Raw genomic sequence first — 56,039 nt, forward strand, 5'->3', positions numbered from 1 at the left:
CATGTTTTCGGGGTGTTGTCCCCCCGCGGGGGGGGCGGCCCGGCCCCCCCCCCCCCCCCCCCCGCCCCCCCCCCCCCCCCGGTGGGCGCCGGTGCGCCTGTCGGGGATGCCAGTCCAGTAAGATTTCCAACATCCATCAGTAGAGACTCTCGGCGTCGCTGCGGTTAGCATGTGCTAGTCGAATCACGACGAAGAGAACTACCCGAGTCCCAGGAGGGCACCAGTGGCCAAGGCCAAGTTCGAGCGGACCAAGCCGCACGTCAACATCGGAACGATCGGTCACGTCGACCACGGCAAGACGACGCTGACCGCCGCCATCTCCAAGGTTCTGCACGACGAGTACCCCGAGCTGAACCCGTTCACCCCCTTCGACGAGATCGACAAGGCTCCTGAGGAGCGCCAGCGCGGTATCACCATCAACATCGCGCACGTCGAGTACCAGACCGACAAGCGCCACTACGCGCACGTCGACGCCCCTGGTCACGCCGACTACATCAAGAACATGATCACCGGTGCCGCCCAGATGGACGGCGCCATCCTGGTGGTCGCCGCCACCGACGGCCCCATGGCCCAGACCCGTGAGCACGTGCTCCTGGCCCGCCAGGTGGGCGTCCCCGCCCTGCTCGTGGCCCTCAACAAGTCCGACATGGTGGACGACGAGGAGCTGCTCGACCTGGTGGAGATGGAGGTGCGCGAGCTGCTGTCCTCCCAGGACTACGACGGCGACGAGGCTCCGGTCATCCGCGTCTCCGCCCTCAAGGCCCTGGAGGGCGACGCCGAGTGGGCCGGCAAGATCAAGGAGCTCATGGACGCGGTCGACGAGTTCATCCCGACTCCCGAGCGCGACATGGACAAGCCCTTCCTCATGCCCATCGAGGACGTCTTCACCATCACCGGCCGCGGCACCGTGGTGACCGGCCGCGTGGAGCGCGGCAAGCTGCCGATCAACTCCGAGGTCGAGATCCTGGGCATCCGCGAGGCCCAGAAGACCACCGTCACCGGCATCGAGATGTTCCACAAGCAGATGGACGAGGCCTGGGCCGGCGAGAACTGCGGTCTGCTCCTGCGCGGCACCCGCCGTGAGGACGTCGAGCGCGGCCAGGTCGTGTGCAAGCCCGGCTCCATCACCCCGCACACCGAGTTCGAGGGCCACGTCTACATCCTGACCAAGGACGAGGGCGGCCGTCACAACCCCTTCTACTCGAACTACCGTCCGCAGTTCTACTTCCGGACCACCGACGTCACCGGCGTCATCACCCTGCCGGAGGGCACCGAGATGGTCATGCCCGGTGACACCACCGAGATGTCCGTCCAGCTCATCCAGCCCATCGCCATGGAGGAGGGCCTCGGCTTCGCCATCCGCGAGGGTGGCCGCACCGTCGGCTCCGGCCGCGTCACCAAGGTCATCAAGTGATGATCTGATCCGGTCGATACGACCACTGCCGGCCACTGAGACCGGCTCATGACAGTCCCCCGGGCCCATGAGGGCCCGGGGGACTGCCGTCTGCGCAGGACAGGGTGCCGCGTGCCGCACCCCGGTGGCGGTACCGGCCTTGCGAGGGCGCGCGCCGGGTGAGCCGTGATCCTCGCGAGATGCGGGCACGGATGCCGAGATGGCCGTGTGATACTCACGGTCGCGAATGCATATCTTTGATTGCAGAGGCATAATTATCGGTCTTCCACTCCTTCGGGTGCACTAGATTGCGGTACAGACCAAAGAGCGGGCAGGCGTCAACGACTGAGGCAGCCGCTCACCGCACCTCTTCTTATTCACCGTCGGAGCAGAATTCATGACCGGGCGATTGAGTCACCGCTCATTCCTCAAGGGCCTGACAGGCCTGCTGGCGGCATGCCTCGTCCTCCTCCTGGCGGCCCAGGGCCCCAGCCGCGTGGAGGCGGCTCCGGCCGGCGTTCCCGCCGGCGCTCTGCCCGCCGTCTTCGCCACCGGTGGTGAGGGCCGCTTCAAGGACAGCATCCAATGGCTCCAGTGGGCCGACTACTCCCAGTTCGCGGGCAGGGCCAAGCCCAATGTGCCGGTGCTCGACTACGGCCAGACCCGCAGCTTCACCAACTACCGCGACATGGGCGAGGCCGGCAGCCTCGTCACCACCTGCACCCTGTCGGACCTGACCTTCCACGGCCATGATGGCTCGGTCATCCCGCATTGGCTGGCCAAGGGCCCGCTGGTGGCCACGATCCCCGGCACCTGGGCCGGAGATGTCCTGGACAATCTCTACAACGTGGGCGGCCCGGCCACCTGGCGCAATGGCAGCGCCACATGGAGCCCGGGCCTGACCTACCCCCAGGACTACACCAACCACAACCAGATGGTGGTCGGCCTGGCCAACGGGTACGCCTACAACGGGAACAAGACCTGGAACGGCAAGCACCACTGGGAGGACGGCATCGATAGGACGCCCACGGGCGGCTACTCCGATGTGAGCGTCTCCGTCAGCTGCTCGGCCGAGCTGCGCGGTGCCGATGGGAGCAGCCGGAGCGTGCCCCTCAACGGCCTGGTCTTCGCCGATGCCGAGGCCTCCTCGGCCCAGTCCACCGGGCCCCAGGCCCACCAGGCCGAGTGGGTGCAGGCGGCTGTCGCGCCGGGAACGCCGGTGAGTTGGAGGCTGCTGGATCGGATGCGCTCCCAGGGCTGCCCCACGACCTCGCGCGCCAACTTCTGGGAGAACAGGCTCATCCGCCTCAACCCCAGTGGGGATGAGTGCGTCTACCAGAACGGTGGGGACTACCTCTACCCCAACGGTGTGGGAGGACCAGCGGCGGTGGTCTTCATGGAGGGCGCCACCGAGGCGGAGCTGCGGATGCAGGGGGGCGGCTACTCCGCCGTCGCCCTGGGCCTGGTCATCGCCACGGACTTCGGGGACGCTCCCGCCTCCTACGGCACGGCCTCCTCCCTGTTCCAGCCCACCTGGAACGGGGGAGAGCTCACCCGCGAGGGCATGGACCTGTTCACCGAGGTCGAGCCAGCCACCATGACGGGAAGCGGCACCATGCTCGGCCAGCATATCGACTCCGAGCGCGGCTCCCAGTTCAGTGACGGGGCCGATGCCGACGATGCGGCGCTGTCCCCGGACGATGAGGACGGCGTGGCCCTGCCCGACGGGGGCATCCAGACCGCCCCCGGTCAGCGCTTCACCCAGGAGGTCAGCTGCACCGGCCCGGGCCGGGCCGCCGGGTGGATCGACTGGAACCACAACGGCGTCTTCGACGCCGCGGAGAAGAGCGATGAGGTCCACTGCCCCGAGACGACCCAGCAGGTGCCGCTGACCTGGACGGTCCCCCGGGATGTGCTGCGCTCGGTGGATGGAGAGAACGGCAGCCAGTCCGAGACCTACATGCGCGTGCGGGTCACCGCGGACACCGGCGCCCTCCAGCCCACGGGCACCACGGCCTCCGGTGAGGTGGAGGACTACCGCGTCGCGGTGCGGGTGCCCACCATCGAGCTCGTCAAGGAGGTCAGCGGCGCCTACGCCGGAGACCTCCCCCTGCTCCCGGCCAAGGCCTGGACGCTGACCGCCCAGGGCGGGCGCGGCACCGCCGCCCCCAACCGGGTCCAGGGGGAGGGGCGCAGCGGGATCACCGTGGTGGGCCGGGGCACCTACACCCTGTCCGAGAGCGCGGAGGGGGCGGCGGCCAGCGGCTATGAGGCCGAGGAGTGGGCCTGCCTGGAGACGGAGGGGACGGTGCGGCCGCCGGGCTCCTCCGCCCCGGCGCCCGCACTGGGTGACAGCCTGCGGATCACCGGCACCGAGCGCATGACCTGCACCATCATCAACCGGGCCAAGCCGGCCACCCTGACCTGGCAGAAGGTCGATGAGGATGGCGCCACTCCCCTGGGCGGCAGCCGGTGGCTGCTCAGCGGCCCGGGGCTGCCCGCCCCGGTGGAGATCGAGGACTGCCAGGAGGCCGGGAAGTGCCTCTCCGGCGAGCTCGACACTCCCGTGGATGTGGATCCCGCGCCGGGGGGCTTCAGGGTCGAGCGCCGGGTGTGGGGCGTCTACACCATGACCGAGTCCCAGGCGCCCCAGGGCTATGTGCCCTTCGAGGGGACGGTGTGCTTCAACCCCGCCGCGCCCTCCCTGGAGGGCCTGGACGCCAGGACCCTGCCCGATGCCTGCACCCCCTGGCCGGAGAGCTACCAGCCCAGCCTGACCGCCACCGTTCAGGACGGGGAGGCCATCCAGGAGGGCCGGATCACCAACCGCCGCGACTCGGGGTCGGTGACCTGGAGGAAGGCCGATGAGGGCGGCGCCGCCCTGGGGGGCTCCTTCTGGACCCTCACCGGTCCTCCGGGAACCGGCATCAGCGTGGAGATCGCCGACTGCGTGGCCGATGCCGGCGCGTCCTGCCCCTTCCCCGAGGGAGCCTCCCATTACGACTCCGACCCCGCTCAGGGAGCCTTCCGGGTGACGGGGCTGCCCCTCAACGACCAGTCCTACCGCCTGGTGGAGTCCGAGGCGCCGGCGGGCTACCGCCTGGACCCCGGCTCCCACACCTTCACCATCACCGCTGCGGCCAGGGACCACGCCTTCACCGACCCCTTCGTCAACCACAAGACCTCTGTCCCCTCCATCCCGCTGACCGGTGGGCGCGGAGCGCACGTCTTCCTCATCGCGGGGGCCGTCCTCGGCGGCCTGGCCCTCGCCGCCGCAACTGTGAGGAGGATCCGCAGCCGCACAGCACAGCACTGACCCCCTGCCACCGGCGCCCCCCGGCGCCGCGCACAGGACCCGGCCCCGCCTCGCGGGGGACGGTCGTGGCACACGTATATCGATCCCTCATCCCACTCCTCGATGCGCGCCCTCCCCGGCGACGCATGACGAAAGGAATCCCAAGACATGACAACCTCCGTCTCCACCCTGGGGCGCCGGGCTGTTGCCGCAGCCGGGATCGCCGCCGTGGGCCTGCTCGGACTCAGCCCCGTGGCTGCGGCCGAAGACGCCAACTACGGCAATATCAAGGAGAATGCGACCGGCTCCCTGACCATCCACAAGCACATCCAGAACGATGGCACCCAAGGAACCGTTGACGGCCAGGGAGCCGTCGAGGGCGGCCAGCCGGTGGCTGGTGTCCAGTTCACCGCCTACCCGATCACCGACATCGACCTCACGACCGCTGACGGATGGAACAAGGTGACCGAGCTGGCCAGGGACGGCGCGATATCGGATTCCGCGTGTACCGCGCCTGGCGGGCCAGCACTGGCAAACCGCAATGTCGACAACGCCAATGGCATCACCTCGGGTGACACCAATGGTCAGGGCATCGCCACCATCGGCAACCTGGCGGTTAAGGCCTACCTCGTCTGCGAGACCAAGGTTCCCAGTGACATTGTGCAGAAGGCCAAGCCCTTCGTCGTCACCATCCCCTACGCGAACACCGCTCCGGGCCAGGAGGGCAACTGGCTCTACGATGTCCATGCCTACCCCAAGAACGAGCGCATCGCGGTCAGCAAGACCATTGAGGACCAGCGCAGGAACGGCTACGCCGTCGGCTCCTTGGTCAAGTTCCCGGTGACCTCCACCCTGCCCACCCTGGACGAGAAGGCCCACTACAAGTACTTCCAGTTCAAGGACGTCATGGACAGTCGGCTCACTGATCTGAGTGTGCCCGAGGTGACGCTCAATGGGGCAACTCTGACCGATACTTCGGACTACAACGTGTCGGTCACCGGGCAGACCGTGACAGTCACCTTCACTGCCGCGGGCCTGGCCAAGCTCAAGGCCGCTGCCGGCCAGGAGGTCAAGGCCACCTTCCAGGGCAAGGTCACCAGCGTCGGCAATGGTACTATCCCCAACACCGCTCAACTCATCAGTGACACCGTCTACGCCGATCAGCCTCCGACTCCCGAGAACCCGCCGCAGAACCCGGATACTCCTCCCACAACCCCGGAGGTCAACACCAAGTGGGGAGATCTGACGATCAAGAAGGTTGATGGTCAGGACACCGCCAGCAAGACTGGCCTCAAGGGTGCGGAGTTCCAGATCTACAACGCCGCTGCGCCGTACGCGGGTACCTGCGATGGGGCCGCTAAGGCCGGAAATCCCTTGAGTGTTAATGGGCAGACCACCCTGACCACGAATGACCAGGGAATTATCAATGTTGATGCCCTGTTCGTCTCGGACTCGGTGGTTGATGGTGCTCGTGACAACCAGCCTGGAGCCACCCAGCGCTGCTACGTGCTCGTGGAGACCAAGGCCCCTACCGGATATGTTCTGCCGAACCAGGTTGAGACCCCGGTGACCATCAAGGTCGGCCAGGTCACTGACGACAACATCACCATCGAGAACACCAAGCACGCCGTGCCCAACCTGCCCCTCACCGGTGCTGCGGGCAAGGTCCTGCTCACCGTGGCGGGTGCGGCACTGCTCATGGTCGCCATCGGCTCGGTCCTGGTCTCCCGCTACCGGGAGCGCAAGCGGGCCTCGCTGTGAGCCCTGAGGGATCCTGAGCCCAGGCCCCCGGCGGGTGCGCTCGGCGGTCGGATGATGAGTCCGGCCGCCGAGCGCGCCCGCCGGGCCCACCACCGGGGTGGCGGGTCCGGCACCCCGGCCGCATCGATCCCGTAACAAATCGCCGGCGGGGCCCTCGGCGGCCGCCCCGGGCACATCGGCCCGGGTAGCGTCCTGATCGTCCACTGCCCCGCCGGCGGGCGACCCCGCCGGTGGCCCTGACCTGCCGCGTGGCCTTCCGCCCGCACGCCCCGGGCGGGGCGCCGCAGGCCCGGGCCGCGCCGGGACGCGGCCCCGCCATGACCCGCCGGGGCCCGCGCCCATCCGTCCCATCCCATCGTCCTGGAGGAAACCGACCGTGTCCGCCCATCGGTGGCAGCGCCCCCGCGTGCTGCGGGCCCCCATGCCCCTGGAGGCGGGCGAGCCCCGCCCTCGGCCGGGCCGGGTGCTGACCGCGCTCATCCTGGTGCTCCTGGTGCTGGGCGCGCTGCCCGCCATCCTCCAGCCACTCCCGGCCCAGGCCGTCCAGGGCAACCCCGCCGGCGGCCTGGGGCGCTACCCCCAGGTCATCGACTGGGTCGACTGGACCGATGGCGGACCCGTCGTCCTGGGGGCCGGCGGCAGCTACACGCGCTGGTCGACGCCGACCAGGGCCTCCGAGAGCCCCGTTACCTGGCGCTCCTCCCAGTGCACCCTGTCCGAGGCCAGCGCAGACCTGTCCGTGGGCTATGACCCGGGCACCTGGCGCGGTGACGGGCTGGCGCGCCTGTACAACAACGGCGCTAACTACAGCAACGGCCAGAGCGGGCGCAGCACCAGGAGCGGGCTGCCCATCGGCATCGCCACCAATGGCCGCTCCTCACCCGCCAACCCCCAGACGCTCACCTTCACCGTCTCCTGCCGCACCTATCTCGTCTTCTCCGAGGCCCAGCCGGATCAGGCCACGATCGAGGCCCTGCCCAAGCGGGAGATCCCCATGGCCGGCATGGTGGTGGCCGACGCGGAGTCCTCCAACTGGGATGCGCGCCGGGGCGCGGGGGAGTCGATCACCGCCCAATCCGACGTCGGGCGCTACCGGCTGCTGGAGTCCCATCGCGACGAGCAGTGCACGACCAACTCCCGGGGCGCGTGGAACACCTTCACGGACGCGACGGGAACCAGCCGCACCGGCCTGCGCCTGCATTCCGAGAACGCCCAGTGCGGTGCACGCCGAGGGGGGTGGGGGCCGGTCTCCGTGCTGTTCGTCGACGGCGCCTCCACCGTCAGGGCTCAGATGGTCGCCCAGGGGAAGTCTGCCATGGCCTTCGGTGTGGTGGGCTACATGGACTTCGGCGATGCCCCCGAGTCCTACGGGGTGGCGGGCTCGGTCTTCCAACCGACATGGACCGGCGGCCTGGTGGGCACCGATATCCGCTCCGACGCCTGGTTCTCCACCACCTTCAACCTCACCGCGGACGCGACGGCCGGCAACGTGGCCGTCGCGGGCCCCCCGGCCACGAGGCTGGGCGCCCTGACGGATGCCGAGGCGACCGCGCGCTCCTCGGCCGATGCGGCGGGGGACGACCAGGACACCGGTGCGGTGGGCACTCCTGGGGCCAGCGACGAGGACGCCCTGGGGGCCAATGTCCAGCTCAGCGCCAGCCAGGGGCAGTCCTTCCGCCAGGAGGTGGCCTGCACCGGGCCGGGCCAGGTGCGCGGCTGGGTCGACTGGAACCGCGACGGCGCCTTCGACCCCTCCGCAGAGGCCAGCACCCAGGTCGACTGCCAGGGATCCTCGGCGACCATCGAGTGGGTGGTCCCCGCCGACGCCCTGCGCTCGGTCCTGGGGGAGGAGGGCAGCGCCTCGACCTACATGCGCCTGCGCATCTCCGACGACAAGGGGGAGGATGGCGCGCCGGCGGCACTGGAGCCCACAGGCATCACCGGCTCGGGCGAGGTGGAGGACTACACGGTCTCCGTCTTCGCCCCCGTGCTGACCCTGATCAAGAAGGTCGATGGCACCGCCGCCGGGGCCGGAGCCCTGGAGGCCTCCCAGTGGGAGCTGAGCGCCACGCCGCAGGGCGCCGATGCCCCCGTGCTGTCCGGGGCCGGTGCTGTGCCGCAATCGCCCATCGCACCGGGGTCCTACACCCTCGCGGAGATCTCCAACCACCCCATGGCCGCGGGCTACCAGCCCCAGGGCTGGACCTGCTACCAGACCCCGGGCACGATCACCCCCGAGGGCTACACCTACACCTCCTCCGACGGCGCGGTCTCCGCCCCCGGCCAGGCCACGGCCGACATCGTCATCAACAACCAGGACCGGGTCACCTGCGAGGTGGTCAACACCGCCGTGCCGGCCAATCTCACCTGGACCAAGACCGACGAGGGGGGAGAGCCCCTGGGCGGCTCGCAGTGGGATCTCACACCGGTCGACCCCCAGGGCCAGGCGCTCCAGGTGACCGACTGCGTGGGGAGCTGCGAGGCCGGCTCGCAGGACACCGACCCCGCCGAGGGCGGCTTCCGGGTCACCGGCCTGCCCTGGGGCACCTACTCCCTGACCGAGACCGCCGCCCCGACGGGCTACCAGGCGAGTGATGAGGCCAAGCGGGCCGTGGTCGACGGGCGCACCCCGGGGCTGACCGCGGACCTGGGGCGGATCATCAACGAGCGGATCACGGGCAGCGTCTCCTGGACCAAGACCAATGACACCGGCACCCCGCTGGGCGGCTCGCAGTGGACCCTGACGCCGACCGACCCCGGGGGCGCGGAGCTGACGATCACCGACTGCGTGACCGCCTGCGCCGAGAACTCCCTGGACACCAACCCCGAGGAGGGGGCCTTCACCCTGGGGAGCCTGCCCTACGGCACCTACTCCCTGGTGGAGGCCGTGGCGCCCACCGGCTACCGGCTCGACACTACCCCCAGGGCAGTGACGGTGACCACCCAGGGCCAGAGCATCGAGCTCGGCGACATCGTCAACAGGCGGATCATCGGGACCCTGACCTGGCGCAAGACCGATGAGGGGGGCGCGCTCCTGGGCGGCTCGGAGTGGCTGCTGATCATCGACGACGCCGAGCGGCGCTCGGCCAGGATCACCGACTGCGTGGGCGTGTGCGCCGGGGGCTCCCTGGACACCAACCCCGAGGCGGGCGTCCTCACCGTCGGCGGCATCCCCCACGGGGAGTACCTCCTGGTGGAGGCCGTGGCGCCCACCGGCTACCGGCTCGACACCACCTCCAGGCCGGTGTCCGTGACCACCCACGACCAGGTGGTCGATCTCGGCGACATCGTCAACAGCAAGTCGATCGTCCCCAGCATCCCGCTGACCGGCGGGCGCGGAGCCCACCTCTTCCTCATCGCCGGCGCGGGGGTCTCGTCCCTGGCGGCCCTGGCCGCCCTGGTCAGGAGGCGCCGCCACCGCCGGGAGCGGGACTGAGCCGGACCGCACCCTCCACCCCGCCGACGCGGGCCGTCCCCACTGGCCACCACCGCTCCGCCCCCAGCCCCGCACGACAGGAACGACGCATGCCGATGCGCCACCGCAACCCCCCGACCGGACGGGCCCCCGGCCGCCGGCGCCGCTGGCGCCTGTCGGCCTTCTCCCTCATCGTGTGCCTGATGGCCGAGGCCGGGATGCTGCTCCTGGCCTACCCGACTGTGGCCGCGTGGTTCTCCCAGTACAACCAGTCCCAGGTCACCGGCAACTACGAGGCCCAGGTCGCCGACGCCTTCCCCGACGCCGCCACCCAGCTGGCCCAGGCCCGTGCCTACAACGACGCCCTGTCCGTGGGCGCCGTCCTGGAGGCGGGCACCAACGTGCCCACGGGGGAGGGTGCCTCCCAGGACGAGTCCCTGGACTACAGCACGATCCTGTCGGCCAGCCCCGAGGGGCTCATGGCCCGCCTGCGGATCCCCGTCATCGACCTGGACCTGCCCGTCTACCACGGCACCTCCGATGAGACCCTGCTCAAGGGCCTGGGCCACCTGGAGGGCACCTCCCTGCCCGTGGGCGGCCCCGGCACCCGCTCGGTGGTCACCGGTCACCGCGGGCTGGCCGACGCCACGATGTTCACCCACCTGAACCGCGTGGGGGAGGGGGACACCTTCTCCATGGAGGTCTTCGGGGAGGTCCTGGTCTACCGCGTCATCGAGACCCGCGTGGTCAACCCCGATGAGACCGAGGCCCTGCGCGCCCAGGAGGGCAGGGACCTCATGACCCTGGTGACCTGCACGCCCCTGGGCATCAACACCCACCGCATCCTGGTCACCGGCGAGCGCGTCTTCCCCACGCCCCAGGAGGCGATCGACGCCGCCGGGGCCGAGCCCGACGTGCCCCACTTCCCCTGGTGGGCGGTGGCCCTGGCCGCCGGCCAGATCGTGCTGGGGCTCTACCTGTGGCGCACGGGCCGCGGCGCCGCCAGCCGCGGCCCTGGCAGTCGCGCCCCCCGTCCGGACCAGGCGGGGGCCGCCGGCGCCCGCCGCTCCGCCACCGGCGCAGCGGCTCCCATCGGCCGGGGCCGACGGGAGCCGCATGAGCGCGACACGCCCGAGCGCGGGGACCGGGTGGGCGGTCTCACAGGACTGGACCCCTCCTCCGGGTTCCAGTCCGGGGCCGGGCGCTGATAGCGTTGTTCGGCCGGTGAGGGGCTCCCCTCCTCACGGCCGCATCCCGGGCCCCGCCCGGGAGTCCAGTCTGACGGGCCGGTCCTCCGATCGGGTTCCCGTGTGTCCAGACCGGTCCGCATCCTGGAGAGCCCTCCAGGGGCACGTGCGCGTCGCAGAGCGACACGCCCGAGCGCGTGGACCGGCAGAAGCAAGTACAAGAGAGGTTAGGCGCCATGGCGGGACAGAAGATCCGCATCCGGCTCAAGTCCTACGACCACGAGGTCATCGACTCCTCGGCGCGCAAGATCGTCGACGTCGTGACCCGCGCAGGCGCGACGGTCGTGGGCCCGGTGCCGCTGCCGACCGAGAAGAACGTGTTCTGCGTCATCCGGTCGCCGCACAAGTACAAGGACAGCCGCGAGCACTTCGAGATGCGCACGCACAAGCGGCTGATCGACATCGTCGACCCGACGCCCAAGGCCGTCGACTCGCTCATGCGACTCGACCTGCCCGCCGACGTCAACATCGAGATCAAGCTCTGAGGATCGCCATGACAACGCTTCACACGCCGGCTGCCGCCGCGCCTGCCAAGGCGCTGCTCGGCATCAAGCTCGGCATGACCCAGATCTGGGATGAGGACGGGGTCCTGCGCCCCGTCACCGTCGTGCGGGTCGACACCAACGTCGTCACCCAAATCCGCACCATCGAGACCGATGGCTACGAGGCCGTCCAGCTCGCCTTCGGCGAGATCGACGAGCGCAAGGTCACCAAGCCCCTGGCCGGCCACTTCGCCAAGGCCGGGGTCGCCCCCCGCCGCCACGTCGCCGAGGTGCGCACCTCCCTGGCCGGCGAGTTCACCCCCGGCCAGGAGCTGGGCGCCGACACCTTCGAGGTCGGCCAGCTGGTCGACGTCACCGGCACCTCCAAGGGCAAGGGCTTCGCCGGCGTCATGAAGCGCCACGGCTTCGCCGGCGTGGGCGCCTCCCACGGCGCCCACCGCAACCACCGCAAGCCCGGCTCCATCGGTGCCTGCGCCACCCCCGGCCGCATCTTCAAGGGCCTGCGCATGGCCGGCCGCATGGGCCACGCCAAGCGCACCGTGCAGAACCTGAGGATCCGCGGCGTGGACGTCGACAAGGGCGTCCTGCTCGTCAACGGCGCCATCCCCGGCCCCAAGGGGTCGGTCGTCGTCGTCCGTACCGCCGTGAAGGGAGCCTGAGACCATGACTGAGGCACTCACCGTCGACATCGTCGACTCCAAGGGCGTGAAGACCGGCTCCGTCGACCTCCCCGCGGAGATCTTCGACACCGAGCTCAACATCCCGCTCATGCACCAGGTCGTCGTGGCCCAGCTCGCCGCGGCCCGCCAGGGCACGCACGCCACCAAGACCCGTGGCGCGGTGCGCGGCGGCGGGCGCAAGCCCTACCGCCAGAAGGGCACCGGCCGCGCCCGCCAGGGCTCGACCCGCGCCCCCCAGTTCGTCGGCGGAGGCACCGTCCACGGCCCCCAGCCGCGCGACTACAGCCAGCGCACCCCCAAGAAGATGAAGGCCGCCGCCCTGCGCTCGGCCCTGTCGGACCGCGCCCGCAACGGCCGCATCCACGTCATCACCGAGTTCGTCACCACTGAGGCGCCCTCCACCAAGGCCGCCCTGGCGGCCCTGCGCAACCTCACCGAGCGCAAGGCGCTGGTCGTCGTCTCCCGCGAGGACGACCTCAGCCGCCTGAGCCTGCGCAACGCCCCCGAGGCGCACGTGCTGTGGGCGGACCAGCTCAACACCTACGACGTCCTCAACTCCGACGACGTCGTCTTCACAGCCGACGCCCTGGACGGCTTCCTGGGCAAGGGCGAGGAGGAGTCCAAGTGAGCCTCGAGAAGTCCAAGAACCCCCGCGACGTCATCATCGCGCCGGTCGTCTCCGAGAAGTCCTACACCTGCATGGACCGCGGCCAGTACACGTTCATCGTGGCGCCGAGCGCCAACAAGACCGAGATCAAGCAGGCCGTCGAGGCGATCTTCTCGGTCAAGGTCGACTCGGTCAACACGATCAACCGCAAGGGCAAGCGGCGCCGCACACGCACCGGCATGGGCAAGTCGAAGGACACCAAGCGCGCGATCGTCACGCTGCGCGAGGGCACCATCGACATCTTCGGCGACGTCTCCGAGTGACCCGGAAGGTAGAGGATCGATATGGGAATCCGTAAGTACAAGCCCACGACCCCGGGTCGTCGCGGCTCCTCCGTGGCTGACTTCGTGGAGATCACCCGCAGCACGCCCGAGAAGTCACTCGTGCGCCCCCTGCACAAGACCGGTGGTCGCAACTCCAGTGGCCGCATCACCACCCGTCACAAGGGCGGCGGCCACAAGCGCGCCTACCGCGTCATCGACTTCCGCCGCCACGACAAGGATGGCGTGCCCGCCAAGGTCGCGCACATCGAGTACGACCCCAACCGCACCGCGCGCATCGCCCTGCTGCACTACGCCGATGGCGAGAAGCGCTACATCATCGCCCCCAACAAGCTGCGCCAGGGCGACGTCGTCGAGTCCGGCCCCACCGCGGACATCAAGCCCGGCAACAGCCTCCAGCTGCGCCACATCCCCACCGGCACCGTGGTCCACGCCGTGGAGCTGCGCCCCGGGGGAGGGGCCAAGATCGCCCGCAGCGCCGGGACCTCGGTCCAGCTGGTGGCCAAGGAGGGCAAGTACGCGCAGCTGCGCATGCCCTCCGGCGAGATCCGCAATGTCGAGGCCGCCTGCCGCGCGACCATCGGCGAGGTCGGCAACGCCGAGCAGTCCAACATCAACTGGGGCAAGGCCGGCCGCATGCGCTGGAAGGGCGTGCGCCCGACCGTGCGCGGTGTGGTGATGAACCCCGTCGACCACCCGCACGGCGGTGGTGAGGGCAAGACCTCCGGAGGTCGTCACCCCGTCTCCCCATGGGGCAAGCCCGAGGGCCGTACCCGTCGTCCGAACAAGTCCAGCGACCGCCTCATCGTGCGTCGTCGTCGGACCGGCAAGAAGCGCTGATAGGAGCCCGATATGCCGCGTAGCCTGAAGAAGGGTCCCTTCGTCGACGACCACCTCCAGAAGAAGGTGGACGCCCAGAACGAGAAGGGCACCAAGAATGTCATCAAGACCTGGTCCCGCCGTTCGGTGATCACGCCGGACTTCCTCGGACACACCTTCGCCGTCCACGACGGCCGCAAGCACGTCCCGGTCTTCGTCACCGAGTCCATGGTGGGCCACAAGCTCGGCGAGTTCGCTCCGACCCGCACCTTCCGCGGGCACGTCAAGGACGATCGCAAGTCGCGTCGCTGACGCCGTCGGAAGCTAAGAGAGGCAGAGAACTATGGAAGCCAAGGCGCAGGCCAAGTACGTGCGCTGCACGCCCATGAAGGCTCGCCGCGTCGTGGACGTCGTCCGCGGCCAGCGCGCCGTCGAGGCCGTCAACGTGCTGCGATTCGCACCGCAGGCCGCTGCGGTGCCAGTGCGCAAGGTCGTCGAGTCCGCCATCGCCAACGCTCGCTTCAAGGCCGAGCGCGACGGCGAGCGCTTCGACGAGAACGACCTGTTCATCATCGAGGCATTCGCTGACGAGGGCCCCACCCTCAAGCGGTTCCGCCCGCGCGCCCAGGGGCGCGCCAGCCGGATCCTCAAGCGGACCAGCCACATCACCATTATCGTCGGCGAGAAGGCCGACTCCGCACGCAAGGAAGGAGCCCGGTAATGGGGCAGAAGGTCAACCCGACCGGGTTCCGCCTGGGCATCACCACGGACCACCGCTCGCGCTGGTTCGCCGACTCCACCAAGCCCGGTCAGCGCTACCGCGACTTCGTGGAGGAGGATGTCAAGATCCGCCGCCTCATGGAGGACGGCATGGAGCGCGCGGGCATCTCCAAGGTCGACATCGAGCGCACTCGCGACCGCGTGCGCGTCGACCTGCACACCGCCCGCCCGGGCATCGTCATCGGCCGCCGCGGCGCCGAGGCCGAGCGCCTGCGCGGACAGCTGGAGAAGCTGACCGGCAAGCAGGTCCAGCTCAACATCCTGGAGGTCAAGAGCCCCGACTTGGACGCCCAGCTCGTGGCCCAGGGGATCGCCGAGCAGCTGGCCTCCCGCGTCTCCTTCCGCCGCGCCATGCGCAAGGGCATGCAGTCCGCCATGCGTGCCGGCGCCAAGGGCATCCGGGTCCAGTGCTCGGGCCGCCTGGGCGGTGCCGAGATGAGCCGCAGCGAGTTCTACCGCGAGGGCCGCGTGCCGCTGCACACCCTGCGGGCCAACATCGACTACGGCTTCTACGAGGCCAAGACCACCTTCGGCCGTCTCGGCGTCAAGGTGTGGATCTACAAGGGCGACCTCACCGAGCGCGAGTTCGCCCGCCAGCAGGCCGAGTCCGGCTCCCGCGGGCGCGGCGGCCGTGGCGAGCGCCGCGGCGGGCGCCGTGGCGATCGCGGAGCGCGTCAGAACAGCGAGCAGCAGGCCGAGCAGGCGCCGGCCGCCGAGAACGCTGCCGCCGAGCAGGGAACGGAGGCCTGAGCCGTGCTCATCCCCCGTCGGACCAAGTTCCGCAAGCAGCACCGCCCGCACCGTACGGGCCTGTCCAAGGGCGGCAACCAGATCGCCTTCGGCGACTTCGGCATCCAGGCTCTGGAGCCCGCCTACATCACCAACCGCCAGATCGAGGCGGCCCGTATCGCCATGACCCGCCACATCAAGCGTGGCGGCAAGGTGTGGATCAACATCTTCCCGGACCGCCCGCTGACCAAGAAGCCCGCCGAGACCCGCATGGGCTCCGGTAAGGGCGCCCCCGAGTGGTGGATCGCCAACGTCAAGCCCGGACGCATCCTGTTCGAGCTCGGCGGCGTTCCCGAGGAGCTCGCCCGCGAGGCCATGCGCCGCGCACAGCACAAGCTGCCGATGAAGACCCGTTTCGTGACTCGTGAGGGTGGTGACGTCTGATGGCTATCGGTTCCAAGGGACTGACCCCGTCCGACCTCGATGGCATGGACAATGAGCGCCTCGCCGAGGAGCTGTCCAAGGCCAAGGCCGAGCTGTTCAACCTGCGCTTCGCCTCGGCGACCGGCCAGCTCGAGGACCACGGCCGCCTCAAGGCCGTGCGCCGCGACATCGCCCGCATCTACACCATCGTGCGCGAGCGGGAGCTCGGCATCCGTACCGCTCCGAGCAGCCAGGAGTCCAAGTGAGCGAGCAGAACAGCACTGAGACCGTGGAGACCGCCCAGGCCCCCGAGCGCAACCAGCGCAAGGTCCGCCGCGGCTATGTCGTCTCCGACAAGATGGACAAGACCGTCGTCGTCCTCGTCGAGGAGCGCTACAAGCACTCCCTGTATGGCAAGGTCCTTCGCCGCTCCAAGAAGGTGAAGGTGCACGACGAGCGCAACGAGGCCGGTGTGGGCGATCTCGTCTCCATCATGGAGACCCGCCCGCTGAGCGCCACCAAGCACTTCCGCCTCCTGGAGATCCTCGAGAAGGCCAAGTGACCGCTGGCCGATGACCTCGGTCGGACGACGCCGCAGCCCCGACCCGGGTGCTGCGGCGTCGTTGTCATCACGCCATCCCGCGTGATCCCATCGGGTGGGAAGTGTTTGACAAATGATATGCAGCAGGGTATTGGAAATCACCGGGCGTCCGTAGACTCGTGTCAATACCCTCTGTCTCATGCAAGGACACCTCATGCCCCATATGCGCCTGACCGCTGCCGCGCTGGCAGCCCTCATCCTGTTGCCCTCGGGCCCGGCCCCGGAGGCCCTGGCGAGCCCGGCCGGGCTGGATCCCTCCACCTCCTACTGCACGCGCCGTGAGGACGGCTCCTGCTACTTCCCGGGCTTCAGGGTCTCCGAGGTCCCCGAGCTCCTCGCGGGGCGGACCGTCACCATCACAGGTGCCGGGGCCACCACGGGAGCGGCCACTGCCCCGAAGGTCCGCGGGGGCCTGGCCAGGATCGACGCCGCCGAGCATGAGGACCCCCTGGTCAGCGTCGAGGGGAGCGTGGAGGCGGACGGGACGTGGTCGGTCACCATGACGCTGCCCGACCAGGGCACCGTGGATCGCGCCGGACCCCTGAGGATCTGGTTCCAGGCCGACGGTCCCGACGAGGCGGGCGTCTACGTCCTCCACGAGATCTCCGCACCAGTCGCCCTGCCCCGCACCCCCGACCCCCAGCCCTCAGTGCCGGCGCCACAGGCCGCGGGATGGCATCGGGCCGGTGACACCTGGTTCTGGGCTGATGAGCGGGGCGTGCGGGCCAAGGGCTGGAAGCGCGTCGGCGCCAGCTGGTACTTCTTCGACACCGCCACCGCCGCGATGAGGACCGGCTGGGTCAGGGACGGCGGCTCCTGGTACTACCTGACTGGTTCGGGTGCCATGGCGACCGGCTGGGTCAAGGATGGTGGGTCGTGGTACTACCTGACTGGTTCGGGTGCCATGGCGACCGGCTGGGTCAAGGTTGGCGGGTCGTGGTACTACCTGACTGGTTCGGGTGCCATGGCCACGGGCTGGGTCAAGGTTGGCGGGTCGTGGTACTACCTGACTGGTTCGGGTGCCATGGCCACGGGCTGGGTCAGGGACGGCGGCTCCTGGTACTACCTGACCGGTTCGGGTGCCATGGCCACCGGGTGGCTGGTGGTCGATGGGCGCTGGTCCCTGTTCGCCCCCAACGGCGCCTGGCAGCACTACGGCTGAGGCTGCCGGGCGATCTGCTGGGTCACACGCATCCCGCCCGCTGACATGGCGCCATCTGGCCCAGCAGAACACGGGTCGCCCAGCGGGATGCGATCGACCCCGCGAGTCGGCCCGGCGTGCGGATCGGGGGCATCCGGTGCGCCCGGTGAGCAAAGGCACAGGTCTTCGGCGGACTCCCAGGTGTTGTGGGACGAGGCCCTTGGACTAGGCTGATCGGGTTGCGTGCGCCCTCGGTGCGCCCAGCAGAGACCTCGTGCCGCGTGCGCCTGTGTCTGCTGGGGCCCCGCGCCGCGGACCTCCCCGAGCTGCGGGCCGCCCCAGTGCGTCCGCTCACGGGGCGGGGGCACGCAAGTCCAGAAGAACGTTCGGCTAGGCTCGACCACTGGTCGAGAACCGGCTCGACGACAGGAGAACACTCAATGATCCAGCAGGAGTCGCGACTGAAGGTCGCCGACAACACCGGAGCCAAGGAGATCCTTTGCATCCGCGTGCTCGGCGGCTCGGGTCGGCGCTATGCGGGTGTCGGCGACACCATTGTCGCCACCGTCAAGGACGCCATCCCCGGTGGCAACGTCAAGAAGGGCGAGGTCGTCAAGGCCGTCGTCGTGCGCGCCCGCAAGGAGCGCCGCCGCCCCGACGGCTCGTACATCCGCTTCGATGAGAACGCCGCCGTCATCCTCAAGAACGACGGCGACCCGCGCGGTACGCGCATCTTCGGCCCCGTGGGCCGTGAGCTGCGCGATAAGAAGTTCATGCGCATCGTCTCGCTCGCCCCGGAGGTGATCTGACATGGCACGCATCAAGAAGGGCGATCAGGTGATCGTCATCTCGGGCAAGGACAAGGGCAAGACCGGCCGCGTCCTCAAGGTCCTCCCCGGCGCCGAGCGCGTCATCGTCGAGGGCGTCCAGCGCGTCACCAAGCACACCAAGGTGGGCCAGTCCTCCCAGGGCGCCCGCACCGGCGGGATCGAGACCGTTGAGGCCCCGATCCACGCCTCCAACGTCATGCTCGTTGACCCCAAGACCAAGAAGCGCACCCGCGTGGGCTTCCGCGTCGAGGAGGGCCAGCGCCCGGACGGCCGCAAGCGCACCGTGCGCGTGCGCTACGCCAAGAAGAGCGGGGAGGACCTGTGACCATGGCTGACAAGACCGCCCCCCGCCTGAAGGCCAAGTACGTCGAGGAGGTGCGCCCCGCCCTGCTCAAGGAGTTCCAGCACGGCAACGTCATGGAGGTCGCGGGCATCACCAAGGTCGTGGTCAACATGGGTGTGGGCGAGGCCGCCCACGACTCCAAGATGATCGAGGGCGCCGTGCGCGACCTCGCCGCCATCACCGGCCAGAAGCCGCAGGTGACCCGGGCCCGCAAGTCCATCGCCCAGTTCAAGCTGCGCGAGGGCATGCCCATCGGCGCCCACGCCACCCTGCGCGGGGACCGCATGTGGGAGTTCCTCGACCGCCTCGTGTCGATCTCGCTGCCCCGGATCCGCGACTTCCGCGGCCTGAGCCCCAAGCAGTTCGACGGCAACGGCAACTACACCTTCGGTCTCACCGAGCAGGCAGTCTTCCACGAGATCGACCAGGACAAGATCGACCGCGTGCGCGGCATGGACATCACCGTGGTGACCACGGCCAAGACCGATGAGGAGGCCCGCTCCCTGCTCAAGCAGCTCGGCTTCCCCTTCAAGGAGAAGTGACATGGCGAAGACCGCTCTGATCGAGAAGGCGAACCGTAAGCCGAAGTTCGGTGTGCGTGCCTACACGCGCTGCCAGCGCTGCGGCCGCCCGCACTCCGTGTACCGCAAGTTCGGCCTGTGCCGTATCTGCCTGCGGGAGATGGCCCTCCGTGGCGAGCTCCCCGGTGTGAGCAAGTCCAGCTGGTAAGAACTTACGTCGCAGGTCCGATGAGGAAACCACGACGAGGAAGGGCCAAGGCCCACTCATGACAATGACAGACCCCATCGCAGACATGCTGACCCGTCTGCGCAACGCAAACTCCGCCTACCACGACTCGGTCTCGATGCCGTCGAGCAAGCTCAAGGTCAACATCGCCGAGATGCTCAAGGCCGAGGGCTACATCGCCGGCTACGAGGTCGCCGACGCCGAGGTGGGCAAGACGCTCACCCTGACCCTGAAGTACGGCGCCAACCGCCAGCGCGCCATCCAGGGCCTGCGCCGGATCTCCAAGCCCGGCCTGCGCGTCTACGCCAAGTCCACGAACCTGCCCAAGGTCCTGGGCGGCCTGGGGGTGGCGATCCTGTCCACCTCCTCCGGCCTCCTGACCGACAGGCAGGCCGAGTCCAAGGGCGTGGGCGGCGAAGTCCTCGCCTACGTCTGGTAAGAGAAGGAACGGAGGAAAACCATGTCTCGTATTGGACGTCTCCCCGTTCCGGTTCCCGCCGGAGTGGACGTGACCATCGACGGCCAGGAGGTGACGGTCAAGGGCCCCAAGGGCACCCTGTCGCGCACCATCTGCGAGCCGCTGAGCGTGACCCGCCAGGAGGACGGCTCCATCCTGGTCACCCGGCCTGACGACGAGCGCCGCTCGCGCTCGCTGCACGGCCTGTCGCGCACCCTCATCCACAACATGGTCGTCGGCGTCACCGAGGGCTATGAGAAGAACCTCGAGATCGTCGGCACCGGTTACCGCGTGGCCGCCAAGGGCCAGGCCATCGAGCTGTCCCTGGGCTTCTCCCACACCGTGACGGTCGAGCCGCCCGAGGGCATCACCCTCACCGTGGACGGCAACCTCAAGATCAAGGTCTCCGGCATCTCCAAGGAGCAGGTCGGCGAGGTCGCTGCGAATATCCGCAAGATCCGCCCGCCGGAGCCCTACAAGGGCAAGGGCGTGCGCTACGCCGGCGAGAACGTGCGCCGCAAGGTCGGAAAGGCTGGTAAGTGATCATGGCTTACTCGATCAAGAGGGGCAAGGGCAACGCCAAGGCCATCGCCCGCAAGATCCGTCATCAGCGCGTGCGCAAGCACATCTCCGGCACCCCCGAGCGCCCGCGCCTGGTCGTCACCCGCTCCAACCGCCACATGGTGGCCCAGGTGGTCGACGACACCATCGGCCACACCCTGTGCGCCGCCTCCACCCTGGAGGAGGCCGCCAAGGGCGTGGAGGGCCACAAGGTCGGCGCCGCCCGCAAGGTCGGCGAGCTCGTCGCCGAGCGCGCCAAGGCCCTGGGCATCGAGGCGGTGGTCTTCGACCGCGGCGGCAACAAGTACCACGGCCGGGTCGCGGCCGTCGCCGAGGGCGCCCGCGAGGGCGGCCTGAAGCTGTGAGCACCACGACGACGAGAAAGCAGAGGAACATCTGATGGCTGCACCGCAGCGAGACAGGTCCGCGTCGTCCGACGGCTCGGCCCAGCGCGAGAACGACGAGCGCCGGGGCGAGGGCCGCGGCCGCCGCGACCGCAACAATGACCGCCGCGACCGTGGTCGCGGCAACGACGACAAGTACATCGAGCGCGTCGTCGCCATCAACCGCGTCTCCAAGGTCGTCAAGGGCGGCCGCCGCTTCACCTTCACGGCCCTGGTCGTCGTCGGTGACGGTGAGGGCACGGTCGGTGTCGGCTACGGCAAGGCGAAGGAGGTCCCCTCCGCCATCGCCAAGGCCGTCGAGATCGCGAAGAAGAACTTCTTCCACGTCCCGATGATCCGCCGCACCATCCCGCACCTGGTGCAGGGGGAGGACTCCGCCGGAGTCGTCCTGCTGCGCCCGGCCTCCCCGGGTACCGGGGTCATCGCCGGCGGTCCGGTGCGCGCCGTGCTGGACTGCGCCGGCGTCCAGGACATCCTGTCCAAGTCGCTGGGCTCGTCCAATGCGATCAACATCGTGCACGCCACGGTGGACGCCCTCAAGCGCCTGGAGCAGCCCGAGGCGGTCGCCGCCCGCCGCGGCCTGCCCCTGGAGGACATCGCCCCGCAGTCCATGCTGCGGGCCCGCGCGGAGGGCGAGGCCGACAAGCGCGCCGAGGCCGAGAAGAAGGAGGCCGAGAAGGCCGCTGAAGGAGTGGGTGCGTGATGGCTGACGCAACCAAGACGACCGAGCCGACAACCAAGCAGCTCAAGGTCACCCAGGTCCGCTCTGGCATCGGGGGCACCCACCGCCAGCGCGAGTCCCTCAAGACCCTGGGCCTGCGCAAGATCCGCCAGTCCGTGGTGCGCGAGGACTCCCCCAGCGTGCGCGGCCTGATTGCCACGGTGCACCACCTGGTCACCGTTGAGGAGGTCTGAGATGGCTGACACGAAGAAGCAGGCCGCCGACGCCGCGGCCGAGCAGACTGCCGAGGCGGGCCAGAAGGTGCGGGTCGTCAAGCTCCACCACCTGCGCCCAGCCCCCGGCGCCAAGAAGGCCAGGACCCGCGTGGGTCGTGGTGAGGCCTCCAAGGGCAAGACCGCCGGTCGCGGCACCAAGGGCACCAAGGCCCGCTACCAGGTCCGCCCCGGCTTCGAGGGCGGCCAGATGCCGCTGCACATGCGCCTGCCCAAGCTCAGGGGCTTCAAGAACCCCAACCGCGTGGAGTTCCAGCCCGTCAACGTCGGCCGCATCGCCGAGCTCTTCCCCGCCGGTGGCACCGTCACCGTGGAGGACCTCGTGGCCGCGGGCGCCGTGCGCAAGAACCAGCTGGTCAAGGTCCTGGGCGGCGGCGACGTCACCGTGGCCCTGACCATCACCGCCGACGCCTGGTCCGGCTCCGCCAAGGAGAAGGTCGAGGCCGCGGGCGGCACGATCACCGCGCGCTGAGCCGATGGGGCCGCACGGCCCGACCCTGCCAGCCGCGGCGGGAGCCCAAGGCATGAGGACCCCGGTCCCAGGCACGTCCTGGGACCGGGGTCCTCGGCGTCGGGGGAGCGGGCGCCCCGGTGCGCCGGTGGGCGCTCCACCCGCCCGGTGACCCGCTGTACGTGACAAAGCCCGCATTGCAAGGAGGTTTCTCCGCCCGGGCCACCAGCATGAGGCGGTAGTCTGTCCCGGGCGCGGAAGACCTGCGTCGAGTCGTGCCCGGCGCACGACCATCCACCGACGACCACCCACCCCCGAGTCCACAGGAGATCGAGTGCTCAGCGCGTTCACTCAGGCGTTCAGGACGCCAGACCTCAGGGCCAAGCTCCTCTTCACCCTGGGGATCATGGCCCTCTTCCGCCTCGGATCGGTGGTGCCCAGCCCCGGCGTCGACGTGGCCAACGCCCAGATCTGCGTGGGGCAGTCCGAGGGCCAGGGGCTGCTCGGGCTCATCAACATCTTCTCCGGCGGCGCCCTGCTCCAGCTCAGCGTCTTCGCCCTGGGCATCATGCCCTACATCACCGCCTCCATCATCATCCAGCTCCTGCGCGTGGTCGTGCCCCGCTTCGAGGAGCTGCACAAGGAGGGCCAGTCGGGCACCGCCAAGCTCACCGAGTACACCCGGTACCTGACCATCGGCCTGGGGCTGCTCCAGTCCTCCACCATCGTGGCCACCGCGGCCTCCGGCCAGCTCTTCCCCGGCTGCACCGTGCCGGTCGTCCCGGACGACTCCCCCCTGACCCTGGCCCTCATGGTCATCACCCTGACCGCCGGGACCGGCCTCATCATGTGGCTGGGCGAGCTCATCACCGAGCGCGGCATCGGCAACGGCATGTCCCTGCTCATCTTCACCTCGATCGTCGCCCAGTTCCCGGCCAACATGATCTCCATCGCCTCCGGCTCGGGCGGCATGGGCAAGTTCCTCATCGTCGTCGCCGTCGTCTTGGTGGCCACCGCCGCCGTCATCTTCGTGGAGCAGGCCCAGCGGCGCATCCCCGTGCAGTACGCCAAGCGCATGGTGGGGCGGCGCCAGTACGGGGGCTCGACCACCTACATCCCGGTCAAGATCAACACCGCCGGCGTCATCCCGGTCATCTTCGCCTCCTCCATCCTGGCCATGCCCATGCTCATCGCCCAGTTCGGCAGCCAGACCTCGGGCTGGGTGCAGTGGATCCTCACCAACCTCCAGCAGACCCACCCGGTCTACCTCACCGCCTACGCCCTGCTCATCCTGTTCTTCGCCTTCTTCTACACCGCCATCACCTTCAACCCCGAGGAGATCGCGGACAACATGAAGCGCTACGGCGGCTTCATCCCCGGCATCCGCGCGGGCGAGCCCACCGTGCGCTATCTGACCTACGTCATCAACCGCGTCACCTCGGCGGGCTCCATCTACCTGGTGGTCCTGGCCCTAGTCCCCACCCTGGCGGTCATCTGGCTGGGCCTGTCGCAGGCCCTGCCCTTCGGCGGCACCACGATCCTCATCATGGTGGGCGTGGGCCTCCAGACCGTCAAGGAGATCAACTCCCAGCTCCAGCAGCGCCACTACGAAGGGTTCCTCTCATGAGCGCACGCATGGTCCTGATGGGCCCCCCCGGGGCGGGCAAGGGCACCCAGGCCGCCCGCATCGCCGAGCGCCTGTCCATCCCCGCCATCTCCACCGGTGACATCTTCCGGGCCAACATCGCCCAGGGCACCGACCTGGGGGCCCGGGCCAAGGAGTACATGGACCGCGGCGAGTACGTCCCCGACGCGATCACCAACGCCATGGTCGCCGAGCGCCTGGGCCGCCCCGACTGCGCCCAGGGCTTCCTCCTGGACGGCTACCCCCGCACCCAGGACCAGGTCGGGGAGCTCGACGCCATGCTGGCCGCCCACGGCCAGGCCCTGGACGTCGTCGTCGAGATCACCGCCGAGACCGAGGCCGTCGTCGCCCGCCTGCTCAAGCGGGCGGGGGAACAGGGCCGCGCCGACGACACCGAGCCGGTCATCCGCCGGCGCCTCGAGGTCTACGCCGAGTCCACCGAGCCGCTGGTCGCCCACTACGCCGAGCGCGGCCTGCTGGTGCGCGTCGACGGCATGGGCGGGATCGACGAGGTCGCCCAGCGCCTCATGGAGGCCCTGGCCGCGCGCGGCATCGCCTGAGCCGCCACCCACACCGATGCTGCGGCCCGGCCGGGCCGCGAAGGAGGCCGCCGTGCCGCGCCGCGAGCAGATCGAGATCAAGACCCCCGCCCAGGTGCGCCACATGCGCCGGGCCGGGCTCGTCGTCGCCCAGATCCATGCGGCCCTGCGCCAGGCGGTGCGCCCCGGCATCACCACCGCCGAGCTCGACGCCGTCTCGGCCGGGGTGATCGAGAGGGCCGGCGCCCGCTCCAACTTCCTGGGCTACCACGGCTTCCCGGCCACGGTGTGCATCTCGGTCAACGAGGAGGCGGTCCACGGCATCCCGGGGCCGCGCGTCCTGGAGGCCGGGGACCTGGTGACCTTCGACTGCGGCGCCTTCGTCACCGATGACCGGGGCACCCAGTGGCACGGGGACGCCGCCTTCACCACGGTGGTGGGCGGCGCCTACCGCAACGACTCCGACCGGATCCTGGATGCCACCACCGAGCGCTGCCTGTGGGAGGCCATCGCCGCCCTGGCCCGCGCGGCCGCCGGCCGGGGCGGTGCGCGCGAGCTCCGGCTCAACGCCGTGGGCGACGCCGTGGAGGAGACCGTGGCCCAGGTCGCCAGCGCCGAGGGCCACGAGCTGGGCATCCTCGAGGAGTACGTGGGCCACGGCATCGGCACCCGCATGCACATGCCCCCCGACGTCCTCAACTACTCGGTGCGGGCCAGGGGGCCGCGCCTGCGCCCCGGCATGGTCCTGGCCATCGAGCCGATGCTCACCGCCGGCAGCCCCCGGGTGCGCGAGCTCGACGACGGGTGGACGGTGGTGACCTGCGACGGCTCACGGGCGGCCCAGTGGGAGCACACCGTGGCGATCATGCCCGGGGGAGTGTGGGTGCTCACCGCCCCCGACGGCGGTGCTCGGGGCCTGGAGCCCTACGGCCTGGCCCCGGTGACCATGCCCGGCTGAGGCCGCCGCGGGGCGCCTCGGCCCGCCGGGCGGATGTGTCCGGAAACACCGAGCAGATCGCGGATCCCGCATGGTGGGCGGGCGAGGTCCTGCCGTAGAGTTGGCCGTCGGACACTCCTCCGCCGATTCCGCACGCCCATGGGCCCATGTCCCGAGCGGCGCGGCGGGGGCGTCCCTCCGGGCGGCGTCGTCGCCCGGATGAACTCGAGCGAGAGAGCACCGATGGAGGAACATGGCTAAGAAGGACGGCGTCATCGAGGTCGAGGGATCGGTCGTCGAGGCCCTTCCGAACGCGATGTTCCGGGTGGAGCTGAGCAACGGGCACGTCGTGCTCGCGCACATCTCCGGCAAGATGCGGCAGCACTACATCCGCATCCTCCCCGAGGACCGCGTGGTCGTGGAGCTCAGCCCCTACGACCTGTCCCGCGGCCGCATCGTCTACCGGTACAAGTGAGAAGCCGACTGACCGCAGTCGGTGGAGGAACATCATGAAGGTCAAGCCGAGCGTCAAGAAGATCTGTGACAACTGCAAGGTGATCCGTCGCCACGGCCGTGTCATGGTCATCTGCGAGAACCCACGGCACAAGCAGCGCCAGGGCTGAGGCCCGGCGCTGAGGGCCGCCAGGCGGCGGCCACCACCAGCACCCATCCCAGCGGGCCCGCCCGGCGCAGCAGCGGCAGGCCGGGCCGCAACCCCCGGTTCTCGGAGGCCGGGGCCGCCGCCCACGGCGGGGGAGATGGGTGACGACCTCCGGGATCACATCAGGAGAACCACACAGTGGCACGCATTTCCGGTGTCGACCTGCCTCGCGAGAAGCGAGTGGAGATCGCACTCACCTACATCTTCGGGATCGGGCGCACCCGCGCCGATGAGACCCTCAAGGCGACGGGCGTCAACCCCGACACCCGGGTCAAGGACCTCAGCGAGGACGAGCTCGTCGCCCTGCGCACCCACATCGACGCCAACTACCAGGTCGAGGGTGATCTGCGTCGTGAGGTCCAGGCCGACATCCGCCGCAAGATCGAGATCGGCTGCTACCAGGGTCTGCGCCACCGCCGCCACCTGCCGGTGCACGGCCAGCGCACCAAGACCAACGCGCGCACCCGCAAGGGCCCCAAGCGCACCGTGGCCGGCAAGAAGAAGGCCAAGTAAGCAGCAGCAATCCGGGCCCCGCCCCGGACCGACGACCTCATCGCAGAAGAAGGAAGCATGCCTCCCAAGACCCGCGCCGCAGCGCGCAAGATGCGCCGCAAGGACCGTAAGAACGTCACTCACGGCCACGCCTACATCAAGTCCACCTTCAACAACACCATCGTGTCCCTGACCGACCCCTCCGGTGCGGTCATCGCCTGGTGCTCCTCCGGCCAGGTCGGCTTCAAGGGCTCGCGCAAGTCCACGCCCTACGCCGCCCAGCTCGCCGCCGAGGCCGCCGCCCGGCGCGCCCAGGAGCACGGCATGAAGAAGGTCGACGTCTTCGTCAAGGGCCCCGGCCCCGGCCGTGAGACCGCGATCCGCTCCCTCCAGGCCGCTGGCCTGGAGATCGGCCCGATCACGGACGTCACCCCCCAGGCCTACAACGGCTGCCGCCCGCCCAAGCGCCGCCGCGTCTGAGACCACGGGGGACGACGGCGCAGCCCGCTGCTGCGCCGTCGTCCCCGCCCACGCCCCGCCGTCGAGGCGAGGCCGGGGGAGCGCCGGGACCAGGCCGGCCACCCCGTTGGAGGACCGGCGTCATATAGCGGGCGCCGCGACGAAAGGAAACCACGTGCTCATTGCACAGCGACCCACGCTCACCGAGGAGGTCATCGAGGAGGACCGCCGCTCGCGGTTCGTGCTCGAGCCCCTTGAGCCCGGATTCGGCTACACGCTGGGCAACTCCCTGCGCCGCACGCTGCTGTCCTCTATCCCGGGGGCGGCCGTCACCAGCGTGCGCATCGATGGGGTGCCCCACGAGTTCCGCACCATCGCCGGGGTCAAGGAGGATGTCTCCCAGATCATCCTCAACATCAAGGAAATCGTCCTGTCCTCGGAGAACGACGAGCCGGTGGTCATGTACCTGCGCAAGTCGGGCCCGGGCGAGGTGCTGGCCGGGGACATCACCCCGCCGGCCGGCGTGGAGATCCACAACCCCGAGCTGGTCATCGCCACCCTCAACGAGAAGGGCAAGCTGGAGATCGAGCTGACGGTCGAGCGCGGTCGCGGCTACGTGTCGGCCAACCAGAACAAGGACCCCAATGCGGAGATCTCCCGTATCCCCGTGGACTCGATCTACTCGCCGGTCAAGAAGGTCTCCTACGCCGTCGAGGCCACCCGTGTGGAGCAGCGCACGGACTTCGACCGCCTCATCGTCGACGTCGAGACGAAGGTCTCCATCACCCCGCGCGACGCGCTGGCCTCCGCCGGCAAGACCCTGGTCGAGCTCTTCGGGCTGGCCCGCGAGCTCAACGTCGAGGCCGAGGGCATCGAGGTCGGCCCCTCGCCGGTGGACGAGGCCTTCCAGCAGGACCTGGCCCTCATGATCGACGAGCTCGACCTCCAGGCGCGCTCCTCCAATGCGCTCAAGCGCGAGGGCATCCACACGGTGGGCGAGCTGGTCGGCCGCAGTGAGGCGGACCTGCTCGACATCCGCAATTTCGGCGCCAAGTCGATCTCCGAGATCAAGGAGAAGCTGGCCGAGCTGGGCCTGTCCCTCAAGGGCTCCCCGGTCGACTACGTCTCGGAGGACGACTACGCCAACCCCACGTTCAGCGACGAGCCCCAGGCCTGAGCCGGCCCGTCATTCATCTAGGAGACAACCATGCCTCGCCCCACCAAGGGTCCCCGCCTGGGCGGCAGCGCCCAGCACGAGCGCCACATGCTGGCCAACCTGGCCACCCAGCTCATCGTCCACGAGTCCATCACCACCACCGAGGCCCGGGCCCGCCGCCTGCGCCCCTACGTGGAGAAGCTCATCACCAAGGGCAAGCGTGGCGACCTGCACGCCCGCCGCACGGTGATGAAGAAGGTGACGGACAAGTTCGCCGTCTACCGCCTCTTCGAGGTCCTGGCCCCCCAGTTCGAGGGCCGCGACGGGGGCTACACCCGCATCATCAAGACCATGCCCCGCAAGGGCGACAACGCCCCCATGGCGGTGATCTCCCTGGTGCTGGAGCCCGTGGCCAAGAAGGAGATCGTCGAGGACGCGGTGGCGACGGCCAAGCACGCCGCCGAGAAGGCCGTGGCGGAGGAGCCCGCCGAGGCCGAGAAGGTCGAGGAGAAGGCTGAGGCGGCCGAGGCTGAGAAGACTGAGGCTCCGGCTGCGGAGGCCGCGGGTGAGAAGGCGGAGTACGCCGGCGCGGTGCGCCTGGCGGAGGGCGCCACGGAGGCCCCGGATGCCGACCACCAGGTCAAGGGCAATGAGGACTCCATGAAGTACCACGTGCCGGGCTCGCGCTGGTACGACGCCACGGTGGCCGAGGTCTGGTTCGCTAGCGCCGAGGAGGCCGAGGCCGCGGGTTTCGCCCCCGCCGGCGGCGCCGCCGCCCAGAAGGTCGAGAAGTGAGCCGGATCTGAACCTCTCAGGCCGCTGAGCTGATTGAGGGAGGGCCCCATCCACTGTGGATGGGGCCCTCCCTTTCTTTCCTCTTGACCCGCTGCACATCTTCACCGGGGCTGCGCGCACACGATCCGCAGGATCATGCGGATCGTATCGTCGCCGCCCCTCCCGGAGGAGGCCGAAGATGTGCAGCGGTAGAGGCGCTGCACATCTTCAGCGGATCCGGTGGCCCTGGCCTCGCGCTTGATCCCCGGAATCGCGCCATTCAGCCCGGCAGCAGTGGGCTGGGATCGTGGTGAAGATGTGCAAGGCGGCTCGTAGCGATCACCGCCGACCAGGAGGAGGCCATCAGAGTCAAGGCGGCACCACATCGGCCTGGGCCCGGGGCGGAAAGCGAGTACGGGGTGCAGAAAGCGAGTGCGGGGTCCTCGCATTCTGCACCCCGCACTCGCATTCCGGCGCCGGCGGAGGGTCAGTCCTCCTCCAGTTCTTCCAGGCGGGCGCGGAACTCCTCTCGCTCCCGGCGGACGGCTGCGGCCTCCTCCTCGAGCCCAGCGGCTTCGAGCAGGTCGGCATAGAGGCTGAGAGAGTCGAGGAAGGCTTGCCCGAAGGCCCGTGGCTCGGCATGCGCCAGCTCGCGGCGGAGATCGACCACCTCCTGGACGGTATCCAGGGCCTGGGGGCGCTGGCCGTCCTCATCCAGGCGGTTGGCGAGGGTGCTCAATGCGGTGGCGAGATCGGGGTTGTAGGCAGAGGGGTTGTCCTGGGCCGGAGCGCGGCAGGCATGGCCTTGATCCTTCCTGAACATGGTGAGAATGTCGTGGGTGACCGCGAAGCCGCCGACGATACTGATTGTGGCGAGCCCGATGATCACGAAGGTAACCGCACTGATGAACCGGTTGTCGCTGCCGATATTTAAGGTCAAGATAGAGGCAGTCACCAAGCAGATGAGCACGACAATCATATTGGTGGTAGACATCGAGTATTTAAGTGTCTTCGATGCTGTCTCTTCCGAGGTCGTGGCCTCGCTAATTCGTTGGGTGGGGGCTGGTCTTAATGAGGTGATCAGGTACTTGATCCGTTTCATGGCAGGGGCGGACGCACGCGCTTTTTCGATACTGATATGCTCGGAACAGCGGCGGAGGAGAGCAGCGAGCGCGGTCGCAAGATCTGTGCTGCGCGTGGCGATGACCACGCCCTCAACGGTCTGCGTCAGTTCCTCCAGGACCTCATCGAGCGCGGAGCCGACGAGTTCCCTCACCCGGGGGTCGTCAGCGGCCCGTTCGAGCACGGTCCAGGTTCGCAGAGCGGCGGCGCCCACGCGCTCGGGTGCGAGGAGAGCGGGAAGCGCCGCCTCCAGGCTCCCGATCTCCGAGGTGATGAGGCGCTCTCCCAGGCGGTCCGGCTCCAGGTGCCCGCACCATGCCTCCTCTGCTCCCGGGCTCTGAAGCGGTGGCGGGTAGCACTACCGCAGCCACCGTGCGCATCGCGCCAGACCGGTGGCATCCAGGTCCTTGGCGGCCGGCAGGAGCCCGAGGAGCGCCAGCGCATCCTCCTCATCCTCGATCTTTGAGAGCGTGGCCAGGGCAACTGCCTGGCGGGCCAGGGCTCGATCGAAATCCCGAGCATCGGGCCAGTGCAGCTCCCAGTAGCGCTCCTCATGCGCCAGCAGCCCATCGAAGACATCCTCCTCGGAGGCCGGGGGGAGTCCGGTGCTCCGCGTCGCACTGAGGAAGGCCGTGGCGATGACGGGCAGAGGCTGGGAGTAGGACGTGCGCGACAGATTCTCCGACCGACTCGGGACTGCTCCGGCCTCATGGAAGACTGCCACGGCACTGTCGAAGAGCCTCTGGCGATCCTCCTCAGAGAGCTCCTGCTCGTTGAGGACCATGCTCATCGCTTCATCGAGCAGCCGGTTGATGCCCTCGGCCTGGGAGCCTTGCGGGCGCAGGGAATCCACCCATGGATCCGCCCTCTTCCGGGATGCGGGCAATGGTGCGGGCCTTCGCACGAGGAACAGCACCCGGATCCGCCGTCGGGAGGCGTCCCTGGCGGCTGTGAGAGCCAGATTGATGACGCGGCCAACAATGTCGGAGCGGGTCTCGGCGTAGTCCACGACCAGGAGCAGCGAGCGTGTATCCGACCTGCTGTGCGCCCCACCTGGCTCCAGACCCTCGATGCCGCGCAGGAACCCTGTCCTCCACTGCGACCTCGACCTGCGCCACCGCCTCGCTCCAGCGGTGCTGAGACGGCGGCACAGCTCCACACCCAGGCGGGTCTTCCCGGAGCCGCCATCGCCACCCAGGACGCACAGGGCGAAGGGCTCATCACTCACCGCCCACGCCTCCAGGTCCGCCAGTATCCCGGCCCGGTCCAGGAAGGGGACGGGGCTGGAGGCCGCTCCCAGGAGGCGAGTCACGCTCAGGCCGGCGGCGCCCTGCGCATGATGCTGGACGGCGTCGAGGGTCAGCCGTGCGGACGCTTCGGGGACGTTCACAACGGGGGGGTAGACCGACCTTCGGGAGCTGCTGTTGGCGTTTCCGCTGCTGCGCGGCTTTCCAGCCCCTGCGCCCCCAGTGCCATAACCAGCGCACGACGTCCCACGGTTTCTTCCCGGACGCCCAGGTCACGACGCCGAAGATCAATAGGATGAAGGTGCCAGCAGCCACCAACCAAGAGGTAGGAATGCCCTCCAACCATGTGAGAACAGTACTGGTGACATTGGGGAGCGTCATGGTCCAGGCCTCACGACGTTGGGACAGGGAGCACTCCGCATTATGCCAGGGGCGACGTAGTTCTCACGGTGCTCATCCGAGCCGGCAACTCCCGATCCCCTCCTGCGGGCCGCAGCGCCGTGGCCTCATGCCCCGACGCAGAAAGCGAGTGCGGGGTGCAGAATGCGAGTGCGGGGTCCTCGCATTCTGCACCCCGCACTCGCATTCCGGCTCCGGCGGCTCTGACGGGCCCGTCCCGCCTACTCCAGGGCCCGGATGATGGCCTCGACCGTCTCCTTGGCGTCCCCGAAGAGCATCGAGGTGTTCTCCCGGAAGAACAGGGGGTTCTGCACCCCCGCATAGCCCGCGGCCATCGAGCGCTTGAAGACCACCACCCGGCGGGCCTCCCACACGCGCAGCACCGGCATGCCCGCGATCGGGGAGCCGGGCTCCTCGGCCGCCGGGTTGACCGTGTCATTGGCGCCGATGATGAGCACGACGTCCACCTCGCCGAAGTCGTCATTGACCTCATCCATCTCCAGGACGACGTCGTAGGGGACCTTGGCCTCGGCCAGCAGCACGTTCATGTGCCCGGGCAGGCGGCCGGCCACCGGGTGGATGCCGAAGGTGACCTCCACCCCCTCGGCCTGGAGCATCTGGGTCAGCGTCGCCACCGGGTACTGGGCCTGGGCCACTGCCATGCCGTAGCCGGGGGTGATGACCACGCGCCGGGCGCTCTGCAGCAGGTGGGCCACGGAGGCGGCATCGACCTCGTCGATCGGGCCGTCCTGGCCGCCGGCGGGGGCCGAGGAGCCCTCGGTGCCGAAGCCGCCCAGGATCACCGAGGCGAAGGAGCGGTTCATCGCCTGGCACATGAGGTAGGACAGGTAGGCGCCCGAGGAGCCCACCAGGGCCCCGGTGATGATGAGCAGGTCGTTGTTGATGGTGAAGCCGGTCAGGGCCGAGGCCCACCCCGAGTAGGAGTTCATGATCGAGACCACCACCGGCATGTCCCCACCGCCGATGGCCACCACCAGGTGGACCCCCAGCAGGAGCGCGATGATCGTCATGGCCGCCAGGCAGGCCCAGGCGGCCGGCGAGCCCTCGGGCAGCAGCAGGAAGGCCACCAGCAGCGCCAGGCAGACCAGGAGGGCCGCCAGGTTGAGCAGGTTGCGCCCCGGCAGGGTGATGGGGCGCCCCGGCACCCGCCCGGCGAGCTTGAGGGCCGCCAGGATGGAGCCGGTGAAGGTCACCGCCCCCACGAGCACCCCCAGGTAGACCTCGCCCAGGTGGAAGGCCCCCAGGGCCTCAGCGGCGGGCTCGGGGGAGGCGTAGGAGTTCAGGCCCACGATGACGGCGGCCAGGCCCACCAGGCCGTTGAGCACGGCGATGAGCTGGGGCATGCCGGTCATGGCCACGCGCCGGGCCAGGGTCATGCCGATCGCGGCCCCCAGGCCCAGCGCCAGGGCGATGAGCACGGCCGTGACCACCACCCCCTGGCCGGGATCGGAGGTCAGGGCCATGCCGATGGCCGCGGCGACCGCGACCCCCATGCCGATCGCCCCGGCGATGTTGCCCGCCGCGGAGGTCTCATGGCGCGAGAGCCCCGCGGCGGCCAGGATGAACAGGATCGCCGCCGCGATATAGGCCAGGGCCACCGAGGAGGGCAGGGCGGGCAGGGCTGCGGCCGGCAGTGGTGCGACGGGCACGGCCTGCGCCGTCTGCGCCCCGGCGGGCCCCGCGAGTGCGATGAGCGTGGCAGGCATCGTCTCAGTCCTTCCTGAACATGGTGAGCATGCGGTGGGTGACCGCGAAGCCGCCGAAGACGTTGATCGTGGCCAGCACGATGGCCACGAAGCTGACCGCGCTGATGAGCGGGTTGGCGCTGCCCACCTGGGAGATCGCGCCCACCAGGATGATCCCGGAGATCGCATTGGTCACCGACATCAGCGGGGTGTGCAGGGCGGGGGTGACATTGGAGATGACGTGGAAGCCCAGGATGACCGCCAGGGTGAGCACCACGTAGTGGCTGGCGGCCGCCGCCGGCGTCACCAGCACCAGGGCCGCCGCCAGGGCCGCCACCAGGGCCAGGCCCGCGGTGCGGCGCCGTCGGCTGCGGGCCCGCTGGGCGGCCTCCCTCTCCCGGGACTGCCGCAACTCCTCGGGGGAGGGGCCCGCGGGGGCCGACGGCGCGGCCGAGACGCTGATGGGCGGCGGGGGCCACAGCACCGCGCCGTCATGGGCCACCGTCACCGAGCGCAGGATCTCGTCATCCAGGTCCAGGGCGAGGGCGCCGTCCTTCTCAGGCGTCATGAGGGCCAGCAGGTTGACGATGTTCTGCCCGTAGAGCTGGGAGGCCTGGGCGGGCAGGCGCCCGGCCAGGTCCAGGTGCCCCACGATGGTCACCCCGCCGGGGGTGCGGACCACCTCGCCGGGCACGGTCAGCTCGGTGTTGCCGCCATTGGCGGCCGCCATGTCCACGATCACCGAGCCCGGGCGCATCGCCTCGATGGCGGCGCGGTCCAGCAGCAGGGGCGCCTGGCGGCCGGGGATGGAGGCGGTGGTGATGACGATGTCGGCCTGGGCCGCCTGCTGGGCGTACAGGGCCCTGGCCGCCGCCTCCTGGTCGGTGCCCAGCTCCTTGGCGTACCCGTCGGAGGAGACCTCCTGGGCGCCGGGCAGCGCCACGAACTGGGCCCCCATGGAGCGCACCTGGTCGGCCACCTCCGGGCGCACGTCGCTGCCGCGCACGATGGCGCCCAGGGAGTGGGCGGTGCCGATGGCCGACAGCCCGGCGACCCCGGCGCCGATGACGTAGGCCTGCGCCGGGGGGAACTTGCCGGCAGCGGTGACCTGGCCGCTGAACAGGCGCCCGAAGTGCGCGGCGGCCTCGATGACGGCCCGGTACCCGGCCAGGTTGGCCTGGGAGGAGAGCACATCCATGGCCTGGGCGCGCGAGATCCGCGGGACGGCGTCGAGCGCCACCCCGGTCAGGCCCCGCTCGCGCAGGGACTCCAGCAGCTCGGGGCGGCGGGCGGGGTCGAGCCGGCCGAGGATCATGGCGCCCCGGCGCATGAGGTCCAGGTCCTCGGCGCCGGGCGCGCCGGTGCTCAGGACGATGTCGCAGCCCCAGACCTCGGCCCGGTCGGCCAGGCGGGCGCCGGCCTCCTCATAGGCCTCATCCGGGGCGCTGGCCCTCAGGCCCGCACCGCGCTCGACCAGGACCTCATGGCCCAGGCGCGAGAGCCTCTCGGCGGTCTGCGGGGTGGCGGAGACCAGCGGCCTGTCCGGTCTCTCGCAGGGCACTCCAATGCGCACGGCGCCTCCTCGGGGTGGGTGGGAGCGTGTCCCGTCGGTTGGTGGGGAAACTGTACGGGCAGGGAATAAAGTCGACAAGATGTCAATAGCTGGAACAGTCAGACCCTATCGCTCGAGTGTGACAACGATGAGTCGGAGGCAGCGGGCCGGCGGGATGGCGGGACGGCGGTGGTTCGGCAATGGGGCGGTGGCCATGAGAGCCGGCGCAGTGCACTGGCGGCGTCGGCCACGGGGCGGCGCGATGGCCCCCACGGGGCGGCGGCCCGGGGCCAGGGGCGGCTCAGGGGCGGGCCATGGCCCAGCAGCGCGCCCCCCCGGTCATGCCGGCCTCATTGGGTACCACCACGACGTCCTCCCCGATCCGGGCCAGCTGGTAGCTGGTGATGCGCCGCGAGTTCCCCCCGCCCAGGTAGAGGCGGTCCCACAGGTACATCGGGCGCAGGGCGTCCACGACGCGGCGCACCCGCCGCGACCAGTGGGCATCGCCCAGCCGCAGCCGCTCATGCTCCCCGATGTAGTCGTCGTAGGTCAGCCCCCAGCGCACCGGGCCCTGCGAGACCTCCACGTGGGGGGCGAGCACGCCGTTGTCGAAGACGGCGTTGCCCAGGCCGGTGCCCAGGGTGACGATCATCTCCAGCCCGTGCCCGGTGACCACCCCGGCGCCCGCGACCTCGGCGTCGTTGAGGACCAGGGCGGGGGCCCCCAGGGCCTGGCTCACCGCCCGCCCCATGTCGAAGCGGGCCCAGGCCTCCACCAGCTCAGGAAGCACCTTGGAGCGCGGGCCGTCCCGGGTGATGTAGTGGGGCGTGGCCACGACCACCCCGTGGCGGAGCATCCCCGGCATGCCTACTGTGATGCGGTCGGCGGCGGGCAGCTGCTCGGCCAGGGAGACGATGGTCTCGACCAGCTTGCCGGGGGGCAGGGGGTAGGGCGTGGGGGTGCGCACCGCCCGCGAGATGATCGCGCCCTCGGAGTCCAGGACGGAGGCCTTGATGCCGCCGCCGCCGCAGTCCACCGACAGGGTTGTTGGAGAGGTCACGGGGCTGACGCTACCGCCTCCGGGGCCCGGCGTGGCGCGGTTGGGGAGTCCTGGAGGTCCTGGAGGCGCCAGGGGCGCGCGCCGGGCCACGGGCGGAGCCGGGTGGGCCATGGTCGGGCGCGCGCCGGGCACGAGTCGGGCGCGGCCCGGAGTGCGGCACCGGCGGGGTGCTGCGGGGCGTGGTGAGATAGGCGCATGGCAGAGGCAGACCGGGCATCCCAGGCAGACCGCGCGGACCGTGCGGATCAGGCGTGCCGCGCCGTCGGGGCGGGCGGTGCCGAGAAGGCGGGCGGCGCCGCTGAGGGGCCCCAGGGCGCCGCGGGCAGTGGCGCGAGCGGCGACACGGGCAGTGGGACGGTCCGCATCCGCCTGGACCTGGCCTATGACGGCGGGGGCTTCAGCGGCTGGGCCGCCCAGCCCGGGCTGCGCACGGTCGAGGGCGTGCTCACCGACGCCCTGACCACGGTGCTGCGCGCCCCGGTGAGGCTGACCGTCGCCGGACGCACCGACGCCGGGGTGCACGCCGCCGCCCAGGTCGCCCACCTCGACATCCCCCTTCAGGCCTGGCGCCTCCTCCCGGGCCGCTCCCAGCGCCCGCCCGGCCAGGCGCTCCTGACCCGCCTGGCCGGGGTCCTGGCCCGCGAGTCCCAGCAGTGGTCCCGCTCAGCCGGGCTGAGCCTGCCGCGCGGCGCCAGCGACATCGTCGTCCACCGGGCCCGCCGGGTGACCGGCGACTTCGACGCCCGCTTCTCCGCCCTGGAGCGGCGCTACGCCTACCGCATCGCCGACGCCGCCTCCCCCCGGGACCCGCGCCGCCGCGGCCACGTCCTGTGGCTGCCCGAGGAGCTCGACGCCGGGGCCATGGATGCGGCCTGCGCCCCCCTGCTGGGAGAGCACGACTTCCTGTCCTACTGCAAGCCCCGCCAGGGGGCCACCACCATCCGCACCCTGACTGCGCTGCGCTGGCGGCGCGTGCCCCAGGAGGGGGCTGGGCCCGACGGCGGGCTGGTCACCCTGGAGGTGGCCGCCGACGCCTTCTGCCACTCCATGGTGCGCTCCCTGGTGGGGGCGGGCCTGGCCGTGGGGCTGGGGCGCCGGCCCCCGTCCTGGCCGGCCGAGCTGCTGGCGGCGCGCTCGCGGGAGACGGCCGCCCCGGTGGCCCCGCCCCACGGGCTGACCCTGGAGGCGGTGGCCTACCCGGAGCGCGAGGAGCTGGCGGCCCAGGCGCAGCGGGCCCGGGTGGTGCGGCGCCTGGAGTGCTGAGGCGCCGTCGTCGGCAGGACCGCGGGGATCGCCGTCGGCCCGGCCGACGACGGCGGGGCGCGGCCGGCCGTGCCGCGGCGCCGTCCCCCCCCCACCCGTCGGGATGGCACGCACCGCCGGCGTGGTGGGACTCACGGTGCGTCAGGGGGCGCATCCTTTGACCCTTCTTGGCGCCTGCCGGTAGGGTGCCACTGTCGTGCAGCACGTGGAAGCGTCCGCGGTGCCGTCCCACTCGCCCCGGATAGCCTGTGCTCCGACCGCTCACCTGACCATGGTGGTCTCGCCGATCCGCGCTGCTTCACGCGATTCGGCGTGTCCACTCGCCAAGAGAAACGAAGGCAACGCCCGTGCGCACGTATACACCGAAGCCCGGCGACGTCGAGAAGAACTGGTACGTCATCGACGCCACCGACGTCGTCCTCGGCCGTCTCGCGGCCCAGGCCGCGACCCTGCTCCGTGGGAAGCACAAGCCCCAGTTCGCCCCCAACGAGGACTGCGGCGACTACGTCATCATCATCAACGCCGACAAGGTCGCCCTGACCAACGGCAAGGCCGACAAGAAGATGGCCTACCGCCACTCCGGCTACCCCGGCGGCCTGCGGTCCATCTCCTACCGCGAGCTGCTGGCCACCCGCCCCGAGCGCGCCGTGGAGAAGGCGGTCAAGGGCATGGTGCCCCACACCAAGCTCGGCCGCGCCCAGCTCAAGAAGCTCCGGGTCTACACCGGGGCCGAGCACCCGCACGCCTCGCAGAACCCGCAGACCTTCGAGATCACCCAGGTCGCCCAGTAAGCGCTCAGCGCTCGGCACCTCGCGACAAGCAAAGGACATATCGTGGCTGAGACCACTGTCGACATTGACGCGCTGGATGAGGAGAGCTACCCCTCCAGCTACACCACCGAGACCGACGGCTCCGGCGAGGGCCGCGGCCAGTCCATCACCGCCCCCGGGGCGGGCCTGGGGCGCCGCAAGGAGGCCGTCGCCCGCGTCCGCCTCGTGCCCGGCACGGGTCAGTGGACCCTCAACGGCCGCACCCTGGAGGACTACTTCCCCAACAAGCTGCACCAGCAGCTCGTGCGCGCCCCCTTCACCATCCTGGACCTGGAGGGCCGCTTCGACGTCATCGCCCGCATCCACGGCGGTGGCGTCTCCGGGCAGGCCGGTGCGCTGCGCCTGGGCATCGCCCGCGCCCTCAACGAGATCGACCGTGAGGCCAACCGCGCCACCCTGAAGAAGGCCGGCTTCCTCACCCGCGACTCGCGCATCGTGGAGCGCAAGAAGGCCGGTCTGCACAAGGCCCGCCGCGCCCCCCAGTACTCCAAGCGCTGAGCCCCTCACCGCTTCCTCGACGCCCCGTCGCCCCGCCCCGGTCCCGCACCGGGCGGAGGTCGGCGGGGCGTCGTCCTGGGCGGGGGGAGAGAATGGTGGATCGGCACAGCCCCGGCAGGATGCGGTGGCGCAGCTGGCGCTGCACATCTTCAAGGAGCGGCTGGTTGGTGGATCCGCATGATTCCGGGCTTCCCCTCGCCTGGATCCCGCGGGCGGGGCGTGAAGATGTGCAGCCAGGCGGTCGTTGCACATCTTCGGCACCGATCGGTCCTAGGCAGTGGCGGGATTCTGCGGGAGGGCCGGGTCAGGCGGAGGGGTTGGGGCTTGAAGATGTGCAACGGTGCGGGTGCGCGGCACCGGGAGCCGCTCCCCGGCGGCCTGGCCCCTCCGCCGCTTCCCCCTGGGGCTCCCCTCCTCCGCCGGTGTGCCGGCGCCGCCAGCCAGCGGGCGGCCAGTGAGCATGGCAGGATGTGGGGTGCTTTCCGCTCTCGACAGGAGGATCCCCTATGGCTCGTCTCTTCGGCACCGACGGTGTCCGCGGCCTGGCCAATGACCTGCTCACCCCGACCCTCGCCGTCCAGCTCGGCGAGGCCGCCGCCCGCGTCCTGACCCGCGACGCCTCGGCGCCGGCGTCGCGCAGCGGCCGCCCCCGAGCCATCGTCGGCCGTGACACCCGGGCCTCCGGGGAGTTCCTCGACCACGCCCTCAGCGCGGGCCTGGCCTCCTCGGGCGTGGATGTCACCCGCGTGGGCGTCCTGCCCACCCCGGCCATCGCCCACCTGACCGCCACGCAGGACATCGACCTGGGCGTCATGATCTCCGCCTCCCACAACCCCTTCCCGGACAACGGCATCAAGTTCATCGCCCGCGGCGGCTACAAGCTGGCCGACGCCGTGGAGGACGAGATCGAGGCCCTCCTGGGCAAGGTCGAGGCCCGCCCCACCGGGGCCGAGGTCGGCCGGGTCATCAAGGGCGAGACCATCGCCGACCAGAACTACATCAACCACCTCGTGGACTCCGTGGCCACCGACCTGGCCGGCCTGCGCATCGTGGTGGACGCCTCCAACGGCGCCGCCTCCACGGTGGGACCGGCCGCCCTGCGCGCCGCGGGCGCCGAGGTGATCGTCATCAACGCCTCCCCCGACGGCCTCAACATCAACGACAACTGCGGATCCACCCATCCCGAGCAGCTCCAGAGCTATGTCACCGCCGTGGGCGCGGACATGGGGGTGGCCTACGACGGCGACGCCGACCGCTGCCTGGCCGTGGACGCCGAGGGCCGGCTCGTCGACGGCGATCAGATCATGGGCATGCTCGCCATCGGCATGAAGGCCGACGGCACGCTCGGCTCGGACACCCTGGTGGTCACGGTCATGAGCAACCTGGGCCTCATCCTGGCCATGCGCGAGCACGGCATCCGCACCGTCCAGACCGGCGTGGGGGACCGCTACGTGCTGGAGCGCATGCTCCAGGGCGGCTACACCCTGGGAGGGGAGCAGTCAGGCCACGTCATCGACACCGTCCACGCCACCACCGGTGACGGCGTGCTCACCTCCCTGCACATCGCCGCCCGCGTCAAGCGCACCGGCAAGACCCTGGCCGAGCTGGCCTCCGTGGTCACCCGACTGCCCCAGACCCTCATCAACGTCAAGGGCGTGGACAAGGGCGCTGCGGGTACCAACAAGGCCGTTCAGGATGCCGTGGCGGCCGCCGAGAAGGAGATGGGCGAGACCGGGCGGGTCCTGCTGCGCCCCTCCGGCACCGAGCCGGTGGTGCGCGTCATGGTCGAGGCCGCCACCCAGGACGAGGCCGACCGGGTCGCGGGCTCCCTGGCCGCCGTCGTCAAGGACAACCTGAGCCTGTGATCCGGCTCCGGTGAGCGCGGCTCCCTCTGGCTGGAGCCGGCCGCTGGCGCAGCCGCCCGGGCGGTGGCGCGTGTCGCGGCCGGCTCCAGTCTGCCCGCTCTCGCCGTTGTGGTGCGCATCCGGTGCGCCTGCAGGACGTATCCTTCCTCTACCTCCCCGACCGATGCCCAGGAGTGGCCGTGAGTTTGAGCCTGTCTCGACGGTGGTTGCGGTGACTGGGCTCCTCGAGCACCGGACATTCGGCTTCGGGGCACGCTCCTGCCACCTCGGTGGGCACTGGCGCCATGTCAGTGATCGCAGTGGGAGGCCCTATCTGACTAAGGCGATGAGCGAGCTTCGAGCGGGCTCCATCACCGACGACGAGTGGCAGATGCTCCTGGCGGAGATGGACGCCCTGCTCAAGGACGCTGAAGCGGGCAGACTCAACTTCGACACCACCTACACCAAAGGCGTCGTCTGCAAGGCCGCCAGTGCGAGCGACGTGTTCGAGGCGCGCCTGGACCTGACCGTTACCCTCGATGGCGAGCGGAGGCTTCTCAGGCTGTACTTCAGCGAGCCGGATGATGAGGAGGACCTGCTGCTCTCCCTCAGCTTCCGTCATAAGCGAAGTGGGAGGCTCGGGCTGGCGGAGCAGGATGGGCATATCGCCGAGGCGCAGGAGCGCTTCGACTCATGGGTGCGGGCGCGGGAATGAGATGAGACGCTGACGTCGTGCAGGAGCGCCCGAAGGGGTCTAGTATGTCTTCACCGACATATCCTTGAAGGCGGTGAGAGCATGGACATCTACGAGCTCCTCGGTGAGAACCCCGACGATCCCGGCCACAGGCACGCCCGCGACCTCGTTGCCGCTGATCGTGCCATGGTCCGCGATCTGGTCGCCGTCCGCGAGCGCTATGGCATGACCCAGGCCGATGTCGCGCGCGCCATGGGCACTAACCAGGCCTCCATCTCCCGATTCGAGAGTGGGCACTCCGACGCGCACCTGTCCACGGTGCGGCGCTACGCCAAGGCGGTGGGCGCGCTCATCCGACATGAGGTGACTGCCGTTGATGAGGACAGGATTCGCCTCACCGCCCACGCTGCTGGGATCGACAGCTACAACTGGGACTCCTCCGTCATCGTGGCAGCACGGCGGGTGCCCGGAGGTGAGGTGGTGGGCTCATGACAACTGCCCCTGATCCGGGCACTTCGAGCGATCGGGCCTTATCGCCGCGTTCTGCCGCCGTCCTCCAGCTTCGGACCTTTCGTGTCATCTGCCAGCCCCAGGATGTGGAGGATGACTCCTTCCGGTGGCAGATCAGTCCCGTGGAGGTGCAGCGGCTCTCGGAAGGCGCTCCACCCGCCTACGGCCTGATCGGTGATCTCGCTGTCGAAGCAGGGGAGTGGTTCGTTGGCGCGACGGCCAGCATCGTGTTCACGGCTCCTAGCGAAGGGGTGCACGACACCACGACGCCAGAAGGGCTCGCCGCTGTTGTTGAGGACTACGGCCCCTGGGCCTCGCAGGTCCTATGGGAGCATGTCTCGAGTGCTGCGCGGACGGCTGCGGCCCTGTGCCCGGAGAGCGCAGATCATATCGACATCCCCAGGCGCATGCCGCCGGGTGTCGTCTACGCCCTTCCCGAGTGATCCCCCTGACTCGCGCGGCGAGCCCGTGGGGGCCGAAAGAGCGTCACTTCGCGACAAGTGCGTCGCTTCGCGGAAAGGACGACACCTGGAAGGTACGTCCATTCCGCGAAGCGACGTCGAATCCGCCAAGTGACGCTCAATCCGTGCGCCGCGCGTGCCGCTGCGTCTCAGCGACCCGGCGCCGGGCCCCGGCCGCCCCCGCTGCCCTCGCCGCGCAGGCGGCCGGCCGGCTCACTGCGCGGGGCGGAGCACCTCGGTGGGCAGGGACTCGATGAGGCGCAGCCAGATCTCACTGGCCGTGGGGAAGGCGGGCACCGCGTGGCGCAGCCGCTCCACCGGGACCTGGCCGACGATCGCGATGGTCGCGGCGTGGATGAGCTCGCCGGCCTCCGGGCCCACGAAGGTCGCGCCCACCACGGTGCGCGCCGCGCGGTCCACCACCAGTTTGGCCTGCCCGTGGGCGTCGTCGCGCAGCAGCGCCGCACCGGCGGCGGAGGTGTAGCCCAGCTCGGCGGTGACCACTTCGAGGCCGGCATCCCTGGCCTGCGCCTCGGTCATCCCGGTGGCCGCCACCTGCGGGTCGGTGAAGACCACCCGCGGCACCGGCACCATCTCGGGCGCCTCCTGCGGGGCCCGGCCGGCCGCCAGGGCCGCGATCCGCTCGCCCGCCACCCGGGCCTGGTACTTGCCCATATGGGTCAGCGGGGCCCCAGTGCTGGCATCCCCCACGGCGTAGAGCCACTGCGGCAGCCCGCCGGAGGCCACATCCTCAGGCGACAGGCCCACCGACTCCAGGCCGATGCCCTCCAGCAGGGGGCGGCGGCCAGTGGCCACCAGGATCTCATCGGCCTCATGGACCTCCTGCCCGCAGGTCACGCGCACCGGCCCTCCGTGCAGGCGCCCCAGGACCGGCTCGGCCTCCACCTGCGGGCGCTGGCAGTCGCCCACCTGGGCACCGGTGATCACCCGAACGCCCGCCTCGGCCAGGGACTCGGCCACGATCCGGGAGGCGAAGGGCTCACTGGTGGACAGCAGCCGCCTGCGCACCAGCATCGTGACCTCGCTGCCCAGCGCCGACATCCACGTCGCCGCCTCACAGGCCACCACGCCGCCGCCCACGATGAGGAGCCGCTCGGGCACCTCCTGCACCGCGGTGACATCACGCGAGTCCCAGGCGGCCGCCTGGCTCAGCACTGCGGGCACCGACGGGCGCGAGCCGGTGGCCAGCACCACCGCCTGGCGGGCCTCAAGCACACGCCGGCCCTCGGGCCCGCTGACGGCGACGCGGCGCTCGCCGTCCAGGCGCCCCCACCCGCGCACCACCGTGATGCCGGCCCCCTGGGCCCAGCGGACCTGGCCGGCGTCGTCGTAGTGGGAGGACCACGCATCGCGGCGCGCCAGCAGTGCGGGCACATCCAGCTGCGCGGGCCGCAGTCCCGGCAGGCCCCGGGAGGCCGCGGCGACCTCCAGGGGGCGCAGCAGCGCCTTGGAGGGCATGCAGGCGTAGTAGGAGCACTCACCGCCCAGGAGCTCGCCCTCGACGACGGCCGCGGTCATGTCCGTGCCCTGGATCGCGTACTGCGCGGCGTTCTCCCCGGCCGGCCCGCCCCCGATGACGACGACGTCGTAGACCTGGGCGGGGCCCTCGGGACCGGCGCCTGCCTGCGCGCTGGCCTGCGCGGCCTGGGCCGCTGCAGTGGTCATCCCGGTGGTGGTCGTGCTCGTTGTCGTGCTCATGGCCCCAGATGGTGACACACCGGCCTGGACGCCGGCCCCACCGGGCCCGGTCCCCGGCTGGACGGGGCTCAGGCCTTGCGCAGCAGCACCCGGCTCATGCGGTGCTCGGCGTCCTTGTGCAGCACGAGGGTCGCCCGCCCGCGCGTGGGGGCGATGTTCTCCCGCAGGTTGACCAGGTTGACGCTCTCCCACACCTGGGAGGCCGCCACGGTGGCGATGTCGTCGGGCAGGGCGGCGTAGCGGCGGAAGTAGGACCTCGGATCGGTGAAGGCCGTGCGCTTGAGGGTCAGGAAGCGCTCCAGGTACCAGCGGCGGATATCGGCCGGATCGGCATCGACGTAGATGGAGAAGTCGATGAAGTCGCTGACCGCCAGGGTCGAGGCCCCCGGGCGCCTGCCGCGCGGGGCGGGCTGGAGCACGTTGAGGCCCTCCAGGACCAGGACGTCGGGGTGCCGCACCTCCACCCGCTCCCCGGGCAGGATGTCGTAGCGGGTGTGGGAGTACACCGGCGCGCTGACACTGGGCGCCCCCGACTTCACCGCCGCCACGAAGTCCAGCAGGGAGCGGCGGTCGTAGGACTCCGGGAAGCCCTTGCGCGCCAGCAGACCGCGCTCCTCCAGCACGGCATTGGGCAGCAGGAAGCCATCGGTGGTGACCAGGTCCACACGCGGTGTCGCCGTGAAGCGCCGCAGCAGGTGGGCGATGAGCCGGGCCGTCGTGGACTTCCCCACAGCCACCGATCCCGCCACCGCCACGATGAAGGGCGTGGGGGCCTCATCGACGCCCAGGAAGCCGGAGGTGCGCCGCGCCCGCTCGCGGGTGGCGGCGATGTAGTCCTCCAGCAGGGCCGTCAGCGGGCGGTAGACGGCGTCGACCTCCGCCAGGTCGGTGGGATCGCCGAGCCCCCGGAGCTTCTCGACATCGGCCTGGGTCAGGGGAAGGGGGGCGGAGGAGGCCAGGGCCGCCCACTGGTGGCGGTCCAGCTCGATATAGGGCGAGGGGCCCTGCGGTGAGATCACCGGGACAGTGTGGCAAATCCTCCGGCCCGCCCGTCACCCGCGGGTCGCGGGACGTCACGGATCACATCGGATCATCCATGCGGCGCATTGGCATGATCGCCGCGGCCGTGATTCGATCATGACATGTGTGGAATTGTCGGCCACGTCGGCCCCCTGACGGAATCCGGATCCGATCGCTCCCTGACAGTGCTGCTCGACGGCCTCAGCCGCCTGGAGTACCGGGGCTACGACTCGGCCGGCGTCGCCCTGGTGGGCGATGAGGAGATAGACACGGTCAAGGCCGCGGGCAAGCTCGAGGGCCTGCGCACCGCCCTGAAGGAGACTCCCCCCTGCCTGGCCACCGCCGGGATCGGCCACACCCGCTGGGCCACCCACGGCGGCCCGACGACGGCCAACGCCCACCCCCACCGCGCCGGGCGCCTGGCCGTGGTGCACAACGGCATCATCGAGAACTTCCGCTCCCTGCGCGAGGAGGTGGAGGCCGCGGGCCGCGTGCTCGAATCGGACACCGACACCGAGGTGGTCGCCCACGTCCTGGACATGGACTACTCCGAGCGCCTGGCCCTGGCGGGGGAGGGCGCCGACGCCGCCTCCATCCTGGTGGCCTCCATGCGCGCGGTCTCGGCCCGCCTGGAGGGCACCTTCGCCCTACTGGCCGTGACCGAGGACGCCCCCGGCGCCATCGTGGCCGCCCGCCGCTCCAGCCCCCTGGTCATCGGCCTGGGGGAGGGCGAGAACTTCCTGGGCTCCGACGTCGCCGCCTTCGTGGCCTTCACCAAGCGCGCCGCCGAGGTGGGGGACGACCAGGTGCTCCTGCTCACCGCCGACGAGGTCCGCGTGTGGGACGGCGAGGGCCGGGCCGTGGAGCCGGCCACCTGGGAGGTCTCCTGGGACGCCTCGGCCGCGGTCAAGGGCGGCTACGACACCTTCATGGACAAGGAGATCCACGACCAGCCCACGGCGGTGGCCGATACGCTGCGCGGGCGCTTCGACGAGCGCGGGGAGCTCCAGCTCGACGAGATGCGCATCGACCCGGCCGTGCTGCGCAGCGTGGACAAGATCATCGTGGTGGCCTGCGGGACGGCCGCCTACGCCGGGCATGTGGCCAAGTACGCCATCGAGCACTGGTGCCGGGTGCCCGTGGAGGTCGAGCTCGCCCACGAGTTCCGCTACCGCGACCCGGTGGTCTCCGAGAAGACCCTGACCGTGGCCATCTCCCAGTCGGGGGAGACCATGGACACCATCCAGGCGATCCGCCACGCCCGCGAGCAGGGGTCCAAGGTCCTGGCCATCGTCAACACCTACGGCTCGACCATCGCCCGCGAGTCCGACGCGGTGCTCTACACCCACGCCGGGCCCGAGGTGGCGGTGGCCTCCACCAAGGCCTTCCTGGCCCAGATCACCGCCTGCTACCTGCTGGGGCTCTACCTGGCCCAGCTGCGCGGCACCAAGTGGGCCGAGGAGGTCACCGACTACCTCGACAAGCTCGGCCAGATGCCCGAGCGCATCCAGCGGATCCTCGATGAGCAGGAGCAGAGCATCAAGGACCTGGGCCAGGCGATGGCCTCGCAGCGCTCCTTCCTGTTCCTGGGGCGCCACGTGGGCTTCCCCGTGGCCCTGGAGGGGGCGCTCAAGCTCAAGGAGCTGGCCTACGTCCACGCCGAGGGCTTCGCCGCCGGCGAGCTCAAGCACGGGCCGATCGCCCTGGTGGAGGAGGGCCTGCCGGTCTTCGTCATCGTCCCCACCCCGCGCCGCCCGATGCTGCACGGCAAGGTCATCTCCAACATCCAGGAGATCCGCGCCCGCGGGGCGCGCACCATCGTCATCGCCGAGGAGGGGGACACCGCGGTGGAGCCCTTCGCCGACCACATCATCCGGGTCCCGGCAACCCCCACCCTCATGATGCCGCTGCTGACCGTGGTGCCCCTCCAGATCTTCGCGGCCGCCCTGGCCGCCGCCAAGGGCCTGGACGTCGACCAGCCCCGCAACCTGGCCAAGTCCGTCACCGTCGAGTAGCCGGGCGTCCCGGCCGGGGCCGCCGCCCCGGCGCGCCCCGGCCGGGCTCAGGCGGCGGCGATGACGAAGGCCAGCGCCATGCCGCCGTCGTGTCCCAGCGAGAGGTACCAGTGGCCGATGCCCGCCTCCGCGGCGATGGCGGCGGCCACGCCGTGCAGCCGCAGGCGCGGCGGGGTGCCGGGGGGCGAGACGACCTCGACCTCGCGGTAGGACCAGCCCTGCGGTGCGGCGCGCTCCTGCTCGGCGCAGGCGCTGCCCAGGGCCTTGAGCACCGCCTCCTTGGCGGCCAGCCGCGCCGCCAGCGACTCGGGCCGGCCGGCGCAGGCCTCCAGCTCGCCGGGGGTGAAGAGGCGCTCCTTGAGCCGGTGCACCCGATCCAGGTAGCCGTGGAGGCGGGCGATATCGACCAGGTCGGTTCCTGCAGCGCGGATCACCGTGCCATTGTGCCGGAACTGTGACCCTCCCGCGGCCCGAGCGGCCCGGATGCGGGACGGCGCCGGGCGCGGGCGGGACAATGGGCGCCATGAGCCCCACCCTCGCCGCCGACGAAGCCTGGCCGGCCGCCCTCATCGCCGCCGCCGAGGCCCCGCTGACGGCGGGCACCGACCGGTACATGAGGGCGGCCGCCCACGCGGTGGCCGCCGCCGCCCTCCACGAGCTGGGCGAGCACCGCGGCGGTGCGGCCGGCGCCCGGGTCCTGGCCCTGGCCGGCGGCGGCCACAACGGCGCCGACACCCTCCTGGCGGCAGCCGCCCTGGCCCGGCGCGGCTGCGCCGTCAGCGCTGCCCTGGCCACCGACCATCCCCTGCCCGGGGCCCTGCACCGGGCCCGGGCCGCGGGCGTGCGCATTGCCGACAGCCCCCGGGAGGCGGTCGGCGGCTTCCTGGAGGCCGGGGGAGACCTGGTTCTCGACGGCCTGACCGGCATCGGGGCCAGCGGCGGGCTGCGCCCCCGGGCCGCCGCCCTCATCGCCCCGCTCCTGGACCGCACTGCCGGGAGCGCCGCCGGTGCCAGAGCCGGCGGCCGCCCCTTCCGCGTGCTGGCCGTGGACCTGCCCAGCGGCACCGGCGTCGACGACGGGACCCTGCCCGGCCCCGTCCTGCCGGCCGACCGCACCGTGACCTTCACCTGCCTCAAGGCCGCCCTGTGCCTGCCGCCGGCCTGCCGCCTGGCGGGGCGGGTGGAGGTGGTCGACCTGGGGCTGCCGGTGCCCCAGGGCCCGCCCATCGTGGTGCGCCCGACCCGGTCCCGCCCCGCCCTTCCCGCCCCCGGCTCCGAGGACCACAAGTACACCCGCGGCGTCGTCGGGCTGTGGGCCGGGAGCGAGTCCTATCCCGGCGCCGGGCTGCTGGCCGCCTCCGGGGCGGCCAGGGCCGGGGCGGGCATGGTGCGCCTCCACGCCCCGCGCAGGGTCGAGGACCTCGTCCTGGCCGCCCGCCCCGAGGTCGTCCCCGCCCCCGGCCGCTGCCAGGCGGCGGTCCTGGGCCCGGGGACCGACCCGGCCGACGAGCCCCGCGCCGTCGAGCTCAGAACGGTGCTCAGCGCCTGCCTCGGCGAGGGGGCCGCCCTGCGCGCGGGCGCGCCCGCGGTCATCGACGCCGGGGCCCTGCCGCTGCTGGCCGACCTGGTGGCCCGGGGCGGGCGCTGCGGGCCCCAGCACCTCCTGACCCCTCATGCCGGTGAGGCCGCCGCCGTGCTGAGCGCCCTGGCCGGTGCCGGGCGCCCCGACTGGGACCGGGCCCGGGTGGAGTCCGATCCGGGCCGCGCGGCCCTGCGGCTCAGCGAGCTCACCGGGGCCACCGTGCTGCTCAAGGGCTCGCCGACCCTCATCGCCTCCCCGGGCCGGCCGCTGTGCAGCGTGCCGGCCGGTCCGGGCTGGGCGGGGACCGCGGGCAGCGGGGATGTCCTGGCCGGGATCCTGGGGGCCCTCCTGGCCGGGGCCGCCGTCGCCTGGGAGGAGGGGGACCGCGCTCCCGGCGCCCATGAGGTCGTGCCCGTGGCCGCCGCGGCCGTGCGCCTCCACTCCCGGGCCGGGCGCCTGGCCAGCGCCCAGGGGGGCCTGAGCGCCCCCATCGTGGCCATGGATATCGCCGACGCCGTCCCGCGCGCCTGGGCGGCCCTGCTGGCCGGGTCGTGAGGCCGGCTGATCGGCGTCCCCGGCCCGCCGGGGAGCGCCGCTCCTGGGCATCGGCGCCCGGGGAGTGCGACAATCGCACCGTGAGTACGCGGCTGGAGGCGATGACACAGGGCGCTGCGGGCACTGATCCCGCCACGGGCGGACCAGCGGGGGGCCCCGCGGCCCCGGGCACCGGCCCCGATCCCTGCGGCATGGCGGCCACCGCCCGCGCCGTGGTGGACCTGGAGGCGATCGCCCACAACGCCGGGGTCCTGGCCGCCCGCGCCGCCACCCCCTGGATGGCCGTGGTCAAGGCCGACGCCTACGGGCACGGCCTGGGCCCGGTGGCCACCACCTGCCTGGGGGCGGGCGCCACCTGGCTGGGCGTCGCCCAGCTCGCCGAGGCGCTGCAGCTGCGCTCCCTGCTGGACCGCGCCGGCATCGCCCGCCCCGAGCCCGGGCCCGAGGCGCTTCCCACCCCTGAGGCGCCCCGCCTGCTGACCTGGATCGCCCCCGTGCTCAGCGCCCGCCGGGCCGCGGCCCCGGGATCGGCCCTGCGCGCGGCCCTGGAGGCCGACCTCGACCTCTCGGTCAACTCGCAGGCCCAGTGCGAGGCGATCAGCGCCGCCGCCCATGCCCAGGGGGTGAGCGCGCGCGTGCACCTCAAGGTCGACACCGGCATGTCCCGGGCCGGGGCCGTGGCCGAGGACCTGCCCGGGCTCGCCGAGGCACTGGCGCAGGCCCAGGACCAGGGGCGCATCTGCGTGGTGGGCCTGTGGTCCCACCTCTCGCGCGCTGATGAGCCCGACTCCGGCTCCACCGAGGAGCACCTGGCCAGATTCCGCGCCGCCGAGGAGGTGGTGCGCCGGGCGGGGCTGCGCCCGCGCATCCTCCACCTGGCCGCCACCGGCGGGCTCCTGTGGCACCCCGAGGCGCGCCTGGACCTGGTGCGCGCCGGCATCGGCCTGTACGGCCTGAGCCCCGATCCGGCCCTGGCCTCCAGCACGCAGCTGGGCCTGCGCCCGGCCATGAGGCTGGAGGCCGCCCTCCTCCAGGTCAAGCGCATCGAGGCCGGCCAGGCGGTCTCCTACGGCGGCACCTGGAGCGCCCCCACCCCCCGCTGGGTGGGCCTGGTGCCCCTGGGCTACTCCGACGGGATCCCCCGCGCCGCCTCCTCCTGCGGACCGGTGGCGGTGGGGGCGATGCGCACCACCATCGTCGGCAGGGTCTGCATGGACCAGGTGGTCATCGACCTGGGCCCCGCGATCGACGACCACGGCGCCCCCCTGCCCGCCCCCGCGCGGGCCGGAGACCTCGCCGTCCTGTGGGGCGACCCCGCCGACGGCGCCGAGCCTGCTGACGGCGCAAGCAGCGGCCCGCAGGCGGCGCCGGTGCCCAGCGCCGACGACTGGGCCCTGGCCTGCGGCACCATCAACTACGAGATCGTGACCCGATTGGGGCCGCGGGTACCGCGCTGCTACACGCCCTAGGACCCGGGGTCGGCTAATCTCAGCCCTGTCCCCCACCCGATGAGGAGCAGTCGTGAGTGCCCAGCACCATCCCCGCGCGTTGCCCGACCCCGTCGGGCTGCCCCCGGCCCCCGCCGAGGGCGGGACCGCGCCCTCACCGCGGGCCGACCCCGCCGAGGACGGGGCCCTGACCCTCACCTCCTCCGACGCCGAGGACACCCGCGCCCTGGGCGCCAGGCTGGCGGGACTGCTGCGCGCCGGGGATCTCGTGCTGCTCTCCGGGGACCTGGGAGCGGGCAAGACCACCCTCGCCCAGGGGATCGGAGCCGCCCTGGGGGTGCGCGGCCGCGTCTCCTCACCGACCTTCGTCATCGCCCGCCACCATCCCGCCCTGGGGGAGGGGCCCGACCTCATCCACGTCGACGCCTACCGCCTGGAATCCCTGGAGGAGGTCGACGCCCTGGACCTGGACTCCTCCCTGGAGGAGTCGGTGACCCTGGTGGAGTGGGGGCAGGGCAAGGTCGAGGCCCTGGCCGACAACCGCCTGGAGGTGGAGGTGCGGCGCCCCCACGGCGGCCTGGAGGCGGAGGCTCCCCAGGCCATCGGCCCCGCGCAGGCCACCGATCTGGAGCGGGCCGACGACGGGCGCCGCGAGATCATCGTGCGCGCCCTGGGGCCGCGGTGGGCGGGCGCGCGCCTGGAGGGACTCGGCGGGCTCCAGGAGCCCGGTGGCTCCGATGACTGACCGGCGGCGGCCCGGGCCCGGCGGCGGGCTGCGCGCCCTGATGCTCACCGCGACCACGGCGATGCTCCTCATGGGGCCCGGCCCGGCCCTGCCGGCGCTCGCGGCCGCCGATCCGATCGAGCCCTCCCCCTCCCAGCCCACGGGCACGGCGGCCGAGCCCGCGCAGCAGGCGCCGGCCCCGGCCCAGTCCGCGCCCTCCCAGGAGGGCGCCCCGGGCGCGGGCGACCCCCGCACCCGCGCCCAGGAGTGGATGAACCAGGAGGGCATCACCCAGGTGCGCCAGCACACCGGGGAGCAGGGTGAGGTGAGCGTGGGGGAGCCCGTGGCGGTCCACGCCTGGGACCCGGGCTTCCTCGACGGCAGCCGGCCGGAGGCCCGGCCGGTGGCCACGGGGTCATGGGCGGCGCCCGTGACGGCCGGGGGGGAGCCGGCGGGCGTCCTGCTGGTCTCGGTCGATGGGGAGCAGATCACCGGGGAGGTCGAGGAGGACAAGACCCTGGCGATGGACATGGCCGCCGCGACCACCGGCATCGTCGTCCACGACTCCAGCGCCGACGCCTGGTACTCGGTGTCGGGCCAGACCGTGACGGCCCTGGGGACCAGGGCCGCCAGCCTGCTGGCGGGCCCGGTGGACCTGGTCGAGTACGGGCACGTCCTGCGCGAGCGGGCCGAGGCCCATCCCACGGCCTCCCCGCCCCCCGCCGTCCGGCCCGAGTCCGGGGACTGGGCCGTCTGGGGGCCCGTGCTCGGCGTCGTCGCCGTGGGCGTCATCACCGTGGTGGTGACCATCCGCCACGAGCGCAAGGTCACCGCCCCCCTGCGCCAGCGCCCCGCCACCCCCGTGGGGGCCGACACCATCCCCGAGAGCCACATCGACATCTCCAGGCTCTCGTGAGCCCCGCCGCCCGGCAGCGGGCCGCTCCGGGCCCAACGCACCCCGCCCGGCCGCGGGCCCGCAGCGGCCCGCGCCTGTCCTAGGCTGGCCCCGTGCGCATCCTCTCCATCGACTCCTCCCTGGGCACCCAGGTCACCGCTCTTGACGCCGGCCCCGCGCGGGGCGACCGGGCTCCCGAGGTCCTGGTGGCGGTCGGCCAGGACAGCCCGCGGGCCCACGCCGAGTCCCTGGGCCCGATGCTCGCCCAGGTGCTCGGCCACCCGCGGGTGGCCGACCGTCCCCTGGACGCGGTGGTGGCCGCCACCGGTCCCGCCCCCTTCACCGGCCTGCGCGCCGGCCTGGTGGCCGCCCGCACCGTGGGCCGGGCGCGCTCCATCCCCGTCCACGGGATCCCCAGCCTCGACGCCGTCGCCCGCCTGGCCCTGGACCGGCTCGGCGCCGAGCAGGCCGCGGGGCGGGACGCCGGGAGGGGCGCCGCCAGCGCCCCGGTGGTGCTCGTGGCCACCGACGCCCGCCGTGGGGAGGTCTACGCCGCCCGCTACCGCGCCCGGGGCGCCGACGACGTCGAGCGCCTCGACCCGCTGTCCGTCCTGCCCCCGGCGCGGGCCCTGGAGCTGGGCCCCTTCGACCTGGTGGCCGGATCGGGCTGCGCCCTCCACCCCGAGCTGGGCCGGGCCCCCGCCGGGGCGCCCGCAGCGGCGGTGCTGGTCTCCGGGGACGCCGCCGCCCAGGCGCGCCTGGCCCTGGCCCGGCTCGACCGCGGTGAGCAGCTGGACACCGAGCCGATCTACCTGCGCCACGCCGACGTGCACATGCCCTCCTCGCGCAAGCGGGTCTCGTGACCGGCCCCGCGGCCTCGGGCGGGCCCGGCGCCGCCGGCACTCCGGTGCCCGGCCCCGCCGGGAGCGCCGCGCCATGACTCTCATGCGGGACATGGCCGGCGCGGACCTGGCGCGCATCGCCCTCATGGAGGCCGAGCTCTTCGGCGGCGAGGCCTGGAGCCTGCGGCTGCTGGAGGCCGAGCTGGAGGCGGCCGGCGCCGAGCACCCCGACCGGCGCTACATCGTGGTGGAGGAGGGCGGCCATCCCGTGGGCTATGCCGGCATCTACCACGCCGGCGGGGCCGCCGACGCCGACCTGCTGACCATCGCCACCCTGCCCGCCGTGCGGGGCCGGGGCCTGGCCCGCCTCATGCTGGAGGAGCTCGTGGGCACCGCCCGGGCCCAGGGCTGCGGAGCGGTCCTGCTGGAGGTGCGCCGGTCCAACACGGGTGCCCAGCGCCTCTACCTCTCCCAGGGGTTCGAGCCGATCGGGCTGCGCCGCGGCTACTACGCGGCCCCCCGCGAGGATGCGGTGGTCATGCGCCTGGGGCTGCGCGAGCCCCTCGGCCCCGTGGGCGCGGAGGCGGTGCGGGACGTGCGGGGAGCCGGGTGAGATCGGGCAGGCGGCCCGGGCCCAGGAGGGATCGAATCGATTTGTCTGACGTCCCTGTATCGAAAACGTCAGCCGTGTGCCGCCCGGCCGGCCTCCCGCCGTCGTCCCGGCAGCGGCCGGCGGTACGGCCCAAGGCGCGGGATGGCGCCGATCCCTGAGCAGGTCGGAGCGGGTGCGCCCTGGTGGGACCAAGGGCGCCCCGGGGTTCGTTAGCCTTGCGCCGTGGCCAAAACACCTGCTCCCTCCAGGAAGAGGCGGACCGCCTTCAGGACGACCGTCTTCATGAAGCGCATGATGGCGCTGTCCGGAATCGTCTTCCTCTTCTTCGTCATCTTCCACGCCTACGGCAACCTCCACTACTTCGAGGGCGAGATCGCCTACGACCACTACGCGTACTTCCTGCGCGAGCTGCTGGTCCCGATCCTGCCGCACAGCGGTGTGCTGTGGATCCTCCGAGTGGTGCTGCTCCTGTGCCTCCTGGCCCATGCCGGCAGCGCCTTCCACCTGTGGCACCGCAACCGCAAGGCCCGGGGGCAGGACAAGTACGCCGTGAAGAAGGCGGGGGCGGACTATTTCGCGTCGCGCTACGCCATGCGCACGATGCGCTGGGGCGGGGTCATCCTCCTGCTGTTCATCGTCTGGCACATCCTCCAGTTCACCACCCTGCACCTGACCCCCGGGGGCGAGTATGTGCATGGCAAGGCCTATGCCAACGTCTACTACGGGTTCCAGCTGTGGTGGGTGTGGCTCATCTACGCCGTGGCCATGGTGGCGCTGTGCCTGCACGTGTGGCACGGGGTGTGGTCGGCCCTCCAGACCCTGGGCGCGGTGCGCGGCAACACCATCCCCTTCATCCGGCTCATCGCCTTCGTCGTGGCCTTCGCCCTCTTCGCGGCCTTCATGATCGTGCCCACGGCGGTCCTGTTCGGCCTGACCCCCGAGCCCATGAGCGCGGCCGAGTACGCGATGAAGGCCGCCGAGGCCGGTATCGGATCTTCCCACTGAGAGTGAACGACCATGACTGAGCTCATTGACGGCCTGTACTACGAGGGCGAGGCAATCGCCGACACCAAGGCCCCCCACTCCGTGCCCATCGAGCGCCGCTGGGAGCAGCGCAAGTTCGAGGCCGCCCTGGTCAACCCCGCCAACCGGCGCAAGCTGGACATCATCGTGGTGGGCTCCGGCCTGGCGGGCGGCGCCGCCGCCGCCTCCCTGGGCGAGCAGGGCTACAACGTCAAAGTCTTCTTCTACCAGGACTCCGCCCGCCGCGCCCACTCCATCGCCGCCCAGGGCGGCATCAACGCCGCCAAGAACTACCGCAACGACGGCGACTCCACCTATCGCCTCTTCTACGACACGGTCAAGGGCGGGGACTACCGGGCCCGGGAGGACAACGTCTACCGCCTGGCCGAGGTCAGCGCCAGCATCATCGACCAGTGCGTGGCCCAGGGCGTGCCCTTCGCCCGCGAGTACGGGGGCCTGCTGGACAACCGCTCCTTCGGCGGCGTGCAGGTCTCGCGCACCTTCTACGCCCGCGGCCAGACCGGCCAGCAGCTGCTCATCGGCGCCTACCAGGCCCTGGAGCGCCAGGTCCACGCCGGCACCGTCCAGGAGTTCCGCCGCCATGAGATGGTCGAGCTCATCGTCGTCGACGGCCGCGCGCGCGGCATCGTCACCCGGGACATGGTCACCGGTGCCATCGACACCCACCTGGCCGACGCCGTCGTCCTGGCCTCGGGCGGGTACGGCAACGTGTTCTTCCTGTCCACCAACGCCATGGGCTGCAACGCCACCGCCATCTGGCGCGCCCACCGCAAGGGCGCCTACTTCGGCAACCCCTGCTACACCCAGATCCACCCCACCTGCATCCCCCAGTCCGGGGACTTCCAGTCCAAGCTCACCCTCATGAGCGAGTCCCTGCGCAACGACGGGCGCATCTGGGTGCCCAAGCGCGCCGAGGACTGCGACAAGGACCCACGCGACATTCCCGAGGAGGCGCGCGACTACTACCTGGAGCGCATCTACCCCGCCTTTGGCAACCTCGTGCCCCGCGACATCGCCTCGCGCCAGGCCAAGAACATGTGCGACGAGGGCCGCGGCGTGGGGCCCGCTATCAAGGAGCGCGACGCCGCCGGCAACGAGCGCATGATGCGCCGCGGTGTCTACCTGGACTTCTCCGAGGCCATCAACCGCCTGGGCAAGGACGCCGTCTCGGCCCGCTACGGCAACCTGTTCGAGATGTACCAGCGCATCACCGGGGACGACCCCTACGAGGTGCCCATGCGCATCTACCCG

Annotated in this window: 60 protein-coding genes (1 of these 60 only partly in view); 52 read left to right on the forward strand and 8 right to left on the reverse strand. The window is 71.3% G+C overall.

What is annotated here, in order from left to right; translation table 11 throughout:
* The first annotated feature begins 223 nt into the window (after window positions 1-223).
* The 36 genes from tuf to rplQ all read left to right on the forward strand — a co-directional run bounded on the left by tuf (window position 224) and on the right by rplQ (window position 29,166).
* On the forward strand, window positions 224-1,414 hold the full coding sequence (gene tuf, locus J5X07_RS04955) for an elongation factor Tu (protein ID WP_124932653.1): 1,191 nt from the start codon (window positions 224-226) through the stop codon (window positions 1,412-1,414).
* Window positions 1,415-1,802: 388 nt separating this feature from the next.
* Window positions 1,803-4,709 carry a CshA/CshB family fibrillar adhesin-related protein gene (locus J5X07_RS04960; RefSeq protein WP_208478880.1) on the forward strand — a complete coding sequence of 969 codons (2,907 nt, stop codon included), beginning with the start codon at window positions 1,803-1,805 and terminating at the stop codon, window positions 4,707-4,709.
* Between the two features lie 147 nt (window positions 4,710-4,856).
* Complete coding sequence (locus J5X07_RS04965) at window positions 4,857-6,449, forward strand: SpaH/EbpB family LPXTG-anchored major pilin (protein WP_208478881.1); 1,593 nt, start codon at window positions 4,857-4,859, stop codon at window positions 6,447-6,449.
* A gap of 376 nt (window positions 6,450-6,825) precedes the next feature.
* Window positions 6,826-9,885 (forward strand): CshA/CshB family fibrillar adhesin-related protein, encoded by a 3,060-nt coding sequence (locus J5X07_RS04970; protein WP_208478882.1) that lies wholly within the window; start codon window positions 6,826-6,828, stop codon window positions 9,883-9,885.
* 89 nt (window positions 9,886-9,974) lie between these two features.
* The gene (locus J5X07_RS04975; protein WP_208478883.1) at window positions 9,975-11,072 is read left to right on the forward strand and encodes a class C sortase; all 1,098 of its coding nucleotides are present in this window, start codon (window positions 9,975-9,977) and stop codon (window positions 11,070-11,072) included.
* 215 nt (window positions 11,073-11,287) lie between these two features.
* The gene (rpsJ, locus tag J5X07_RS04980) at window positions 11,288-11,596 is read left to right on the forward strand and encodes a 30S ribosomal protein S10 (protein WP_003786051.1); all 309 of its coding nucleotides are present in this window, start codon (window positions 11,288-11,290) and stop codon (window positions 11,594-11,596) included.
* An 8-nt stretch (window positions 11,597-11,604) separates the two neighbouring features.
* Window positions 11,605-12,273 (forward strand): 50S ribosomal protein L3, encoded by a 669-nt coding sequence (gene rplC, locus J5X07_RS04985; RefSeq protein WP_208478884.1) that lies wholly within the window; start codon window positions 11,605-11,607, stop codon window positions 12,271-12,273.
* Window positions 12,274-12,277: 4 nt separating this feature from the next.
* Window positions 12,278-12,922 (forward strand): 50S ribosomal protein L4, encoded by a 645-nt coding sequence (gene rplD / locus J5X07_RS04990; protein ID WP_124932648.1) that lies wholly within the window; start codon window positions 12,278-12,280, stop codon window positions 12,920-12,922.
* A complete protein-coding gene (rplW, locus tag J5X07_RS04995; protein ID WP_124932647.1) occupies window positions 12,919-13,224 on the forward strand; it encodes a 50S ribosomal protein L23 in 306 nt (101 codons plus the stop codon). Before rplD ends, rplW begins: the two co-directional genes overlap by 4 nt.
* A 21-nt stretch (window positions 13,225-13,245) precedes the next feature.
* Window positions 13,246-14,082, forward strand: coding sequence for a 50S ribosomal protein L2 (rplB, locus tag J5X07_RS05000; protein ID WP_124932646.1), 837 nt, complete (start codon window positions 13,246-13,248; stop codon window positions 14,080-14,082).
* A gap of 12 nt (window positions 14,083-14,094) precedes the next feature.
* On the forward strand, window positions 14,095-14,373 hold the full coding sequence (rpsS, locus tag J5X07_RS05005) for a 30S ribosomal protein S19 (protein ID WP_008729396.1): 279 nt from the start codon (window positions 14,095-14,097) through the stop codon (window positions 14,371-14,373).
* Between the two features lie 31 nt (window positions 14,374-14,404).
* A complete protein-coding gene (rplV, locus tag J5X07_RS05010; RefSeq protein ID WP_124932645.1) occupies window positions 14,405-14,782 on the forward strand; it encodes a 50S ribosomal protein L22 in 378 nt (125 codons plus the stop codon).
* A complete protein-coding gene (gene rpsC / locus J5X07_RS05015; protein WP_124932644.1) occupies window positions 14,782-15,591 on the forward strand; it encodes a 30S ribosomal protein S3 in 810 nt (269 codons plus the stop codon). Before rplV ends, rpsC begins: the two co-directional genes overlap by 1 nt.
* A gap of 3 nt (window positions 15,592-15,594) precedes the next feature.
* Window positions 15,595-16,014 carry a 50S ribosomal protein L16 gene (gene rplP / locus J5X07_RS05020; RefSeq protein WP_124932643.1) on the forward strand — a complete coding sequence of 140 codons (420 nt, stop codon included), beginning with the start codon at window positions 15,595-15,597 and terminating at the stop codon, window positions 16,012-16,014.
* Window positions 16,014-16,259, forward strand: a complete 246-nt coding sequence (gene rpmC / locus J5X07_RS05025; RefSeq protein ID WP_124932642.1) for a 50S ribosomal protein L29 — start codon at window positions 16,014-16,016, stop codon at window positions 16,257-16,259. The genes rplP and rpmC overlap by 1 nt, the downstream gene beginning before the upstream one ends.
* A complete protein-coding gene (gene rpsQ / locus J5X07_RS05030) occupies window positions 16,256-16,555 on the forward strand; it encodes a 30S ribosomal protein S17 (protein WP_124932641.1) in 300 nt (99 codons plus the stop codon). The genes rpmC and rpsQ overlap by 4 nt, the downstream gene beginning before the upstream one ends.
* Window positions 16,556-16,733: 178 nt before the next feature.
* Window positions 16,734-17,756, forward strand: coding sequence for an N-acetylmuramoyl-L-alanine amidase family protein (locus J5X07_RS13370; protein WP_124932640.1), 1,023 nt, complete (start codon window positions 16,734-16,736; stop codon window positions 17,754-17,756).
* A gap of 419 nt (window positions 17,757-18,175) precedes the next feature.
* Entirely contained in the window at window positions 18,176-18,544 is a 369-nt protein-coding gene (rplN, locus tag J5X07_RS05040) for a 50S ribosomal protein L14 (RefSeq protein ID WP_124932639.1), read from the forward strand.
* 1 nt (window position 18,545) lies between these two features.
* Entirely contained in the window at window positions 18,546-18,890 is a 345-nt protein-coding gene (rplX, locus tag J5X07_RS05045; RefSeq protein ID WP_124932638.1) for a 50S ribosomal protein L24, read from the forward strand.
* A gap of 2 nt (window positions 18,891-18,892) precedes the next feature.
* The gene (gene rplE, locus J5X07_RS05050; protein ID WP_124932637.1) at window positions 18,893-19,450 is read left to right on the forward strand and encodes a 50S ribosomal protein L5; all 558 of its coding nucleotides are present in this window, start codon (window positions 18,893-18,895) and stop codon (window positions 19,448-19,450) included.
* 1 nt (window position 19,451) lies between these two features.
* On the forward strand, window positions 19,452-19,637 hold the full coding sequence (locus J5X07_RS05055; RefSeq protein ID WP_003781856.1) for a type Z 30S ribosomal protein S14: 186 nt from the start codon (window positions 19,452-19,454) through the stop codon (window positions 19,635-19,637).
* A gap of 58 nt (window positions 19,638-19,695) precedes the next feature.
* Window positions 19,696-20,094: a 30S ribosomal protein S8 gene (gene rpsH, locus J5X07_RS05060; RefSeq protein ID WP_026428027.1), complete on the forward strand. Its 399-nt coding sequence runs from the start codon at window positions 19,696-19,698 to the stop codon at window positions 20,092-20,094.
* A 21-nt stretch (window positions 20,095-20,115) separates the two neighbouring features.
* Window positions 20,116-20,655 carry a 50S ribosomal protein L6 gene (rplF, locus tag J5X07_RS05065; protein WP_124932636.1) on the forward strand — a complete coding sequence of 180 codons (540 nt, stop codon included), beginning with the start codon at window positions 20,116-20,118 and terminating at the stop codon, window positions 20,653-20,655.
* A gap of 2 nt (window positions 20,656-20,657) precedes the next feature.
* Window positions 20,658-21,038: a 50S ribosomal protein L18 gene (gene rplR, locus J5X07_RS05070; protein WP_124932635.1), complete on the forward strand. Its 381-nt coding sequence runs from the start codon at window positions 20,658-20,660 to the stop codon at window positions 21,036-21,038.
* 34 nt (window positions 21,039-21,072) lie between these two features.
* Window positions 21,073-21,780 carry a 30S ribosomal protein S5 gene (gene rpsE / locus J5X07_RS05075; protein WP_124932634.1) on the forward strand — a complete coding sequence of 236 codons (708 nt, stop codon included), beginning with the start codon at window positions 21,073-21,075 and terminating at the stop codon, window positions 21,778-21,780.
* Window positions 21,780-21,992 (forward strand): 50S ribosomal protein L30, encoded by a 213-nt coding sequence (gene rpmD, locus J5X07_RS05080; RefSeq protein WP_124932903.1) that lies wholly within the window; start codon window positions 21,780-21,782, stop codon window positions 21,990-21,992. Before rpsE ends, rpmD begins: the two co-directional genes overlap by 1 nt.
* Window position 21,993: 1 nt before the next feature.
* On the forward strand, window positions 21,994-22,503 hold the full coding sequence (rplO, locus tag J5X07_RS05085; protein WP_124932633.1) for a 50S ribosomal protein L15: 510 nt from the start codon (window positions 21,994-21,996) through the stop codon (window positions 22,501-22,503).
* 313 nt (window positions 22,504-22,816) lie between these two features.
* Window positions 22,817-24,109, forward strand: coding sequence for a preprotein translocase subunit SecY (gene secY / locus J5X07_RS05090; protein ID WP_124932632.1), 1,293 nt, complete (start codon window positions 22,817-22,819; stop codon window positions 24,107-24,109).
* A complete protein-coding gene (locus J5X07_RS05095) occupies window positions 24,106-24,687 on the forward strand; it encodes an adenylate kinase (protein ID WP_208478885.1) in 582 nt (193 codons plus the stop codon). Before secY ends, J5X07_RS05095 begins: the two co-directional genes overlap by 4 nt.
* Window positions 24,688-24,703: 16 nt before the next feature.
* A complete protein-coding gene (gene map / locus J5X07_RS05100; protein WP_243896487.1) occupies window positions 24,704-25,624 on the forward strand; it encodes a type I methionyl aminopeptidase in 921 nt (306 codons plus the stop codon).
* 232 nt (window positions 25,625-25,856) lie between these two features.
* Window positions 25,857-26,078: a translation initiation factor IF-1 gene (infA, locus tag J5X07_RS05105; RefSeq protein WP_003781847.1), complete on the forward strand. Its 222-nt coding sequence runs from the start codon at window positions 25,857-25,859 to the stop codon at window positions 26,076-26,078.
* A gap of 34 nt (window positions 26,079-26,112) precedes the next feature.
* Window positions 26,113-26,226 (forward strand): 50S ribosomal protein L36, encoded by a 114-nt coding sequence (rpmJ, locus tag J5X07_RS05110; protein WP_005987264.1) that lies wholly within the window; start codon window positions 26,113-26,115, stop codon window positions 26,224-26,226.
* Between the two features lie 176 nt (window positions 26,227-26,402).
* On the forward strand, window positions 26,403-26,777 hold the full coding sequence (gene rpsM / locus J5X07_RS05115) for a 30S ribosomal protein S13 (protein ID WP_124932630.1): 375 nt from the start codon (window positions 26,403-26,405) through the stop codon (window positions 26,775-26,777).
* A gap of 57 nt (window positions 26,778-26,834) precedes the next feature.
* Window positions 26,835-27,236, forward strand: coding sequence for a 30S ribosomal protein S11 (gene rpsK / locus J5X07_RS05120; RefSeq protein WP_124932629.1), 402 nt, complete (start codon window positions 26,835-26,837; stop codon window positions 27,234-27,236).
* Between the two features lie 154 nt (window positions 27,237-27,390).
* A complete protein-coding gene (locus tag J5X07_RS05125) occupies window positions 27,391-28,392 on the forward strand; it encodes a DNA-directed RNA polymerase subunit alpha (protein ID WP_208478886.1) in 1,002 nt (333 codons plus the stop codon).
* 30 nt (window positions 28,393-28,422) lie between these two features.
* The gene (gene rplQ, locus J5X07_RS05130) at window positions 28,423-29,166 is read left to right on the forward strand and encodes a 50S ribosomal protein L17, sunset domain variant (protein ID WP_208478887.1); all 744 of its coding nucleotides are present in this window, start codon (window positions 28,423-28,425) and stop codon (window positions 29,164-29,166) included.
* A 466-nt stretch (window positions 29,167-29,632) separates the two neighbouring features.
* On the opposite strand, the gene J5X07_RS13375 is transcribed toward rplQ, so the two are convergent.
* The 5 genes from J5X07_RS13375 to J5X07_RS05155 form a co-directional block, all read right to left on the reverse strand.
* On the reverse strand, window positions 29,633-30,481 hold the full coding sequence (locus J5X07_RS13375) for a proton-translocating transhydrogenase family protein (RefSeq protein ID WP_208478888.1): 849 nt from the start codon (window positions 30,479-30,481) through the stop codon (window positions 29,633-29,635).
* Between the two features lie 144 nt (window positions 30,482-30,625).
* Window positions 30,626-31,657: a hypothetical protein gene (locus J5X07_RS05140; protein ID WP_208478889.1), complete on the reverse strand. Its 1,032-nt coding sequence runs from the start codon at window positions 31,655-31,657 to the stop codon at window positions 30,626-30,628.
* 477 nt (window positions 31,658-32,134) lie between these two features.
* Entirely contained in the window at window positions 32,135-33,640 is a 1,506-nt protein-coding gene (locus J5X07_RS05145) for an NAD(P)(+) transhydrogenase (Re/Si-specific) subunit beta (RefSeq protein ID WP_208478890.1), read from the reverse strand.
* A 4-nt stretch (window positions 33,641-33,644) separates the two neighbouring features.
* Window positions 33,645-35,192 carry a Re/Si-specific NAD(P)(+) transhydrogenase subunit alpha gene (locus J5X07_RS05150; RefSeq protein ID WP_208478891.1) on the reverse strand — a complete coding sequence of 516 codons (1,548 nt, stop codon included), beginning with the start codon at window positions 35,190-35,192 and terminating at the stop codon, window positions 33,645-33,647.
* Window positions 35,193-35,472: 280 nt separating this feature from the next.
* The gene (locus tag J5X07_RS05155; protein ID WP_124932622.1) at window positions 35,473-36,231 is read right to left on the reverse strand and encodes an ROK family protein; all 759 of its coding nucleotides are present in this window, start codon (window positions 36,229-36,231) and stop codon (window positions 35,473-35,475) included.
* Window positions 36,232-36,426: 195 nt separating this feature from the next.
* On the opposite strand from J5X07_RS05155, the gene truA reads away from it, so the two are divergent.
* From truA to J5X07_RS05190, 7 genes are all read left to right on the forward strand, one after another.
* Window positions 36,427-37,494, forward strand: coding sequence for a tRNA pseudouridine(38-40) synthase TruA (gene truA, locus J5X07_RS05160; RefSeq protein WP_208478892.1), 1,068 nt, complete (start codon window positions 36,427-36,429; stop codon window positions 37,492-37,494).
* A gap of 347 nt (window positions 37,495-37,841) precedes the next feature.
* Window positions 37,842-38,285: a 50S ribosomal protein L13 gene (gene rplM / locus J5X07_RS05165; protein ID WP_124932620.1), complete on the forward strand. Its 444-nt coding sequence runs from the start codon at window positions 37,842-37,844 to the stop codon at window positions 38,283-38,285.
* 42 nt (window positions 38,286-38,327) lie between these two features.
* Complete coding sequence (gene rpsI, locus J5X07_RS05170) at window positions 38,328-38,822, forward strand: 30S ribosomal protein S9 (protein WP_124932619.1); 495 nt, start codon at window positions 38,328-38,330, stop codon at window positions 38,820-38,822.
* A gap of 506 nt (window positions 38,823-39,328) precedes the next feature.
* Complete coding sequence (glmM, locus tag J5X07_RS05175; protein ID WP_124932618.1) at window positions 39,329-40,687, forward strand: phosphoglucosamine mutase; 1,359 nt, start codon at window positions 39,329-39,331, stop codon at window positions 40,685-40,687.
* A gap of 325 nt (window positions 40,688-41,012) precedes the next feature.
* Window positions 41,013-41,381, forward strand: a complete 369-nt coding sequence (locus tag J5X07_RS05180; protein ID WP_243896489.1) for a hypothetical protein — start codon at window positions 41,013-41,015, stop codon at window positions 41,379-41,381.
* Between the two features lie 81 nt (window positions 41,382-41,462).
* Window positions 41,463-41,852 (forward strand): helix-turn-helix domain-containing protein, encoded by a 390-nt coding sequence (locus tag J5X07_RS05185; protein WP_208478893.1) that lies wholly within the window; start codon window positions 41,463-41,465, stop codon window positions 41,850-41,852.
* Between the two features lie 104 nt (window positions 41,853-41,956).
* Window positions 41,957-42,313: a hypothetical protein gene (locus tag J5X07_RS05190; RefSeq protein ID WP_124932615.1), complete on the forward strand. Its 357-nt coding sequence runs from the start codon at window positions 41,957-41,959 to the stop codon at window positions 42,311-42,313.
* 231 nt (window positions 42,314-42,544) lie between these two features.
* Here J5X07_RS05190 and J5X07_RS13235 read toward each other — a convergent pair whose 3' ends face one another.
* Both J5X07_RS13235 and coaA read right to left on the reverse strand, forming a co-directional pair.
* Window positions 42,545-44,050: a dihydrolipoyl dehydrogenase family protein gene (locus J5X07_RS13235; protein WP_279596067.1), complete on the reverse strand. Its 1,506-nt coding sequence runs from the start codon at window positions 44,048-44,050 to the stop codon at window positions 42,545-42,547.
* Window positions 44,051-44,118: 68 nt separating this feature from the next.
* On the reverse strand, window positions 44,119-45,069 hold the full coding sequence (gene coaA, locus J5X07_RS05200; protein ID WP_341769410.1) for a type I pantothenate kinase: 951 nt from the start codon (window positions 45,067-45,069) through the stop codon (window positions 44,119-44,121).
* A gap of 123 nt (window positions 45,070-45,192) precedes the next feature.
* Here coaA and glmS point away from each other — a divergent pair, with 123 nt between their 5' ends.
* A complete protein-coding gene (gene glmS, locus J5X07_RS05205) occupies window positions 45,193-47,085 on the forward strand; it encodes a glutamine--fructose-6-phosphate transaminase (isomerizing) (protein ID WP_124932614.1) in 1,893 nt (630 codons plus the stop codon).
* A gap of 47 nt (window positions 47,086-47,132) precedes the next feature.
* On the opposite strand, the gene J5X07_RS05210 is transcribed toward glmS, so the two are convergent.
* A complete protein-coding gene (locus tag J5X07_RS05210; protein WP_124932613.1) occupies window positions 47,133-47,519 on the reverse strand; it encodes a holo-ACP synthase in 387 nt (128 codons plus the stop codon).
* Between the two features lie 80 nt (window positions 47,520-47,599).
* On the opposite strand from J5X07_RS05210, the gene J5X07_RS05215 reads away from it, so the two are divergent.
* The 8 genes from J5X07_RS05215 to J5X07_RS05250 form a co-directional block, all read left to right on the forward strand.
* Complete coding sequence (locus J5X07_RS05215) at window positions 47,600-49,222, forward strand: bifunctional ADP-dependent NAD(P)H-hydrate dehydratase/NAD(P)H-hydrate epimerase (protein ID WP_208478894.1); 1,623 nt, start codon at window positions 47,600-47,602, stop codon at window positions 49,220-49,222.
* 101 nt (window positions 49,223-49,323) lie between these two features.
* Window positions 49,324-50,691, forward strand: a complete 1,368-nt coding sequence (gene alr, locus J5X07_RS05220) for an alanine racemase (protein WP_208478908.1) — start codon at window positions 49,324-49,326, stop codon at window positions 50,689-50,691.
* A 97-nt stretch (window positions 50,692-50,788) separates the two neighbouring features.
* The gene (gene tsaE, locus J5X07_RS05225; protein ID WP_424924088.1) at window positions 50,789-51,415 is read left to right on the forward strand and encodes a tRNA (adenosine(37)-N6)-threonylcarbamoyltransferase complex ATPase subunit type 1 TsaE; all 627 of its coding nucleotides are present in this window, start codon (window positions 50,789-50,791) and stop codon (window positions 51,413-51,415) included.
* A complete protein-coding gene (locus J5X07_RS05230; RefSeq protein WP_124932611.1) occupies window positions 51,408-52,310 on the forward strand; it encodes a hypothetical protein in 903 nt (300 codons plus the stop codon). Before tsaE ends, J5X07_RS05230 begins: the two co-directional genes overlap by 8 nt.
* A 92-nt stretch (window positions 52,311-52,402) precedes the next feature.
* Entirely contained in the window at window positions 52,403-53,152 is a 750-nt protein-coding gene (gene tsaB / locus J5X07_RS05235; protein WP_208478895.1) for a tRNA (adenosine(37)-N6)-threonylcarbamoyltransferase complex dimerization subunit type 1 TsaB, read from the forward strand.
* Between the two features lie 73 nt (window positions 53,153-53,225).
* Window positions 53,226-53,744 carry a ribosomal protein S18-alanine N-acetyltransferase gene (rimI, locus tag J5X07_RS05240; protein ID WP_243896492.1) on the forward strand — a complete coding sequence of 173 codons (519 nt, stop codon included), beginning with the start codon at window positions 53,226-53,228 and terminating at the stop codon, window positions 53,742-53,744.
* Window positions 53,745-54,026: 282 nt separating this feature from the next.
* Window positions 54,027-54,749 (forward strand): succinate dehydrogenase cytochrome b subunit, encoded by a 723-nt coding sequence (locus tag J5X07_RS05245; RefSeq protein ID WP_208478909.1) that lies wholly within the window; start codon window positions 54,027-54,029, stop codon window positions 54,747-54,749.
* A gap of 12 nt (window positions 54,750-54,761) precedes the next feature.
* Window positions 54,762-56,039, forward strand: partial view of a fumarate reductase/succinate dehydrogenase flavoprotein subunit gene (locus tag J5X07_RS05250; protein ID WP_208478896.1) — the 5' portion only. It continues 723 nt past the right edge of the window; only the first 1,278 of its 2,001 coding nucleotides appear in the window; it begins with the start codon at window positions 54,762-54,764; the stop codon falls past the right edge of the window.

This window comes from Actinomyces bowdenii (assembly GCF_017592395.1).
Lineage (GTDB): Bacteria > Actinomycetota > Actinomycetes > Actinomycetales > Actinomycetaceae > Actinomyces > Actinomyces bowdenii.

What these genes read in the sequence shown, in the direction of transcription:
- J5X07_RS04965 (WP_208478881.1), top strand. Translation starts at nt 4,857, where the DNA reads ATGACAACCTCCGTCTCCACCCTGGGGCGCCGGGCTGTTGCCGCAGCC.
- J5X07_RS04975 (WP_208478883.1), top strand. Translation starts at nt 9,975, where the DNA reads ATGCCGATGCGCCACCGCAACCCCCCGACCGGACGGGCCCCCGGCCGC.
- rpsJ (WP_003786051.1), top strand. Translation starts at nt 11,288, where the DNA reads ATGGCGGGACAGAAGATCCGCATCCGGCTCAAGTCCTACGACCACGAG.
- rplC (WP_208478884.1), top strand. Translation starts at nt 11,605, where the DNA reads ATGACAACGCTTCACACGCCGGCTGCCGCCGCGCCTGCCAAGGCGCTG.
- rplD (WP_124932648.1), top strand. Translation starts at nt 12,278, where the DNA reads ATGACTGAGGCACTCACCGTCGACATCGTCGACTCCAAGGGCGTGAAG.
- rplB (WP_124932646.1), top strand. Translation starts at nt 13,246, where the DNA reads ATGGGAATCCGTAAGTACAAGCCCACGACCCCGGGTCGTCGCGGCTCC.
- rpsS (WP_008729396.1), top strand. Translation starts at nt 14,095, where the DNA reads ATGCCGCGTAGCCTGAAGAAGGGTCCCTTCGTCGACGACCACCTCCAG.
- rplV (WP_124932645.1), top strand. Translation starts at nt 14,405, where the DNA reads ATGGAAGCCAAGGCGCAGGCCAAGTACGTGCGCTGCACGCCCATGAAG.
- rpsC (WP_124932644.1), top strand. Translation starts at nt 14,782, where the DNA reads ATGGGGCAGAAGGTCAACCCGACCGGGTTCCGCCTGGGCATCACCACG.
- rpmC (WP_124932642.1), top strand. Translation starts at nt 16,014, where the DNA reads ATGGCTATCGGTTCCAAGGGACTGACCCCGTCCGACCTCGATGGCATG.
- J5X07_RS13370 (WP_124932640.1), top strand. Translation starts at nt 16,734, where the DNA reads ATGCAAGGACACCTCATGCCCCATATGCGCCTGACCGCTGCCGCGCTG.
- rplN (WP_124932639.1), top strand. Translation starts at nt 18,176, where the DNA reads ATGATCCAGCAGGAGTCGCGACTGAAGGTCGCCGACAACACCGGAGCC.
- rplX (WP_124932638.1), top strand. Translation starts at nt 18,546, where the DNA reads ATGGCACGCATCAAGAAGGGCGATCAGGTGATCGTCATCTCGGGCAAG.
- rplE (WP_124932637.1), top strand. Translation starts at nt 18,893, where the DNA reads ATGGCTGACAAGACCGCCCCCCGCCTGAAGGCCAAGTACGTCGAGGAG.
- J5X07_RS05055 (WP_003781856.1), top strand. Translation starts at nt 19,452, where the DNA reads ATGGCGAAGACCGCTCTGATCGAGAAGGCGAACCGTAAGCCGAAGTTC.
- rpsH (WP_026428027.1), top strand. Translation starts at nt 19,696, where the DNA reads ATGACAATGACAGACCCCATCGCAGACATGCTGACCCGTCTGCGCAAC.
- rplF (WP_124932636.1), top strand. Translation starts at nt 20,116, where the DNA reads ATGTCTCGTATTGGACGTCTCCCCGTTCCGGTTCCCGCCGGAGTGGAC.
- rplR (WP_124932635.1), top strand. Translation starts at nt 20,658, where the DNA reads ATGGCTTACTCGATCAAGAGGGGCAAGGGCAACGCCAAGGCCATCGCC.
- rpsE (WP_124932634.1), top strand. Translation starts at nt 21,073, where the DNA reads ATGGCTGCACCGCAGCGAGACAGGTCCGCGTCGTCCGACGGCTCGGCC.
- rpmD (WP_124932903.1), top strand. Translation starts at nt 21,780, where the DNA reads ATGGCTGACGCAACCAAGACGACCGAGCCGACAACCAAGCAGCTCAAG.
- rplO (WP_124932633.1), top strand. Translation starts at nt 21,994, where the DNA reads ATGGCTGACACGAAGAAGCAGGCCGCCGACGCCGCGGCCGAGCAGACT.
- J5X07_RS05095 (WP_208478885.1), top strand. Translation starts at nt 24,106, where the DNA reads ATGAGCGCACGCATGGTCCTGATGGGCCCCCCCGGGGCGGGCAAGGGC.
- map (WP_243896487.1), top strand. Translation starts at nt 24,704, where the DNA reads ATGCTGCGGCCCGGCCGGGCCGCGAAGGAGGCCGCCGTGCCGCGCCGC.
- infA (WP_003781847.1), top strand. Translation starts at nt 25,857, where the DNA reads ATGGCTAAGAAGGACGGCGTCATCGAGGTCGAGGGATCGGTCGTCGAG.
- rpmJ (WP_005987264.1), top strand. Translation starts at nt 26,113, where the DNA reads ATGAAGGTCAAGCCGAGCGTCAAGAAGATCTGTGACAACTGCAAGGTG.
- rpsK (WP_124932629.1), top strand. Translation starts at nt 26,835, where the DNA reads ATGCCTCCCAAGACCCGCGCCGCAGCGCGCAAGATGCGCCGCAAGGAC.
- rplQ (WP_208478887.1), top strand. Translation starts at nt 28,423, where the DNA reads ATGCCTCGCCCCACCAAGGGTCCCCGCCTGGGCGGCAGCGCCCAGCAC.
- J5X07_RS05145 (WP_208478890.1), bottom strand. Translation starts at nt 33,640, where the DNA reads ATGCCTGCCACGCTCATCGCACTCGCGGGGCCCGCCGGGGCGCAGACG.
- truA (WP_208478892.1), top strand. Translation starts at nt 36,427, where the DNA reads ATGGCAGAGGCAGACCGGGCATCCCAGGCAGACCGCGCGGACCGTGCG.
- glmM (WP_124932618.1), top strand. Translation starts at nt 39,329, where the DNA reads ATGGCTCGTCTCTTCGGCACCGACGGTGTCCGCGGCCTGGCCAATGAC.
- J5X07_RS05180 (WP_243896489.1), top strand. Translation starts at nt 41,013, where the DNA reads ATGAGCGAGCTTCGAGCGGGCTCCATCACCGACGACGAGTGGCAGATG.
- J5X07_RS05185 (WP_208478893.1), top strand. Translation starts at nt 41,463, where the DNA reads ATGGACATCTACGAGCTCCTCGGTGAGAACCCCGACGATCCCGGCCAC.
- J5X07_RS13235 (WP_279596067.1), bottom strand. Translation starts at nt 44,050, where the DNA reads ATGAGCACGACAACGAGCACGACCACCACCGGGATGACCACTGCAGCG.
- glmS (WP_124932614.1), top strand. Translation starts at nt 45,193, where the DNA reads ATGTGTGGAATTGTCGGCCACGTCGGCCCCCTGACGGAATCCGGATCC.
- J5X07_RS05215 (WP_208478894.1), top strand. Translation starts at nt 47,600, where the DNA reads ATGGGCGCCATGAGCCCCACCCTCGCCGCCGACGAAGCCTGGCCGGCC.
- alr (WP_208478908.1), top strand. Translation starts at nt 49,324, where the DNA reads ATGACACAGGGCGCTGCGGGCACTGATCCCGCCACGGGCGGACCAGCG.
- J5X07_RS05230 (WP_124932611.1), top strand. Translation starts at nt 51,408, where the DNA reads ATGACTGACCGGCGGCGGCCCGGGCCCGGCGGCGGGCTGCGCGCCCTG.
- rimI (WP_243896492.1), top strand. Translation starts at nt 53,226, where the DNA reads ATGACTCTCATGCGGGACATGGCCGGCGCGGACCTGGCGCGCATCGCC.
- J5X07_RS05245 (WP_208478909.1), top strand. Translation starts at nt 54,027, where the DNA reads ATGAAGCGCATGATGGCGCTGTCCGGAATCGTCTTCCTCTTCTTCGTC.